The 55,171-nt window shown below is 69.0% G+C and carries 58 protein-coding genes and 1 pseudogene (1 of these 59 cut by a window edge); 28 read left to right on the top strand and 31 right to left on the bottom strand.

The annotated features are described in order from the left end of the window. Nucleotides 1-735: the 5' portion of a hypothetical protein gene (locus AC3EO7_RS30920; protein WP_435593139.1), read on the bottom strand. The gene continues 261 nt to the left of window position 1, outside the view; only the first 735 of its 996 coding nucleotides appear in the window; the start codon lies at nucleotides 733-735; its stop codon lies off the left edge, out of view. Nucleotides 736-1,049: 314 nt separating this feature from the next. Between AC3EO7_RS30920 and AC3EO7_RS30915 the strand changes: the two genes are divergently transcribed. Then, nucleotides 1,050-1,886, top strand: a complete 837-nt coding sequence (locus AC3EO7_RS30915; RefSeq protein WP_435593170.1) for a dioxygenase family protein — start codon at nucleotides 1,050-1,052, stop codon at nucleotides 1,884-1,886. A gap of 67 nt (nucleotides 1,887-1,953) precedes the next feature. On the opposite strand, the gene nrdF is transcribed toward AC3EO7_RS30915, so the two are convergent. Beyond that, nucleotides 1,954-2,916: a class 1b ribonucleoside-diphosphate reductase subunit beta gene (gene nrdF, locus AC3EO7_RS30910; RefSeq protein ID WP_431971852.1), complete on the bottom strand. Its 963-nt coding sequence runs from the start codon at nucleotides 2,914-2,916 to the stop codon at nucleotides 1,954-1,956. Between the two features lie 478 nt (nucleotides 2,917-3,394). Here nrdF and AC3EO7_RS30905 point away from each other — a divergent pair, with 478 nt between their 5' ends. The 3 genes from AC3EO7_RS30905 (at nucleotide 3,395) to AC3EO7_RS30895 (ending at nucleotide 6,894) form a co-directional block, all read left to right on the top strand. After that, a complete protein-coding gene (locus tag AC3EO7_RS30905; protein ID WP_435593138.1) occupies nucleotides 3,395-4,363 on the top strand; it encodes a hypothetical protein in 969 nt (322 codons plus the stop codon). 174 nt (nucleotides 4,364-4,537) lie between these two features. Continuing rightward, on the top strand, nucleotides 4,538-5,578 hold the full coding sequence (locus AC3EO7_RS30900) for a hypothetical protein (protein ID WP_431971854.1): 1,041 nt from the start codon (nucleotides 4,538-4,540) through the stop codon (nucleotides 5,576-5,578). A gap of 335 nt (nucleotides 5,579-5,913) precedes the next feature. Next, nucleotides 5,914-6,894 (top strand): hypothetical protein, encoded by a 981-nt coding sequence (locus tag AC3EO7_RS30895; RefSeq protein ID WP_435593137.1) that lies wholly within the window; start codon nucleotides 5,914-5,916, stop codon nucleotides 6,892-6,894. Nucleotides 6,895-6,994: 100 nt separating this feature from the next. On the opposite strand, the gene mgtE is transcribed toward AC3EO7_RS30895, so the two are convergent. The 3 genes from mgtE to AC3EO7_RS30880 all read right to left on the bottom strand — a co-directional run bounded on the left by mgtE (nucleotide 6,995) and on the right by AC3EO7_RS30880 (nucleotide 9,520). Further along, entirely contained in the window at nucleotides 6,995-8,359 is a 1,365-nt protein-coding gene (mgtE, locus tag AC3EO7_RS30890) for a magnesium transporter (protein ID WP_431971856.1), read from the bottom strand. A 360-nt stretch (nucleotides 8,360-8,719) separates the two neighbouring features. Further along, nucleotides 8,720-9,238 (bottom strand): hypothetical protein, encoded by a 519-nt coding sequence (locus tag AC3EO7_RS30885; RefSeq protein WP_435593136.1) that lies wholly within the window; start codon nucleotides 9,236-9,238, stop codon nucleotides 8,720-8,722. A gap of 66 nt (nucleotides 9,239-9,304) precedes the next feature. Continuing rightward, a complete protein-coding gene (locus AC3EO7_RS30880; RefSeq protein WP_431971858.1) occupies nucleotides 9,305-9,520 on the bottom strand; it encodes a type II toxin-antitoxin system VapB family antitoxin in 216 nt (71 codons plus the stop codon). 181 nt (nucleotides 9,521-9,701) lie between these two features. Here AC3EO7_RS30880 and AC3EO7_RS30875 point away from each other — a divergent pair, with 181 nt between their 5' ends. The 5 genes from AC3EO7_RS30875 to AC3EO7_RS30855 all read left to right on the top strand — a co-directional run bounded on the left by AC3EO7_RS30875 (nucleotide 9,702) and on the right by AC3EO7_RS30855 (nucleotide 13,105). Then, nucleotides 9,702-10,484, top strand: coding sequence for a response regulator (locus AC3EO7_RS30875; protein WP_435593135.1), 783 nt, complete (start codon nucleotides 9,702-9,704; stop codon nucleotides 10,482-10,484). Between the two features lie 83 nt (nucleotides 10,485-10,567). Next, nucleotides 10,568-11,023 carry a hypothetical protein gene (locus AC3EO7_RS30870; protein ID WP_488186301.1) on the top strand — a complete coding sequence of 152 codons (456 nt, stop codon included), beginning with the start codon at nucleotides 10,568-10,570 and terminating at the stop codon, nucleotides 11,021-11,023. Next, the gene (locus tag AC3EO7_RS30865; RefSeq protein ID WP_435593134.1) at nucleotides 11,020-11,376 is read left to right on the top strand and encodes a hypothetical protein; all 357 of its coding nucleotides are present in this window, start codon (nucleotides 11,020-11,022) and stop codon (nucleotides 11,374-11,376) included. The genes AC3EO7_RS30870 and AC3EO7_RS30865 overlap by 4 nt, the downstream gene beginning before the upstream one ends. A gap of 130 nt (nucleotides 11,377-11,506) precedes the next feature. Further along, entirely contained in the window at nucleotides 11,507-11,971 is a 465-nt protein-coding gene (locus tag AC3EO7_RS30860; RefSeq protein ID WP_435593133.1) for an RDD family protein, read from the top strand. Nucleotides 11,972-12,112: 141 nt separating this feature from the next. After that, nucleotides 12,113-13,105, top strand: coding sequence for an LLM class F420-dependent oxidoreductase (locus AC3EO7_RS30855; protein WP_435593132.1), 993 nt, complete (start codon nucleotides 12,113-12,115; stop codon nucleotides 13,103-13,105). Between the two features lie 509 nt (nucleotides 13,106-13,614). Here AC3EO7_RS30855 and nrdE read toward each other — a convergent pair. From nrdE to AC3EO7_RS30835, 4 genes are all read right to left on the bottom strand, one after another. Then, the gene (nrdE, locus tag AC3EO7_RS30850; protein WP_431971944.1) at nucleotides 13,615-15,696 is read right to left on the bottom strand and encodes a class 1b ribonucleoside-diphosphate reductase subunit alpha; all 2,082 of its coding nucleotides are present in this window, start codon (nucleotides 15,694-15,696) and stop codon (nucleotides 13,615-13,617) included. Between the two features lie 65 nt (nucleotides 15,697-15,761). Further along, a complete protein-coding gene (gene nrdI / locus AC3EO7_RS30845) occupies nucleotides 15,762-16,223 on the bottom strand; it encodes a class Ib ribonucleoside-diphosphate reductase assembly flavoprotein NrdI (protein WP_431971863.1) in 462 nt (153 codons plus the stop codon). A 44-nt stretch (nucleotides 16,224-16,267) separates the two neighbouring features. After that, a complete protein-coding gene (nrdH, locus tag AC3EO7_RS30840) occupies nucleotides 16,268-16,501 on the bottom strand; it encodes a glutaredoxin-like protein NrdH (RefSeq protein WP_431971864.1) in 234 nt (77 codons plus the stop codon). Between the two features lie 526 nt (nucleotides 16,502-17,027). After that, a complete protein-coding gene (locus tag AC3EO7_RS30835) occupies nucleotides 17,028-17,597 on the bottom strand; it encodes an NAD(P)H-dependent oxidoreductase (protein ID WP_431971865.1) in 570 nt (189 codons plus the stop codon). A 143-nt stretch (nucleotides 17,598-17,740) separates the two neighbouring features. Between AC3EO7_RS30835 and AC3EO7_RS30830 the strand changes: the two genes are divergently transcribed. Next, the gene (locus tag AC3EO7_RS30830) at nucleotides 17,741-18,361 is read left to right on the top strand and encodes a TetR/AcrR family transcriptional regulator (RefSeq protein ID WP_431971945.1); all 621 of its coding nucleotides are present in this window, start codon (nucleotides 17,741-17,743) and stop codon (nucleotides 18,359-18,361) included. 6 nt (nucleotides 18,362-18,367) lie between these two features. Beyond that, the gene (gene nadE, locus AC3EO7_RS30825; RefSeq protein WP_431971866.1) at nucleotides 18,368-19,192 is read left to right on the top strand and encodes an NAD(+) synthase; all 825 of its coding nucleotides are present in this window, start codon (nucleotides 18,368-18,370) and stop codon (nucleotides 19,190-19,192) included. Nucleotides 19,193-19,288: 96 nt separating this feature from the next. Here the strand turns inward: nadE and AC3EO7_RS30820 are convergent, their stop codons facing one another. From AC3EO7_RS30820 to moaA, 5 genes are all read right to left on the bottom strand, one after another. Then, nucleotides 19,289-20,524 (bottom strand): RNA polymerase sigma factor, encoded by a 1,236-nt coding sequence (locus AC3EO7_RS30820; RefSeq protein WP_435593131.1) that lies wholly within the window; start codon nucleotides 20,522-20,524, stop codon nucleotides 19,289-19,291. Nucleotides 20,525-20,526: 2 nt separating this feature from the next. Next, nucleotides 20,527-21,231 (bottom strand): YciI family protein, encoded by a 705-nt coding sequence (locus tag AC3EO7_RS30815; RefSeq protein WP_431971868.1) that lies wholly within the window; start codon nucleotides 21,229-21,231, stop codon nucleotides 20,527-20,529. A 104-nt stretch (nucleotides 21,232-21,335) separates the two neighbouring features. Then, nucleotides 21,336-21,704 (bottom strand): iron chaperone, encoded by a 369-nt coding sequence (locus AC3EO7_RS30810; RefSeq protein ID WP_435593130.1) that lies wholly within the window; start codon nucleotides 21,702-21,704, stop codon nucleotides 21,336-21,338. A gap of 25 nt (nucleotides 21,705-21,729) precedes the next feature. Beyond that, the gene (locus AC3EO7_RS30805) at nucleotides 21,730-21,972 is read right to left on the bottom strand and encodes a MoaD/ThiS family protein (protein ID WP_431971870.1); all 243 of its coding nucleotides are present in this window, start codon (nucleotides 21,970-21,972) and stop codon (nucleotides 21,730-21,732) included. Beyond that, nucleotides 21,965-23,023 (bottom strand): GTP 3',8-cyclase MoaA, encoded by a 1,059-nt coding sequence (moaA, locus tag AC3EO7_RS30800; RefSeq protein ID WP_435593129.1) that lies wholly within the window; start codon nucleotides 23,021-23,023, stop codon nucleotides 21,965-21,967. Before moaA ends, AC3EO7_RS30805 begins: the two co-directional genes overlap by 8 nt. A 114-nt stretch (nucleotides 23,024-23,137) precedes the next feature. Between moaA and AC3EO7_RS30795 the strand changes: the two genes are divergently transcribed. The 4 genes from AC3EO7_RS30795 (at nucleotide 23,138) to AC3EO7_RS30780 (ending at nucleotide 26,985) form a co-directional block, all read left to right on the top strand. Further along, nucleotides 23,138-24,343, top strand: coding sequence for a molybdopterin molybdotransferase MoeA (locus AC3EO7_RS30795; protein WP_431971872.1), 1,206 nt, complete (start codon nucleotides 23,138-23,140; stop codon nucleotides 24,341-24,343). Nucleotides 24,344-24,454: 111 nt separating this feature from the next. Further along, on the top strand, nucleotides 24,455-25,462 hold the full coding sequence (moaCB, locus tag AC3EO7_RS30790; RefSeq protein WP_431971873.1) for a bifunctional molybdenum cofactor biosynthesis protein MoaC/MoaB: 1,008 nt from the start codon (nucleotides 24,455-24,457) through the stop codon (nucleotides 25,460-25,462). Further along, on the top strand, nucleotides 25,449-25,883 hold the full coding sequence (locus AC3EO7_RS30785) for a molybdenum cofactor biosynthesis protein MoaE (protein WP_435593128.1): 435 nt from the start codon (nucleotides 25,449-25,451) through the stop codon (nucleotides 25,881-25,883). The genes moaCB and AC3EO7_RS30785 overlap by 14 nt, the downstream gene beginning before the upstream one ends. A gap of 94 nt (nucleotides 25,884-25,977) precedes the next feature. Further along, complete coding sequence (locus AC3EO7_RS30780; RefSeq protein ID WP_431971875.1) at nucleotides 25,978-26,985, top strand: AraC family transcriptional regulator; 1,008 nt, start codon at nucleotides 25,978-25,980, stop codon at nucleotides 26,983-26,985. 4 nt (nucleotides 26,986-26,989) lie between these two features. On the opposite strand, the gene AC3EO7_RS30775 is transcribed toward AC3EO7_RS30780, so the two are convergent. The 5 genes from AC3EO7_RS30775 to AC3EO7_RS30755 all read right to left on the bottom strand — a co-directional run bounded on the left by AC3EO7_RS30775 (nucleotide 26,990) and on the right by AC3EO7_RS30755 (nucleotide 30,926). Next, complete coding sequence (locus tag AC3EO7_RS30775; protein ID WP_431971876.1) at nucleotides 26,990-27,181, bottom strand: hypothetical protein; 192 nt, start codon at nucleotides 27,179-27,181, stop codon at nucleotides 26,990-26,992. 178 nt (nucleotides 27,182-27,359) lie between these two features. Continuing rightward, a complete protein-coding gene (locus AC3EO7_RS30770) occupies nucleotides 27,360-28,394 on the bottom strand; it encodes a CobW family GTP-binding protein (protein ID WP_435593127.1) in 1,035 nt (344 codons plus the stop codon). 85 nt (nucleotides 28,395-28,479) lie between these two features. Beyond that, nucleotides 28,480-29,814: an N-acetylmuramoyl-L-alanine amidase gene (locus tag AC3EO7_RS30765; RefSeq protein WP_435593126.1), complete on the bottom strand. Its 1,335-nt coding sequence runs from the start codon at nucleotides 29,812-29,814 to the stop codon at nucleotides 28,480-28,482. A gap of 212 nt (nucleotides 29,815-30,026) precedes the next feature. Then, nucleotides 30,027-30,437, bottom strand: coding sequence for a QcrA and Rieske domain-containing protein (locus tag AC3EO7_RS30760; protein ID WP_431971879.1), 411 nt, complete (start codon nucleotides 30,435-30,437; stop codon nucleotides 30,027-30,029). Nucleotides 30,438-30,509: 72 nt separating this feature from the next. Next, the gene (locus AC3EO7_RS30755; protein WP_431971880.1) at nucleotides 30,510-30,926 is read right to left on the bottom strand and encodes a sigma-70 family RNA polymerase sigma factor; all 417 of its coding nucleotides are present in this window, start codon (nucleotides 30,924-30,926) and stop codon (nucleotides 30,510-30,512) included. Here AC3EO7_RS30755 and AC3EO7_RS30750 point away from each other — a divergent pair. From AC3EO7_RS30750 to AC3EO7_RS30735, 4 genes are all read left to right on the top strand, one after another. Then, on the top strand, nucleotides 30,915-31,169 hold the full coding sequence (locus tag AC3EO7_RS30750) for a hypothetical protein (protein WP_431971881.1): 255 nt from the start codon (nucleotides 30,915-30,917) through the stop codon (nucleotides 31,167-31,169). The genes AC3EO7_RS30755 and AC3EO7_RS30750 overlap by 12 nt on opposite strands. Nucleotides 31,170-31,290: 121 nt before the next feature. Continuing rightward, on the top strand, nucleotides 31,291-31,656 hold the full coding sequence (locus tag AC3EO7_RS30745; RefSeq protein ID WP_435593125.1) for an Rv1352/Rv1906c domain-containing protein: 366 nt from the start codon (nucleotides 31,291-31,293) through the stop codon (nucleotides 31,654-31,656). 63 nt (nucleotides 31,657-31,719) lie between these two features. After that, the gene (locus AC3EO7_RS30740; RefSeq protein ID WP_435593124.1) at nucleotides 31,720-32,469 is read left to right on the top strand and encodes an SDR family oxidoreductase; all 750 of its coding nucleotides are present in this window, start codon (nucleotides 31,720-31,722) and stop codon (nucleotides 32,467-32,469) included. A gap of 107 nt (nucleotides 32,470-32,576) precedes the next feature. After that, nucleotides 32,577-32,978, top strand: coding sequence for a PaaI family thioesterase (locus tag AC3EO7_RS30735; protein WP_431971884.1), 402 nt, complete (start codon nucleotides 32,577-32,579; stop codon nucleotides 32,976-32,978). Here the strand turns inward: AC3EO7_RS30735 and AC3EO7_RS30730 are convergent. Next, complete coding sequence (locus tag AC3EO7_RS30730; protein ID WP_431971885.1) at nucleotides 32,973-33,839, bottom strand: cyclopropane mycolic acid synthase family methyltransferase; 867 nt, start codon at nucleotides 33,837-33,839, stop codon at nucleotides 32,973-32,975. The genes AC3EO7_RS30735 and AC3EO7_RS30730 overlap by 6 nt on opposite strands. A 350-nt stretch (nucleotides 33,840-34,189) precedes the next feature. Between AC3EO7_RS30730 and AC3EO7_RS30725 the strand changes: the two are divergent. Then, nucleotides 34,190-35,293: pseudogene (locus AC3EO7_RS30725) on the top strand (transcription termination factor Rho, short form); the annotation flags it as partial. Nucleotides 35,294-35,342: 49 nt separating this feature from the next. On the opposite strand, the gene AC3EO7_RS30720 reads toward AC3EO7_RS30725, so the two are convergent. Together AC3EO7_RS30720 and AC3EO7_RS30715 are read right to left on the bottom strand one after the other, a co-directional pair. Next, nucleotides 35,343-36,515, bottom strand: coding sequence for an MAB_1171c family putative transporter (locus AC3EO7_RS30720; protein WP_435593123.1), 1,173 nt, complete (start codon nucleotides 36,513-36,515; stop codon nucleotides 35,343-35,345). Between the two features lie 112 nt (nucleotides 36,516-36,627). Continuing rightward, a complete protein-coding gene (locus AC3EO7_RS30715; protein ID WP_431971887.1) occupies nucleotides 36,628-37,065 on the bottom strand; it encodes a DoxX family protein in 438 nt (145 codons plus the stop codon). 102 nt (nucleotides 37,066-37,167) lie between these two features. On the opposite strand from AC3EO7_RS30715, the gene AC3EO7_RS30710 reads away from it, so the two are divergent. Next, a complete protein-coding gene (locus AC3EO7_RS30710; protein WP_431971888.1) occupies nucleotides 37,168-37,737 on the top strand; it encodes a TetR/AcrR family transcriptional regulator in 570 nt (189 codons plus the stop codon). Between the two features lie 123 nt (nucleotides 37,738-37,860). Beyond that, nucleotides 37,861-38,199, top strand: coding sequence for a hypothetical protein (locus AC3EO7_RS30705; protein WP_431971889.1), 339 nt, complete (start codon nucleotides 37,861-37,863; stop codon nucleotides 38,197-38,199). Nucleotides 38,200-38,523: 324 nt separating this feature from the next. Here AC3EO7_RS30705 and AC3EO7_RS30700 read toward each other — a convergent pair whose 3' ends face one another. The 7 genes from AC3EO7_RS30700 to AC3EO7_RS30670 all read right to left on the bottom strand — a co-directional run bounded on the left by AC3EO7_RS30700 (nucleotide 38,524) and on the right by AC3EO7_RS30670 (nucleotide 46,914). After that, nucleotides 38,524-39,852, bottom strand: a complete 1,329-nt coding sequence (locus AC3EO7_RS30700; protein ID WP_435593122.1) for an MFS transporter — start codon at nucleotides 39,850-39,852, stop codon at nucleotides 38,524-38,526. Nucleotides 39,853-40,128: 276 nt separating this feature from the next. After that, nucleotides 40,129-40,914, bottom strand: coding sequence for a 3-oxoacyl-ACP reductase (locus tag AC3EO7_RS30695; protein ID WP_435593169.1), 786 nt, complete (start codon nucleotides 40,912-40,914; stop codon nucleotides 40,129-40,131). A 16-nt stretch (nucleotides 40,915-40,930) separates the two neighbouring features. Then, nucleotides 40,931-42,292, bottom strand: coding sequence for an aldehyde dehydrogenase family protein (locus AC3EO7_RS30690; protein WP_431971891.1), 1,362 nt, complete (start codon nucleotides 42,290-42,292; stop codon nucleotides 40,931-40,933). Nucleotides 42,293-42,306: 14 nt separating this feature from the next. Further along, nucleotides 42,307-43,056 (bottom strand): gamma-glutamyl-gamma-aminobutyrate hydrolase family protein, encoded by a 750-nt coding sequence (locus tag AC3EO7_RS30685; RefSeq protein WP_431971892.1) that lies wholly within the window; start codon nucleotides 43,054-43,056, stop codon nucleotides 42,307-42,309. Then, nucleotides 43,037-44,401, bottom strand: a complete 1,365-nt coding sequence (locus AC3EO7_RS30680; protein WP_435593121.1) for a glutamine synthetase family protein — start codon at nucleotides 44,399-44,401, stop codon at nucleotides 43,037-43,039. Before AC3EO7_RS30680 ends, AC3EO7_RS30685 begins: the two co-directional genes overlap by 20 nt. A gap of 92 nt (nucleotides 44,402-44,493) precedes the next feature. Further along, nucleotides 44,494-45,984: a bifunctional phosphatase PAP2/diacylglycerol kinase family protein gene (locus AC3EO7_RS30675; protein ID WP_435593120.1), complete on the bottom strand. Its 1,491-nt coding sequence runs from the start codon at nucleotides 45,982-45,984 to the stop codon at nucleotides 44,494-44,496. 24 nt (nucleotides 45,985-46,008) lie between these two features. After that, the gene (locus AC3EO7_RS30670; RefSeq protein ID WP_431971947.1) at nucleotides 46,009-46,914 is read right to left on the bottom strand and encodes an NADP-dependent oxidoreductase; all 906 of its coding nucleotides are present in this window, start codon (nucleotides 46,912-46,914) and stop codon (nucleotides 46,009-46,011) included. A 253-nt stretch (nucleotides 46,915-47,167) separates the two neighbouring features. Here AC3EO7_RS30670 and AC3EO7_RS30665 point away from each other — a divergent pair, with 253 nt between their 5' ends. Continuing rightward, nucleotides 47,168-49,888, top strand: coding sequence for a discoidin domain-containing protein (locus AC3EO7_RS30665; RefSeq protein ID WP_435593119.1), 2,721 nt, complete (start codon nucleotides 47,168-47,170; stop codon nucleotides 49,886-49,888). 7 nt (nucleotides 49,889-49,895) lie between these two features. Here the strand turns inward: AC3EO7_RS30665 and AC3EO7_RS30660 are convergent, their stop codons facing one another. After that, the gene (locus AC3EO7_RS30660) at nucleotides 49,896-50,786 is read right to left on the bottom strand and encodes a bile acid:sodium symporter family protein (RefSeq protein ID WP_431971896.1); all 891 of its coding nucleotides are present in this window, start codon (nucleotides 50,784-50,786) and stop codon (nucleotides 49,896-49,898) included. 202 nt (nucleotides 50,787-50,988) lie between these two features. Here AC3EO7_RS30660 and AC3EO7_RS30655 point away from each other — a divergent pair, with 202 nt between their 5' ends. Beyond that, complete coding sequence (locus AC3EO7_RS30655; RefSeq protein WP_431971897.1) at nucleotides 50,989-52,155, top strand: thiolase family protein; 1,167 nt, start codon at nucleotides 50,989-50,991, stop codon at nucleotides 52,153-52,155. A 162-nt stretch (nucleotides 52,156-52,317) separates the two neighbouring features. Further along, the gene (gene mbp1, locus AC3EO7_RS30650; RefSeq protein WP_431971898.1) at nucleotides 52,318-52,563 is read left to right on the top strand and encodes a microaggregate-binding protein 1; all 246 of its coding nucleotides are present in this window, start codon (nucleotides 52,318-52,320) and stop codon (nucleotides 52,561-52,563) included. Between the two features lie 61 nt (nucleotides 52,564-52,624). On the opposite strand, the gene AC3EO7_RS30645 is transcribed toward mbp1, so the two are convergent. Then, entirely contained in the window at nucleotides 52,625-53,080 is a 456-nt protein-coding gene (locus AC3EO7_RS30645; protein WP_431971899.1) for a MarR family winged helix-turn-helix transcriptional regulator, read from the bottom strand. A gap of 96 nt (nucleotides 53,081-53,176) precedes the next feature. Between AC3EO7_RS30645 and AC3EO7_RS30640 the strand changes: the two genes are divergently transcribed. The 3 genes from AC3EO7_RS30640 to AC3EO7_RS30630 form a co-directional block, all read left to right on the top strand. Beyond that, a complete protein-coding gene (locus tag AC3EO7_RS30640) occupies nucleotides 53,177-53,953 on the top strand; it encodes a dioxygenase family protein (protein ID WP_435593118.1) in 777 nt (258 codons plus the stop codon). 67 nt (nucleotides 53,954-54,020) lie between these two features. Continuing rightward, complete coding sequence (locus tag AC3EO7_RS30635) at nucleotides 54,021-54,551, top strand: DoxX family protein (protein WP_435593117.1); 531 nt, start codon at nucleotides 54,021-54,023, stop codon at nucleotides 54,549-54,551. A 71-nt stretch (nucleotides 54,552-54,622) separates the two neighbouring features. Further along, a partial coding sequence (locus tag AC3EO7_RS30630) for a TetR/AcrR family transcriptional regulator (protein WP_435593116.1) occupies nucleotides 54,623-55,171 on the top strand: 549 nt, incomplete at its 3' end.

The raw sequence follows: 55,171 nt of genomic DNA, 5'->3' as shown, positions 1-55,171 counted from the left end.
ATCAGCAGGCGGACGCCCGGTGTCGTATTCGTACCCGACCGCGATCCGCTCGCCTCGGTACCGGAACCCGCACCGCTCTGGTCTCGACCACGAACCTTTCCGCCCGATTCCCAGTTCGGCGAGCACCGCGCAGGGATCCGCGCCGGTCAGCGGCGTACGCACCGTATCGGGCGAATCACCTTGGCGCGGATGGCGTTCCCACTCTCGCAACACGATCTCCGCGGCCCGGTCGGCCACCGAGCACGCGTCGATTCCCTTCGCGGAGTCCACCCGCAGGGCCACGGAACCGCCGGGCGGTAGCTCCACCTGCAGCGCGCAGTACCGGTAAGAACTGCGCTCGATCTCTTCGGGCGTGCTGTTGTCCACGTCGGACACCATCCAGGCGCGCGCCGCACCGATCCTGCGGTCGTGCCCGCCACCGCCTTCGTTGGGCGGCGATGAGACCAACACCCACCCGAGGTCGACGTGCCCTTCGGTGCGGGTCGCAATGCGCGCGTAGCAAGCCTGGATGCCGTTCGTGCCCACCACCCGGACCGGTCCGAACTGTTCGAGATTCGGCCGCGGTATCAGCGCACAGACGTCCACCACCCGCAGCGCCGCGGCGATTTCCCATTGCGGGTCGTCTTCGGGATACATCTGCGCGTCCAGATCCGGAATCAATTCCGGCATACCGTTATCCCCGCATCCGACGGCGCACACCAGCAATACCGCGACCAACGCCAACCATCGGCGCATCCGACACTCCCCCTCCGTGGACCAACGGAAAGAATAGAGCCAATAGTCTTTTCGCGCGGATCCGATGTCCTGAAGGAAGAACGGGACAGGCCGACAAGCTGAGAATCCTTCATCGAGCGACAAGCCCAGCACCGCCCGTGACAGCGCAACCTCTCCGCGCACCCCTCACAGCGAACTCCCAGCGATGTCCCAGATCGGTCCGAGCGCCGCCCCTTACCGTCGCTGTCGACGCGAAACGAACAGAGGAGAACGCGGTGGGTAGGAATGGCGAGGCGCACGAGCACGATCTCGGTCTGGCGCACGACCTGCGGGTCATGTCGCGGCGGCGGGCGCTGGTCTTTCTCGGAATCGCCGGGGCGGCGACGGCCGCGAGCGGGTGCGCGACGGCGACGCGGACGGGCTCGTCGAGCGCCGAGACCTCCGCCGCGACAACCGCCGACGCGGTGAGCGCGGCACCTCAGGAAACGGCCGGACCGTATCCGGGCGACGGCTCCAACGGACCCAACGTCCTCATCGAGTCCGGCGTGGTCCGCTCCGACATCACCACCAGTTTCGGCTCGTATTCCGGTGTCGCGGAAGGTGTTCCGATGACGTTAGAGCTGTCGCTGCGCGACCTCGCGAAGGACGGCGCCGCGGGCTCCGGCATGGCCGTCTACGTCTGGCACTGCGATCGCGCCGGGAACTACTCGCTCTACAGCCCGGGCGTCACCGACCAGAACTACCTGCGTGGCGTCCAGGTCGCCGATGCGACCGGCACGGTCACCTTCACCTCGATCTTCCCGGCCTGCTATTCGGGCCGCTGGCCGCACATCCATTTCGAGGTGTTCGACTCGCTGGAGACGGCCGTCGCGGGTAGCGACGCCCGCCTCACCTCGCAGATCGCGCTTCCCGAGGACACGTGCGACGCCGTCTTCGCGCACGACTCCGGCTACGCCCAGAGCGTGCGCAATCTGTCCGGCGTCACCCTCGCCTCCGACAACGTGTTCGGTGACGGCTGGGACGCCGAATTGGCCACCGTCACCGGAACGCCCGCGTCGGGCCTCACAGTCACGCTCACCGTCGGAGTCGCCACGAAATCCGAGAACCGTTCCGGCGGTGGCGGTTTCGGCACGCCGCCCGGCCGCCCGGGCGGTCCGCCGCCGGGCCGCTGAGCCGCGCGAACTCGGGGAAACGAATCGGGGCCCCGCGTCCGGCGGGGCCCCGATCAGGAGTGGCGGGTCAGAACTCCCAGTCCTCGTCCTCGGTGTTGACGGCCTTGCCGATCACGTACGACGAACCGGAGCCCGAGAAGAAGTCGTGGTTCTCGTCGGCGTTCGGGGAGAGGGCCGAGAGGATGGCCGGGTTCACCTCGGTCTCGTCCTTCGGGAACAGCCCCTCGTAGCCGAGGTTCATCAGCGCCTTGTTGGCGTTGTAGCGCAGGAACTTCTTGACGTCCTCGGTGAGGCCGACCTCGTCGTAGAGGTCCTGGGTGTATTCGACCTCGTTGTCGTAGAGCTCGAAGAGCAGCTCGAAGGTGTAGTTCTTCAGCTCCTCGCGCTCGGCCGGGGAGACCAGCTCGAGGCCCTTCTGGTACTTGTAGCCGATGTAGTAGCCGTGCACGGCTTCGTCGCGGATGATCAGGCGGATCATGTCGGCGGTGTTGGTCAGCTTGGCGCGCGAGGACCAGTGCATCGGCAGGTAGAAGCCGGAGTAGAACAGGAAGCTCTCCAGCAGGGTGGAGGCCACCTTGCGCTTCAGCGGGTCCTCGCCGTTGTAGTACCCCAGCACGATCTCGGCCTTGCGCTGCAGGTTCCGGTTCTCCTCGGACCAGCGGAAGGCCTCATCGATCTCCTTGGTGGAACACAGCGTGGAGAAGATGGAGCTGTAGCTCTTCGCGTGCACCGATTCCATGAACGCGATGTTGGTGAGCACCGCCTCCTCGTGCGGGGTCAGCGCGTCCGGGATCAGGCTCACCGCGCCGACGGTGCCCTGGATGGTGTCCAGCAGGGTCAGGCCGGTGAAGACCCGCATGGTCAGCTGCTTCTCGTCGGCGGTCAGCGTGTTCCACGAGGGGATGTCGTTGGACACCGGAACCTTCTCGGGCAGCCAGAAGTTGCCGGTCAGGCGGTCCCAGACTTCGGCATCCTTCTCGTCGGGCACCCGATTCCAGTTGATGGCCGACACCCGATCGATCAGTTTCATCCTGCCTCCACACCTTTCCCGAGCACGCTGCCGTCACGGAGTTCCTATTCTGAACACTACTCCTAGTGGATCAGAACTCCATGCAGCACAACACCTTGTGGCGCTGCGGTGCACGTCACGGACAACCGATTCGCCATGAGACCACCGCGCGCGGCACTTATTGTGCTGCACCCGCCAGCGGCCGAGTGCAGCGGTCCATCCGTAGAGCCGATCGATCGCCAGCAGTTAGCCATCGCCAGTAGTCACCGGTCGGCCGGTGCGACGAGCGCCCGTGGTCGACCCCACGGCGCCGGTTTGCCGGTATCGAGTCAGCACCGCGACCCGCCGATGCGGCCGGGATACGTCAGATCACCGACTCTGCACACCTCAAATGAAATCCGGCCGCCTCCACCTGGACCGTTTGGCCCGCACTGCACAGTCGGGCAGACTGCTGCAGCAGAAGTCGCGCACTCGGCGCGCGCCGCATAAGGGGTTCACGATGCTGCGCAGGTTCGTGACGGCCTTCGCCGCCGTCCTCGTCGTGCTCGCTGTCGCGGCCTGCCAGGACGAGCTACCGACCGTGCCCGCCGGGCCTGCCATCTCCTGGTCGACTGCTCCCACCTCCGACGAGGGGTACCTCGCGGTCATGGCCGCGGTGCGCACCATCGATCCCTGCGCCATCATCCCTCGCAAGGAGCTCACTGCGATCGGCACCGTGGTGAAGGTCGAGGCCCGCTCCACCGATACCTGCGAGGCCACGCTCGGCTCCGCCGAGTTCGGCAAGAGCACGATCTTGCGCTGGTCGCTGGGCGTCTCACGCGACCCCGTAGAAGGATCGGACACAATGGAGCCGCCGGCCCGAATCGGCCACGCGACGATGGTTGTCGACCGTGAGGCGGACGCCGCTGAGCAAGGTTCGATGACCCGGACGTGCATGGCCATAGGCCAGTTCCCTGCCACGGTCTTGCTCAATGTGAACGTGGTGACCCCCGCAGATCAGTTGCCGTGCGCGCTGGCGAAGAAAGTGATGCCGAACGCTCTCGATGCGCTACGCACCGCGCCGGCCGCGGGCACGTCGCCGGATACGCCGAAAACCGTTCTGTCCGGGGCGGATCCGTGCGAGATCCTGGATTCCCTCGGGACGACGACGCCCACATCCAAGCATTATCTGTTCGGGTGCGTATTCCAGTACAAGGGCTCCGATATCGATCTCCAGTACGCCTACGAGGGCGAACTGATCGCAACGGGCGGCACCCCCTTGGTGGAGGTGAACGGCCATCGCGGCTACGACCGGCGCAGCACCACCGAGACGTACTGGTACTCAGTGGTTGTCGGCCCCGCGTTCGGCACGGCGGATCCGAAGACGACAATGGGCCGCCAGCTGCCGGTGGCAAGACTGATGGGCCGCGATCCCGAGGTCCTACAGGAGGTCCTGCGGCACGTCGCCGAACTGTTCCCGGCGAGCTGAATCGAAGGGGTCCGCCACGATGCGCAAGTTCGCGCTGGTCGCGGCTACTGTCACCGTCGCGGCGATCTCGGCGGGATGTCTGGAGGAAATGCCTGCCAAGCCCTCGTGATCGGCTCGCATCGTGTCAGCGGCGGCGGCAGTGAACGTGCCCCCGTTGCGGAATTGTCAGGACGCATGCCGCACGGCAGACTGCTGCACCAGAAGACGCGCGCGCTGCGCGCCACACAAGGGGGGTTCACCGTGTTGCGCAAATTCGCGACAGTCGCCGCGGCCGCTGTCGCCCTGCTGAGTGTCACATCCTGTCAGGATGACCTACCGCCCGCGCCTGCCGGTTCCACTGGATACTGGTCCACCGCCCCGCAGACCGACGAGCAGCGTTGGGAACTGCTGAGCAAGGTTCGTGCGATCGACCCGTGCGCACTCGCCCCGCGCACCGAACTGGCCGAGATCGGCACCGTGAACTGGGTGGATGTACGCATGCCCAACTGGTGCGAAGCGCGAATGGGCCCGACCGAATCCGGCAAGGGAACCGCGCTGAGCTGGTCGTTGTCCGTCGCCACGCGCGGTATCCCACAGCCGGAGCGGGGTCGCACAACGAAGATCGGCGCTGTCACGGTCGGCACGGTGAGCGATCTCGACACCAACCCAGCACTCGAGGGCAAGCTGGTCGAGCGCAATTGCACCGCGACCGCGAGCTTCCCTTCGACCGCGGCCGTGATGATTTTCGCCACGACCCCGGTCGGCACCGAACCGTGCCCGGTCGCCGAGGCGGTCCTGCCGACCATCCTCGCCCAGCTCGACAAGGAACCCGCGCACGGCGCCTCGCCCGACACCCCGCGCACCGTCCTGCTCGGCAACGATCCCTGCGCGGTCGCGAAGGACCTCGGCGTAACTCCGGCGGTAGCCGACCAGCGCGACTGGAAGTGTTCCTTCCCGTACCACGGCGACACGATCGAGGTCCGGTACACCTATGACAAGGAGCGACTGATCGTGGAGGGCGAACCGATCTTCACCGTCAATGGGCATCCCGGATACGGCGATCCGAGCGCCGACGAGTTTCATTCGTACAACGCGATCGTGGGACCGCCGCTGCCGTCGTCCAGACCCGAGTCCTCCCTGGGACCGAAGCTCCCGATCGTCAACGTATTCGGCCGAGACGAGGCCGTGGTGGACGAGGTCCTGCGCCGGGCGACCGCGCTGTTCCCCGCCGCCTGACCGAATATCCACCCGACCGCGCACAACGCAATCCTCGTTGTGCGAGACGGATCGCCGGATCGATTGTCGCCGCCGTGACCGGCCCGCCGGACCGACGACGACATCTTTTCAGGCCGCCCGTCCCTGCGGTCAGAGTGCCGAGCCGCGGGGACGACGCGCTGGAAGAAGTGCTGCGGCAGGCGCCGGTAGTCCTGCCATTAGCGGCGGCCCCGCCCGTACCGGAGCGCGCCTGCCCCGTTTTGCGGACCAGCGACGCTACGGGCACACTCGGCGGCGATAGTTCGCGGAAGTAGATCGTTCCGCGCCAATCCGATCCATGCGACGAAGGGGAATCGATGCTGCGTCGACTGCTGCTGGCGGCCGCGCTCGTTCTGACCACCGCGGGCTGTCAGGACGCACCGGCGTCGGATTCGACGTCGACCACGGACACCGCGACGGGCGGATTCTGGTCCACCGCGCCGCAGACCGACGCACAGCGGCTCGAGATGCTGCGCAGGGCGCGCAATATCGACCCCTGCGCACTGCTACCGAATCAGAAACTGCGCGAGGTCGGTTCGGTGGTATCCGTGGACAATACGCAGCCGTCCACCTGCAAGGCGATCATCGGTTCGGCCGAGCCTGGCAAGGGAACGACCCTGGTGTGGCATGTGGTGGCGCCGCCGACGAGCATGCCGTGGGAGGACAGGGACGCGACGATCGAACGGGTGGGTGACGTCACCGTCTCGCTGTTGGACGACCGGAAGGTGATGACCGACGAGCAGTTCCGCGAGCAGGGCCATCACACCTGCTACGCCGAAGCGCGCTTCCCCGCCGCCGCCGAATTCTGGCTCGACGTCCAGAGCCCGATCGGCGGCGACCCGTGCGCCGTGGCCCGTTCGCTGGTGCGAACGGCGTTGACGGAGTGGCGGATCGAGCCGCCGCATGGCACCTCTCCCGTGACGGCCCGCAGCATCCTCACCGGACTCGACCCCTGCGCGGTGGCGCCCACTCTCGGCATCTCCGTGCCCGCGGGTGAACAGCAGCTGCACAAGTGCGAGTTCAGCTTTCGCGGCAGCAACGTCGTGATCAACTACGAGTACCAGGACGGAGACCCGGCGGGACCGGGCGAGCCGGCGTTCACGGTCGGCCCCCGGCCCGTGCACCAGGTCGCCGCCGCGGCCGGTGACTCGCGGGTGTACTCCGCACCGGTCGGTCCCCCGCTTCGCCCCGCTGTGACCGGTCAGGCGCTGCCGACCCGGATCCCCGTCGTCTCGGCGGTGGGCAAGCGCGACGCCGTGGAAGAGGTCATGCGCAAGCTGCTGCCGATGCTGCCCTGATCCGTGGCCGGGGCCTCGGCCCCTCGAGCCCCTGATCCGCTCGCTTCCCGGGTGTCGGCGCGCAGCCGATCCCGGAAAGCTTGCGGCGGAACCGAATTCCTCAGATCCCCAGGACCAGCTTCGCGGTCGTGAAGTAGATGATCAGCCCGGTGGCGTCCACCAGCGTCGTCACCATCGGCGCCGACACCACCGCCGGGTCGATGCGCAGCTTCTTGGCGAGCAGCGGCATGGTGCCGCCGATGGTCGCCGCCCACCCGCAGATCAGCACCAGGGTGATCGCGACCACCACCGCGATGCGCGGGCCGACGAACACCGCGCCGATCACCAATCCCGCACTGGCCAAAAGGGATCCGAGCACCAACCCGACCCGGCATTCGCGCCAGATCACCTTGAACAGGTCCGAGACGCGCACCTCGCCCACGGCGAGCGCGCGCACACAGGCGGTGGCCGCTTGCGCACCGGCGTTGCCGCCCGCGCCGATCAGCAGCGGGATGAACAGCGCGAGGTGCGCGGCCTGCTGCAGGGTGCCTTCGAAGAAATCGGTGACGCTCACCGTGAGCGTCGCCGCGAAGAGCAGCAGCATCAGCCACAGCGCGCGGTAGCGGGCCAGCTGGAAGACCCCGGCCGCCATGTAGTGGCCTTCCCACGGCGCGGAACCGGCCTGGCGGGCGACGTCCTCGCTGTCGGCGGCCTCGATGACCTCGACCGCGTCATCGATGGTGAGCAAGCCGACGAGGCGGTCCTCGCTGTCCACCACAGGGAGGTTGATGTCGTTGGTCTCGCGCATCAACCGGGCGGCCTTCTCCGCGGAGTCGGTGGCGCGGGCGAACGCGGGCTCGGTGACGACCAGCTCGGACACCATGGTGTCCGGCCCGGCCAGGACCAGTTCGCGCAGTTCGACGACGCCGGTGAGCCTGCGGCCCGAGTCGACGACGGGCAGTGTGTACACGGTCTCCGCACTCGAGCCCTTGGCGCGCACCATGGCCAGCGCCGCCGCGACGGTCAGGTCGCGCGGCAGCGCGACCACCTCGGGCGTCATGTACTGACCCGCGGAGCCCTCGGGATAGCCGAGCAGGGCGGCGGTCATCCGGCGCTCGCGCGGGCTCAGTCCGGCCAGCACCTTCTTGGCGACCTTGGCGGGCGCTTCGCGCAGCATGCGCGCGCGGTCGTCCGGGGCCATGCCCTCGACCAGCTCGCGGAAGCTCTGGTCGCGCAGGCCCTGCAGGATCTGCTGCTGGTCGACCGGATCGAGCTCCTCGAATACGGCCAGCGCCAGATCCTTGTCCAGCAGCCGGAATGCCATGCCCGCTTGGACGGCGTCCATTCGGGCGAGCTGGTCGGCGATGAAGTGTGGCGGGTGGTTGTCGAGCCAGTCGAGCGCGGCGTCGACACGGTACTCGGCGACGAAGTCCGGCAGGGACTCGGACGGCGCCGGGCGTGCTTCGATCAGATCGGTCTGCGACATGGGAGGTCCTCAGCACAGCGTGGGGTGAAAAATGCACGAAGTTTCACACCGCGAGGCGCCCACCCGGGCGACGCAGACCTACCAGGTATGCGAAGGGGCGGCGCCGCGCGGCCTTCGACTGGGAGGTTCACTGCGCATGGCAACCCACCTCCTGATCGTTCCCGCCGCGACCGACCGGTCGCGCGCCGTCTACCTGGTCAACAGAATTCGGACGCGAATGCGTCCTCGTGAAGGATACATGTTTCAACCCCAGGTTTCACGGCGAGCGGCGTGTCGTCACCGTTCCGCGGGTCGCGGGGTGAGTGAACTCAGCGAGCGAACCATGTACCAGCGCGCATCGGCGCACGCCGGAGCCGAGCGCTAGCGAGGTGGAGGCGTGAGCGACGCCACCACAGCGAGTTCCGTTTCCGGCCAAGACGGGACGTGCTCTACCCACTCCGGGACCGGTTCGGTCTGGAGGCCGAAAAGGTACAAATACGGCACCAGACCGCGTAGTGCCCGGTGCACGTCCAGGCGATCGTCGATCATGTGCGTGATGCCGAGTTCGGCGCAGTGCACCGCCTTGTCGGCCCGCGCCCGGCAGAACCGGAGGTTGTCGCGCGGCACACCGGTCCGCTCGTAGAAGTCGTGGCGATCGAGCCACTGCCTGGTGCGCTGCTCCACGCGCGGGCCGCATTTGGAGATGACCCAGGCGCGACCCTCGAACCGCGCGACCAAGCGCGCCAACACCTCGAAAGCGTTGGGGCTCGGCGGTGTTCGCATGGCGTCCTCGATGCCGCCGGCGAGGAAGACGGTGTCTTCGTCGCCGGAGGGCAGCGTGGCGCCCTGGATGACCCGGCCGAAGTCCACACCGAGTCGATACTGTCTTTCATCGTTCATCGCACTCAGCATGGCCGCGCCGGGGCCGCTCGGCCAGCGAATTTCGTTCCGGCTCCGCGCTTTTCCTCAACGCCACGTGGCGGTCTTGCGCCACGGATCGGGCGCCTGGTCGACCTTCTCGCGGGACCGGATCATCATCCGTTCCAGCATCGCCAGCCGCTTGCGTTGCGCGATCACCTCGTGCAGTGCCGCGTTCACCGTGTCCTCGGTGCTCGTCGTTCCCAGCAGCACACCCACCACCGCCAGGGCGGCATCATCCACATCGATCGATGTCTGCGACATGCGCACCTCCCACAATCGCCCCCTCTTCGAATCGTAGGCCGAATTCCCGCACCGCGGACAGTGGTGTGCGCGTGCGCAAATCCCGACTGCGGTTGTCCGCGCGCTCGGGGGCACCCTATAGTCAGGCCAGTTTCTGACGAAACATGCTGTGTCCGTGCGAGACACGCCGCTAGGGGGAGTTGTGAGCGAGACGATCGATGCTGTCGCGGCGCTGCTGTGGCCGTTGCTGGCGGTGGCCGCGCTGGTGATGTTTCGCGGGCCGCTGGCGCGGGTGATCCGTTCGGCGGAGCGCAGGCCGTTCACCTTGCGCATCGGCGGGCAGGAGCTGGATATGAAGCAGGTCAGCGAGCAGCAGGAGACCATGATCGAGGATCTGCAGATCCAGGTCCGCAGGCTCCGCGAACAGGTCGATCAGCTCACTGCCGAACGCGCGCTCGTCCCTGACACAGGCCAGGTCCGCAGCCTGCCCGCCGCCGAGGACGATCACCGATCCGAAGCCACGGCGTACGCGGGCAGCTCCCAGGACCGCGGCCCCGCATTCGGCTCGGCCCCGTCGCCCGGTTCCCTTCCGGAATCGCCTGCCGCAAGCGCGATCCTGTGGGTCGACGACCACCCCTCGAACAACGCGTTTCTCATCGACCGCTTGGAACGCAACGGAATTCGCGTTGACACCGCTCTCACCACCGCGGCCGCCACCGACCTGCTCGCCACCCGCCGCTACGCCGCGATCCTCACCGACATGAGCCGCAGCGAAGACGGAGCCTCCGTCCCCGACGCGGGCCTGCGCCTCACCGAAACCGTCCGCGCCCGCGGCCTCACCACCCCCATCATGATCTTCACCAGCACCCACGCCACTCACACCGACAACAGCGACCGCGCCCTTGCCGCAGGCGCCCTCACCGTCACCTCCTCCCCCACCGACCTCACCGGCGAACTCGCCACCCTCGGCCTCCTCCCCAGGTAATTCGCCAGATCGGCGAAGAACCCATACGACGCGGTCAGCCGGCGCTTGTGTCAACTTCTGAAAATATTCAGAAGAGTTCCATGGTGACCGAGGTGCAGTGGAGCGAGCTACAACGCGACCCGAAGCAAGTGGCGCAACTCGCCGATCGAGGCGCCGTGCGTGTCCGCCGCCGCGACGGCGCGCCGCTCCTGCTGATCCGCGAGGACCGCGCACAGTCGGAGTCGGAGGGCTCGATCACAGCGGCTCGCGCCCTGCGCAACGTGCTGGTCCACCTCCCCCACGATGTCGCCGCCCGAGCTCTTGTCGACGAGTTTCCGTGGGTGGACGTGCTGCCCGAAGAGGCGCAAGCCCGTTTCGTCGCCGATTTCGCGCGCGCCTTCCAGGCCTCGGCCGAACTCGGCGAGTGGTCCGTGCTGGAGCGAACTGTGCACGAATGGCGCAGCACCGCAGCGGTTTACGCCGACCCCTCGCTCGCCCGCGAGCTGTCCGGACCACTGGACGACGATTTCGGCCCAGTGTCCGAACCAATGGGGGAATGAATGGCGCCGAAAAAGGTGACCGAGTCGCGCCGCCCGCACGACCCGGGATGTGGGAGGCGCGGTTCGCTACGTCGGAGGCGGCCAAGGGATGGGAAGACCTCTGCCGCGCAGCGCAATCCGACACGCGGGAGGCGTGGATCGTCCTCACGGAACGGCCGCTGGCACCGGAGAACCCGGCCCGCCAACACCGGCTTCGCGACACCTTCCGCACGCGCGTGATCGCCGGCCGGGAGCTGGAACAGTGGCAGTACGAAGTGACCGCGGACGACCGGATCTGGTACTGCCCCGACCCGGAACGTCGAGTCGTCTGGGTGGTGCTGGCCCGCTCGGGTCATCCCAAACAGACCGACTGACCCGATAGCAGCGCGCGGTCGACCGCACCTTCGGCTGTGACGCTGGAGAAGAGCCGGGGCGCAATTGGATTCGTGGTGTGCTAAGGATTCGGCAAGGTTTTGGGGTGGGCTCGGAGATACGTTGCCGAGTATGGACGAGAGGGTGGAGGGGCGGCGCGGGGATAGCGCTGTAGCCCGGTTCGAACGGCATCCGGATGGCACGTTGCGGTACGTGCGGCCGGAGGAGCCGAAGGAGGACGAATTTCCGATGGTGGGGAGCGGTCGGCACGAGGACGAGAAGAATGGCGTGCAGGCGGCCGTGGCCTTCGTGATCGATCTGGCATTGCACGCCGCGATCGGGGTAGGCGTCTGGTATGCGGCGAATCGGTACGGGCACGCGGAACAGGCGGTGTTCTTCGGTGTCCTGGCCGGGATCGGGTGCTCGTTCCTCCATCGCACCGTGGTGCAGCGACTCACCCGGACGACGCTCGGAAAGGCTCTGTTCGGGCTTCGTCTACGCAAGACCGACCGCTCCTACCCGACCTTGTGGGAACTCGTCCGGCAGTGGTTCCAAGGCGCCATCGCCTGCATGTTTCCCTTACAGTTCCTGGGCTGACGCGCCGGTCGAATGGCGGCGAGTATTCGGCGCGCGGCGCGTGGAATGGTTGATCTCGGTGTGCCGTCCGGGCAGGGTGGGGCGGGTTCGCGGCAGGATTGCCGGGGACAGGTCGTGCTCGGATACGCGAAGGAGAAGTCTGTGCGCTTCGGATTGTTCGTCCCGCAGGGCTGGCGGCTGGATCTGGTGGGCATCGAGCCCGCCGCGCAATGGGAGGTGATGCGGGACCTGGCCCGACGCGCCGACGCGAACGACGCGTGGGAGTCGATCTGGGTGTACGACCACTTCCACACCGTCCCGGTGCCCACCGAAGAGGCCACGCACGAGGCGTGGACCCTGATGTCGGCGTTCGCCGCGACCACCTCGCGGGTGCGGCTCGGCCAGATGTGTACCGCGATCAGCTACCGCAATCCGGCCTACCTGGCGAAGGTCGCCGCGACCGTAGACGTGATCTCGGGCGGCCGGACCGAGATGGGCATCGGCGGCGGCTGGTACGAGCACGAGTGGCGCGCCTACGGCTACGGCTTCCCCTCCGCCGGCGCGCGCCTGGGCCGTCTCGACGAGGGCGTGCAGATCTTCCGGCAGGCGTGGACCGAGGGCAAAGCCACGCTGGACGGCAAGCACTACCAGGTCGACGGCGCGATCGTCCGCCCGCTGCCGTTGCAGGAGGGCGGGATTCCGCTGTGGATCGCGGGCGGCGGTGAACAGAAGACCCTGCGCATCGCGGCGAAGTACGCCAACTACACCAACTTCACCGGCAACTTCGACGAGTTCGCGCGCAAGTCGGAAATCCTGCGCGGGCACTGCGCCGAGGTGGGCACCGATTTCGACGCCATCGTCCGCTCCTCGAACTTCAACGTCGCGATCGGCGCCACCGAGGCCGAGGTCGAGGACCGCCTGGCCGCCCTGCGTGACCGGCTGACCCCCTTCGTCGGCGCCGAGCAGGCCGCCAAGCAGGTCGACGACCTGTTCCGCGGCACCGCCGCCGTCGGCACCCCCGAGCAGATCGTCGAAAACCTGTCCAAGGTCCGCGATCTCGGCCTCGGCTACACGATCCTCAACTTCCCCGAGGCCGCCTACGACACCTCCGGCATCGAACTCTTCGAACGCGAGGTCATCCCCGCCCTGTCCTGATCAGCCGTTACCGAGCCGATCGGCAGCGAGCCTGCCGATCGGCCGGAGCGGCGGCGAACCCGGCCCAGCATCCGAAACACCCGAACCAACGGCGACTCCACCACCGCGGAGCGAGCCCTACAAGCGACATTCGCGGCCCAGTGCGTTCGAAACGCTCACACCGAACCGCCAACCCCCACACTCATGCAACCGCGGAGCGAGCCCGACGAGCGACATTCGCGGCCCAGCATGCTCGAAAACGCTCACACCCAACCGGCAACCCCCGCACACACGCAAAAGACCCGCGAGCGAACCCGCCGCGCAACATTCGCAACCACTACCGAAACGCTCACACCGAACCCGCAACCCCCGCACTCACCCAACCACACCGGAGCGAGCCCGACGAGCGACGTTCGCGGCCGTCTCGCGGCCGAGCGATCGAAGCGCATGCGCCGAAGGCGCGAGTCTCGATCGCTCGGCCGCGAGACACAAAGGGCCGGGAACACGCGGCGCCGCAGGCGCCGCCAATGTCACAGCATGCAGCTCACGCAGCCTTCGACTTCGGTGCCTTCCAACGCCATCTGGCGCAGCCGGATGTAATACAGCGTCTTGATGCCCTTGCGCCAGGCGTAGATCTGCGCCTTGTTCAGGTCACGGGTGGTGGCCGTGTCCTTGAAGAAGAGGGTCAGCGACAGGCCCTGGTCCACGTGCTGGGTGGCCGCGGCGTAGGTGTCGATGATCTTCTCGTAGCCGATCTCGTAGGCGTCCTCGTAGTACTCGAGGTTGTCGTTGTCCATGTAGGGCGCCGGGTAGTAGACGCGGCCGATCTTGCCTTCCTTGCGGATCTCGATCTTCGACGCCACCGGGTGGATGGAGCTGGTGGAGTGGTTGATGTAGGAGATCGAGCCGGTGGGCGGCACGGCCTGCAGGTTCTGGTTGTAGATGCCGTGTTCCATGACCGACGCCTTCAGCTCCCGCCAGTCCTGCTGGGTCGGGATGTGCACGCCCGCGTCGTCGAACAGCCGCCGCACCCGGTCGGTCTTCGGCTCCCACGCCCGGTCGGTGTACCTGTCGAAGTACTCGCCGCTGGCGTACTTCGATTCGGGGAACCCGCCGAAGTAGCTGCCGCGCTCTTTGGCGATCAGGTTCGACGCCCGGATCGCGTGGTAGACCACGGTGTAGAAGTAGATGTTGGTGAAGTCGATGCCTTCTTCGGATCCGTAGTGGATCCGCTCACGGGCCAGGTATCCGTGCAGGTTCATCTGCCCGAGGCCGATCGCGTGGGACTGGTTGTTGCCCTGTTCGATCGACGGCACCGAGTAGATGTGGGTCTGGTCCGACACGGCGGTCAGCGCGCGGATCGCCACCTCGATGGTCTGCGCGAAGTTCGGCGAGTCCATCGACTTGGCGATGTTCAGCGAACCCAGGTTGCAGGAGATGTCCTTGCCGACCTTCGAGTAGGACAGGTCGTCGTTGAACTCCGACGGGGTGGAGACCTGCAGGATCTCCGAGCACAGGTTGGAGTGGGTGATCTTGCCCGCGATCGGGTTGGCCCTGTTCACCGTGTCCTCGAACATGATGTACGGGTAGCCCGATTCGAACTGCAGCTCGGCGATGGTCTGGAAGAACTCGCGCGCCTTGATCTTCGACTTGCGGATGCGCTTGTCGTCGACCATCTCGTAGTACTTCTCGGTGACGTCGATGTCGGCGAACGGCTTGCCGTAGATCCGCTCCACGTCGTACGGCGAGAAGAGGTACATGTCCTCGTTCTTCTTCGCCAGTTCGAAGGTGATGTCGGGGATCACCACGCCGAGCGAGAGCGTCTTGATGCGGATCTTCTCGTCCGCGTTCTCCCGCTTGGTGTCCAGGAAGCGGTAGATGTCCGGGTGGTGCGCGTGCAGGTACACCGCACCGGCGCCCTGTCGCGCGCCGAGCTGGTTGGCGTAGGAGAACGAGTCCTCCAGCAGCTTCATGATCGGGATGACGCCCGAGCTCTGGTTCTCGATCTTCTTGATCGGCGCGCCGTGCTCGCGAATGTTGCTGAGCAGCAGGGCGACACCGCCGCCGCGCTTGGACAGCTGCAGTGCCGAGTTGATGGAGCGCCCGATGGACTCCATGTTGTCCTCGATGCGCAGCAGGAAGCAGGACACCGGCTCACCGCGCTGCTTCTTGCCCGAGTTGAGGAAGGTCGGGGTGGCGGGCTGGAAACGCCCGTCGATGATCTCGTCGACCAGCTGGCGGGCCAGGACCTCGTCACCGGCGGCCAGGGTCAGCGCGACCATGCACACGCGGTCCTCGAAGCGCTCCAGGTAGCGCTTGCCGTCGAAGGTCTTGAGCGTGTACGAGGTGTAGTACTTGAACGCGCCCAGGAAGGTCGGGAACCGGAACTTGTGCGCGTAGGCCTGCTTGAACAGGCTCTTGATGAACGCCCTGCTGTACTGCTCGAGAACCTCGGCCTCGTAGTAGTTCTCGTCGACCAGGTAGTCCAGCTTCTCGTCCAGGTTGTGGAAGAAGACGGTGTTCTGGTTGACGTGCTGCAGGAAGTACTGGTGGGCGGCCTCGCGGTCCTTGTCGAACTGGATCGTGCCGTCCGGTCCGTATAGGTTCAGCATCGCGTTGAGGGCGTGGTAGTCGAGTACTTCACCCGTGGCGTCGGCGCCGCGCACCGGGGGCTGCTCTAAGCGAGCTGTCTTTCCGGCAGGCGCTGTCGTTGCTGTTGCCAAAACAATCCCAATCCCTCTCGGACGCGGTCGACGTCCTCAGCGGTTCCCATGAGTTCGAAGCGATACAGGTACGGCACCCCGCACTTGCGCGAGATCACCTCTCCCGCAAAGCAGTAGGTATCGCCGAAGTTCGTGTTTCCCGCCGCGATGACGCCGCGCAGCAGCGCGCGGTTGTGCGGGTCGTTGAGGAACTTGGCGACCTGCCGCGGCACGAAGTCCTTGTCGGACCGGTTACCCCCCAGAACGTGCCGACCGCCACCGTAGGTCGGGACGATCAGCACGTAGGGTTCGTCGACGCGCAGCGAATCGGCGGTGTGCAGTGGTATGCGAGTCGCCGGGAGTCCCAGCTTCTCGACGAAACGATGCGTGTTCTCCGAGGCGCTGGAGAAGTAGACCAGCGCGGTCCCTGCGGACATCGCTTCTCCTCTCCCATCGGATGAACAGGAAGATCTTGCGCCTATCAGGCCGCCGCGACCGCGAGGGCCTTGATGCGGTCGGGACGGAAGCCGGACCAGTGGTCCTCGCCCGCGACGACGACCGGAGCCTGCAGGTAACCGAGGGCCATGACGTAGTCACGCGCCTCGTCGCTCTCGGAGATGTCGATGACCTCGTAGTCCACCCCGACCTTGTCGAGGGCCTTGTAGGTGGCATTGCACTGGACGCAAGCGGGCTTGGTGTACACGGTGATGGTCATAGAGTCCCTCTCTCCTGTGCCTGATGCGCGGTGTTCGCGGCCTGGTTACGCGGGCTTCCGCCTGCGGGCCTGAGCTCACACCGCGAGCCTGATCCACGGCCGGTGATCCGTATGCAGTGCGTGATCCGACGTATGCTGCGCAAACTCCTGGATCCGGTCTCGAAACCCCTGCTAGCGCCGCCGAGGGCGGTAGCTTTTCGCGGTGGGTCTCGTACCGCCTTCCAGCACCGAAGACACTACACCTAGTGGCCGACAGATTGAAACAACACGACATGTTGCGAGTCGCACAGGTGTAATTCCACCGGGAGAAGTACCAGGACGCTCGATTCGCAACCCGACACGTCCGTGGTGCAGATCACAATTCCGTACCGTAGCGCCCTTCCAGCAAACTCTTCTGTCACATCCGCCACGGCTGTCTCGTCCACCCCTTGTGCGACATCGCGACACACTGGAAACACGAAACCGCCCCCACCTCGGAAGAGAACGGGGGCGGCCACGGAGGACGGCGCGCGGCGCCGGACAACGGTCAGGCGGACACCAGCTGCCCGCGCGCGGCCTCGGCCAGTTGGTGCACCGTGGCGCCGAGCTGAGTGAGCGCCTCCGCGTCCTCGCGCGGATGCACGGCGCCGAAACGCTCGCCGATCACGCCGAAGTGGGCGTGCGCGGCCTCGACGATCTTGCCGCCCGCGACGCCGATCGCCTTGACCGCGTCACCGTGCGCCCACTGCGCCGCGTTCGCGCTGATGGACGCGCTGACGACCGCGACGGCCTTGCCCTGGAGGGCGCCGACGCCGTACGGCCGCGAGGCCCAGTCGATGGCGTTCTTCAGCACGGCCGACAGCGTGCCGTTGTATTCCGGGGTCACCAGGAGCACGCCGTCGGCGGCGGCGACCGCGTCGCGCAAGCGCTGCGCGGCGGCGGGAACGGCGCCGGGAACGTCGATGTCCTCGTTGTAGAACGGAATGTCGGCGAGACCCTCGTAGATCGTCACCTCGACGCCGTCCGGCGCGGTCTGCACGGCGGCCTCGGCGAGCTGCCGGTTGATCGACGCGGCGCGCAGGCTTCCGACGAGAGCGAGGATGCGGGTCTGAACCATGGCGACTCCTGGTGTACTGAATGTGGTGTCCGAACTTTCACCAGACACTAACCGGACTACGGTCCGATTACTTCCCACGAGACCGTGAGAGGGCTGTGAACTACCCCACACCGTCCCCCGGCGAACCGACGCGCGAGCGACCGCTGCTGCGTATCGGCGCGCCCTTGCCGGGGACCGCCGAGCCCACCGAACGCGCAGACGCGGCCCGCAATCGGCGGTTGCTGCTGGACGCCGCGCAGGACTTGGTCCGCGACCACGGCGTCGACGGCCTCACGATGGACGCGCTGGCCAAGCGGGCCGGCGTCGGCAAAGGCACCGTGTTCCGCCGCTTCGGCAGTCGCTCCGGACTGATGCGCGCGCTGCTCGACCACTCCGAGCAGAAGTATCAAGCGGCCTTCATGTTCGGGCCGCCGCCACTCGGGCCGGGCGCGCCCCCGGTGGACCGGCTCATCGCGTTCGGGCGCGCCCGGATATCGGACATCGAGGTCGAGGGCGAACTGCATCGCGCCGCCGAGGTGAGCGAGGCAGGGGACCGCTACACCGGAGCGCCGTACAACCTGCTCAAGGCGCATGTCTCGATGCTGCTGCGGCAGGCGGGCGCGACAGGAGAAGTACCGCTGCTCGCCGACGGTCTGCTCGCCGTACTCGGCGCGCCGCTGCTGATGTACCAGTTCAATGTCCTCGGATACAGCGCGCGGCACGTCGGGGACAACTGGGAAGCCTTCGTTCGCCGGGTTGTCCCGGCGGGCGCGCCAGTAGAGTGACGTCTCATGGCTAGTCTGCGCGAACAGATCATCACCGAATTGGGCGTCCAGCCGACGATCGAACCGAAGGTCGAGGTGCGTCGCCGGATCGATTTCCTCAAGGACTATCTGCGCGCAACGCCCGCAAAAGGTTTCGTGCTCGGCATCAGCGGCGGCCAGGACAGCGCGCTGACCGGGCGGTTGTGCCAGCTGGCCGCCGAGGAACTGCGGGCCGACGGCTTCGACGCCACCTTCGTCGCGGTGCGACTGCCCTACGGCGTGCAATCCGACGAGGTCGACGCCAGGATCGCGATGACCTTCATCGCGCCGGACCGCGCCGTGGTGGTCAACGTCCGTCCCGGCGCCAATGCGGTGGCGGCCGAGACCGCGTCCGCGCTGAAGGTGAGCAAACTGCGCGATTTCGTGCGCGGCAACATCAAGGCCCGCGAGCGCATGGTGATCCAGTACGCCATCGCTGGTGAGGAGAACCTGCTCGTGGTCGGCACCGACCACGCCGCCGAGGCCGTCACCGGTTTCTTCACCAAGTACGGCGACGGCGGCGTCGACCTGACCCCGCTGACCGGTCTCACCAAGCGACAGGGCGCGGCGCTGCTCCAGGAACTCGGCGCGCCGGCCAGCATCTGGTCCAAGGTCCCGACCGCGGATCTCGAGGACGACCGGCCCGCGCTCCCCGACGAGGAGGCGCTCGGCCTGCGCTACAGCGAGATCGACGACTACCTCGAGGGCAACGACGTCACGCCCGAGGTGGCCGAGCGGGTGGAGAGGATCTTCCGCAACACCAGGCACAAGCGCACGGTGCCGGTGACTCCGCTCGACACCTGGTGGCGCTGAGCGCATTCCGGCACGGCGAATCCCGGCACGGAACGTCTCCGGCACGGCACGAAGGCGGCGGCGCCCGGTCCCGAAGACCGGGGCGTGCGCCGGGATCTACTCGGCCGCCTCGACTTCGGTCAGACGGCGCGCCAGGAAGCGCCGCACCTGCTCGTTCTCGGCGATGTCCAGGGCGGCCCGGTAGCTGTCCGCGGCGTCGCGTCGCCGTCCCGCTCTGCGCAACAGATCGGCCCGCGTGGCCGGGATCAGATGGGTCCCGGCCAAGCGGGGATCATCCGCCACCTCGTCGAGTGCGGCGAGTCCCGCGTCGAACCCGCGGGAAAAGCCAACGGCCACAGCTCGATTCACCCGGACTGCGGGCGAGGCGGAATACCGCAGCAGCTCGTCGTAGCTGTCGGCGATGGCGCTCCAGTCGGTGTCCGCCCAGCTCGGAGCCGTGGCGTGCGCCGCAGCGATGCGCGCCTGCGCGAGATACGGTCCGCCGCCGTCGGCCGCCGCCGAGACGAGGCAGGCCAACCCGGCCCCGATCGCCGTGTGATCCCATGCGGACCGGTCCTGGTCCTCCAACGGAACCAAATCGCCTTCCGCAGTACGCCTTTGCCCGCGCCGACTGTCCTGCAACAGCATCAGCGCCAGCAGCGCCCGCGCCTCCGGCTCGCCCGGCAGCAGCCCGCACAGCAACCGGCCGAGCCGAATCGCTTCGTCGCACAACTCGTCTCGCACGGCCGACGGACCCGATGTCGCGAAATAACCCTCGGTGAACACCAGATACACGCACGCGAGCACCGGGGGCATACGCTCCGGCAGGAGGTGCGCCTGCGGCACGCGCAGCGGGATACCGGCCTGCCTGATCTTCGCCTTCGCACGGGAGAGGCGTTGCGCCACAGTGTGTTCCGGTTGCAAGAAGGCCCTGGCGATCTCCGCGGTGCGCAAACCGCACACCAGCCGCAGCGTCAACGCGACCTGCGACTGCTGCGACAGCGCGGGATGGCAGCAGGTGAAGATCATGCGTAGCTGGTCGTCCAGCACCGGCGACACGTCGGCCTCCTCGATCGGCGCGCGCGCCGCGACGGCGTCCTGCTCCTTGCCCGCGCGCGCCGATTCGCGCCGCAACCGGTCCAGCGCTCGATGCCGGGCGGCGGTGGTGATCCAGGCGCCCGGATTCGCGGGTGCGCCGTGCTCGGGCCAAGTGCGCAGCGCGTCGGCGAACGCCTCCTGCACCGCGTCCTCGGCGAGCGCGATGTCACCGACCATCCTGGCCACGGTGGCGAGGGCCCGGCCGAACTCGGCGCGATAGACGGCGTCGATCCCGGTGGCCGGGCCCGCGGTCACCGTCAGTCCAGTTCGACGATCTGACGCACCTCGGTGCGCCCGCGCTCGCCCAGGGGAATCGCGGCCGCGATCTCGGCCGCCTCCGCCCGGCCCGCCGCCGCGAACAGATACACGCCGTCGATCACCTCCGCGAATTCCGCGAACGGCCCGTCGGTCAGCAGCAGTTCACCGTCGCGGACCCGCAGCGTGGTCGCCGAGGACGGCGGCTGCAACGCACCACCGCCGCGGATCGCCGCCGCGTACTTCGCGCCGAATCGCTCGTGCTCGGCCATCCCCGCGTCCCACTCGGGCGAGCCGGGCGCGATCACCGCGTCCGGCGCTTCCCACAGCAGCGCCAGCCACCAGTCCGCGCGCGGCGTCTCGTGCGCCGACCACATGACCATCGGCCGCACCTCGATCTGCCCGTCCTGCGCGGCGGGCAGCTGCCGCGCCAGCTCGATCACCGCATCCAGGTCGGCGGCCTCGAACACATAGAACCCGCCGACGACCTCCGCCTGCTCGGCGAACGGTCCGTCGGTGATCAGCGTCCGTCCGTCCTCGCGGCGGATCTGCATCGCGGACGCGGACGGGTACAGCGCCGCGCCGCCCGCCACCGCGTCGCCCGCGCGCTCGTCGAACGCCGCGTACTTCGCCACCTCGGCGTCGAACTCCGCCGTACCGGGCTGCACGCCGCCTTCGCGTCCCACCAATGTCGCCAGGTAGTGCATCGCGTGATCCTTCCTCGTCTCGAGGGGTCCGATACCCCTTCTACTCGGACGACGAACCGCGCGCCGGGTTCTCTACATCGCGGCGGAGAAAATCTCCGGCGCACTCAGCACACCGGCCCGCCCTCCATGGCCGCCGTCGCCCGCAGCAGGTCCCGGACCAGGTCGAAGTCGATCAGCTCGGGCTTGCGAAAGCGCAGGCAGCCCTTGCCCATGTCGTGGCCGGCCAGCCGATCGGCGAACGCCGCGCGCACGTCGGTGCGCAACAGATAGAAAGAGATGTACTGCTTCTGGTTCGCGAAGGCGATCTCGCCGACGCCCTCGCGTTCGTAGCAGGGCATGCCGTAGGCCATGACCTCGGTGAACCCGCTCAGTTCCGCCTGGCACAGCTCCCGCAGCCGGTGCACCGCCGGACGGCGGGCCTCGGGCAGCTCGGCCAGGTAGCCGTCCACATCGCTCGCCTTGCTCTGCACCACGGCTCGACTGTAACGACGCCGCCCGTTATCCGCCCGCGAACGGCGGGAGCACGTCGACTCGGGTGCTGAGCGCCGAGGACGGGTCGCGGGTGAGTTCGTCGCCGATCAGGTAGGCGCAGACCCCGAGCATCTTGTCCAGATCGGGGCCGTACGCGGCGGCCAGGCTGGTGCGCAGATCGGCGACCGTGGCGCCGGCGGGCAGGTCGATCCGCTCGGAATCCTTGCCGACGGCATCGGCGATGGCGGCGAAATAACGGACCTCAACCACCGATGGCTCCCATCGTGCGTTCCGGCGGGACGAAATCCTCGGCGTCGATGCCGTGTCCCGCCCATTTGTTCCACATCGCGCCGCGCCAGATGGTGGCCAGTTCGGCGTCGTCCGCGCCGGACCGCATGGCCTCGCGCAGATCGAACTCCTGGTCGCTGAACAGGCAGGAGCGCAGCATGCCGTCGGCGGTCAACCGGGTGCGGTCGCAGGTGTCGCAGAACTTGCGCGTCACGGTGGCGATGATGCCGACCGTGGCCGGGCCGCCGTCGACCAACCACTTCTCGGCGGGCGCGGAGGGATCGGCGCGACCGGCCTCGGTGAGCGTGAACCGGGCGCCGAGCACGTCGAGCAGTTCGGCGGCGGTCACCATGTTGGCGCGCGCCCACTCGTGGTCGGCGTCCAGCGGCATCTCCTCGATGAACCGCAGCTCGCACTCCTCGCCCAGGCACCACTGGAGCAGATCCGCCGCGCCGGAGAGGGTTTCGCGCATGAGCACGGCGTTCACCTTGAGCGGAGCCAGCCCGGCGGCGCGGGCGGCGCGGATGCCCGCCAGCACCGAGTCCAAGCGGTCGCGGCGGGTCAGCTTGGCGAAGCCGTCGCGGTCCACGGTGTCCAGCGAGACGTTCACCCGGCTCAATCCGGCCGCGGCGAGCCCGCTGGCGCGATGTTCGAGACCGACGCCGTTGGTGGTCATGGCCAGCGGGATGCCGGGCAGCCGCTCGTGGCAGCCCGCGATGATCTGTTCCAGATCCCGGCGCAGCAGCGGTTCGCCGCCGGTGAACCGCACCTCGCGCACGCCGAGCTGTTCGACGGCGAGCACCACCAACCGCACGATCTCGTCGACGGTCAGCAGTTCGTCCTTCGGAATCGGCGGCAGCCCCTCCTCCGGCATGCAGTAAGTGCAGCGCAGCGAGCACTTCTCGGTGATCGAGACCCGCAGATCGCGGGCCACCCGCCCGAAGCGGTCGACCAGCCAAGGCGTGTCGGGGCGTCCGTCGAGCGAGGGGCGCCCTGATCGCACGGCGGGCATGCCCATCTCGACCAATGTCACGCTTCCAGTATGACCCGTCGGGCGCACGGAACCACGGGCAGCGCCCGGTTCGGCCGATCTCACAAACGAGCATGTCAGGGCGTGAGATGAAAAACCCCCACTAAGCTCTCCGCTATGAATTCTCGGCCAGCCAGCGCCTCGGCACGGTCCGTCGACGAGTATCGCGACAGCATCGAACAGCTGCTGCGCCCACTCGCGGCGCGTCCGGTCGACTCCGTCCCGGTGCCCGCCGCGCTGGGCCGCAAGCTGGCTACCGACATCCGCTCCCCGATCGACCTGCCGGTGTTCCGTAATTCGGCGATGGACGGCTACGCGGTGCGCGCCGACGATGTGGCGGTCGCTCCGGTGACGCTGCCGCTGGCCGGTGTCGTCGCCGCGGGTCAGCCGGGACAGGCCCCGCTGCCCACCGGAGCGGCGCTGAAGGTGATGACCGGCGCGCCGATCCCGCCAGGCGCGGACTGCGTCGTCCCGGTGGAGGACACGCGGACCGACGGCAGCATCGTCACCATCGAACGCGGCCGTGGCGCAGGCGAATTCGTCCGCGAGCCGGGCACCGACGTGCGAGCGGGCGCGCTTCTCGTGCCCGCGGGCGTCGCGCTGACGCCGCGGCACATCGCCGCGCTCGCGGCGGTCGGGGTGCCGACGGTGCCGGTCTTCCGGCCGGTGCGCGCCGCGGTCGTCACCACCGGCGACGAACTGGTCCCCGCGGGCAAGCCGCTGCGGCCCGGGCAGATCTACAACTCCAACGGCATCGCGCTCGCCGCGGCGCTCGCGGCCAACGGAGTGGCGGTCGTCTCGGTCGAGCACAGCACCGACGATCCCGCGGTGTTCCGCCGCTTGCTCTCCGCCGCAACGCGTTCCGCCGATCTGGTGTTCACCTCGGGCGGGGTGTCCAAGGGCGATTTCGAGGTGGTCAAGGACGTGCTCGCCGCGCAGGGCGGGCTGTTCGGTTCGGTCGCCGTGCAGCCGGGCGGGCCGCAGGGGCTGACGGTGCTGGACGGCGTCCCGGTGCTCAGCTTCCCCGGCAATCCGGTGAGCACCATGGTGTCGTTCGAGGTGTTCGCCAGGCCGATGCTGCGGCACCTGTCCGGTTTGCCGCCGGTGCGCACGAGCGAGCTGCCGCTGCGCGCGGCGGTGCGCTCCCCCGCCGGTCGGCGGCAGTTCCTGCGCGGACGGCTCACCGAGGGCGGCGTCGAACCCGCCTCCGGCGCGGGCTCCCACCTGATCGCGGGCATGGCATGGGCCGATGTGCTGATCGACATCCCCGCCGAGACGACCGAGCTGGCGGCGGGATCGCCGGTGCGGGTGCGCGAATTGTGAGCAGGTGCGCGCGGCGCCTCGGCACTGTGCCAGGCTGGATCTCATGAGCGAGCGAATCATGTGGCAGCGTGCCTCGCGCATGCCGGAGCCGAGCGCCGGCGAGGCGCAGGCATGAGCGAGTTGTCCCATGTCGACCGGGAAGGTCGCGCCCGCATGGTCGATGTGAGCGCGAAGTCCGACACCGCGCGCATCGCCGTGGCGGCAGGCGTGTTGCAGACCACCGCGGAGGTCGTCGCGCTGGTCAGGGCCGACGACCTGCCCAAGGCCGATGTGCTGTCCACCGCGCGGATCGCCGGGATCGCGGGCGCCAAGAAGACCTCCGAACTCATTCCGCTGTGCCATCAGCTGGCGCTGTCGTCGGTGAAGGTGGAGTTCGGGTTCACCGACACCGCCATCACCATCGAGGCGACCGCGAAGACCAAGGGGCCGACCGGTGTGGAGATGGAGGCGCTGACCGCGGTCGCCGTCGCCGGGCTCACCCTGCACGACATGGTGAAGGCGGTCGACCCGGCGGCGACGCTCGACGGCGTCCGGCTGCTGACCAAGGAGGGCGGCAAGCGCGGTCACTGGGAGCGGCCGCGCACGCCGGAGCCGAAGCCGGAGACCGGCATTCGCCCCGTCGAACAACCCGGAGGCGACGATCGGTCCGCGGTCGTGCTCGTCGCGTCGACCCGCACGGCGGCGGGCATCTGGGAGGACACCACCGGTCCCGTGCTCGCGGACTGGTTGACCGGCCTCGGCTTCTCGGTGCGCGGACCGCTCGTCTACGCCGATGCCGAGATCGGCGTCGGCCTGGCCGACGCGCTGCGTTTCGCGCCGTCGCTGGTGATCAGCACCGGCGGCACCGGCGCGTCTCCCACCGACGCCACCCCCGAGGCGACGCTGGCCGTGCTCGACCGCGAATTGCCCGGCGTGGCCGAGGCGATCCGCCAGCGCGGCACCGCGAAGTTCCCGCTGGCCGCGCTCAGCCGCGGCGTCGCGGGCCTGGCGGGCCGGTCGGTCGTCGTGAATCTGCCCGGTTCGCCGGGCGGTGTGAAGGACGGTATCGCCGTGCTCGAACCGCTCCTCGATCATCTGCTCGCACAAGTAGCCGGAGGCGGCGATCATGACCACGTCTGAGACCACGGTGCGGGTGGCCCGCATCAGCGACCAGCCGCTCGACCCCGCCGAGGTGGAGGCCGCGGTCACCGGCCCGGAACACGGCGCGGTCGTGGTGTTCACCGGCAAGGTGCGCAATCACGATGGCGGTCAGGCCGTTTCGGCGCTGGAATACTCGGCGCATCCGGAAGCCGAGCGTTTCCTGCGCAATTGCTGCGCCGCGGCGGCAGCGTCAACCGGTCTTCCGGTGGCCGCGATGCACCGGGTCGGCGCGCTGACCGTCGGCGATCTCGCCATCGTGGTCGCGGTGGCAGCCCCGCACCGGGCCGAAGCCTTCACTGCCTGCGCGGAATTGGTGGACCGGATCAAGCACGAGGTGCCGATCTGGAAGCGGCAGTTGTTCGCCGACGGCATGTCGGAGTGGGTCAACGCCTGCGGGTAATCATCTCGTGATGTGAATACGACGACGGATCGAACAGGTCGCCGTTAGCGTTCTCGCGCAGAGTTGTTCATCCGGATGTGCGGTTGGAGGACGCGTGGGGACCGACCAGGTTTTGCTGCATCGTTTCGTCATCTCGCAGCTCACCGCTGCGGGAGCCGATCGGGAGAAGCTGATCCGGGAGACCGGACTACCGGAATGGACGATGGCGGGCGACGACATGCACCTGCCGAGCCACACCTTCTCCCGGCTGTGGGAACTCGGCGCGCACGCGCTCGGCGATCCCGCGGTGGCGTTGCAGGTGGCCAGGCGCTACGAACTCACGAGTCTCGGACTCTACGACTACCTGTTCTCGACGGCGCCCACCCTGGGCGCAGGGCTGGCGACCTGCGGACCGTACGTCTCCGCGGTCACCACCAACCACCGGTTCGACCTGCGCGTCGAGAACGAGCACGAGACCACGCTCTACCTCGACATCATCGACGGCGAGGGCGTGGGACGTGACCTGACCCAGCTGTGGGGTCTGGGCGCGGTGCTGAGCAGGGCCCGCCGGGTGGTGCGCGAACCGCTCGCGCCGGTCCGGGTCGCGCTGCGCCAGCAGGCGCCCCCCGATCATCGCCCCTACGTCGAGGTATTCGGTACGGCCGCCATCGAATTCGATGCTCCGGTCGACTCGATGACCTTCCGCTCCTCCGACATGGACCTCCCGCTGACCACCGCCGACCCGGTGCTGGCGAAGATCCTGCGCCCCTTGGCCGACGCCCTCCCACCGCCACCGCCGCTGCCCTCGGCCTGGCCGCGGCGGGTGGCCGAGGCGCTGGCCGACGCGCTCGACGCGGGCGATGCCTCGCTGAACCGCGTCGCGCGGCGGCTGGCCACCAGCCCGCGCACCTTGCAGCGCAGGCTCATGGAAGCCGGGACGACGTGGCGCAAGGAACTCGACCGGGCGCGCGACGCCCGATTGCGGCAGGCGAGCGCGGCGGGTTCGCTGAGCAAGGCGCGGCAGGCGCAACTGCTCGGCTACTCCGACGCGGGATCGATGCGCCGCGCGGCGCGCCGCTGGGGCGTCGCCGAGCACGCGCACCGGTGTGAGCTGTTCGACTGATACCTCACACGCGCAGGAAGCTGGCCGCGATACGCCAGAAGGTGGCGTCCTCGATGATCCGGAAATCCCAGCTCTCGGCGATGTCTCTGGTGGCAGCGACGATCGCCGGTACGTCGAAATCGTCGCGGGTGGCTGTCCCCTTGCCCTCCAGCGCGGCGATTACGTAAGCGGTGGCGCTCTCCCACGTCTCGGACACCGAACTCTCCCCTCGGTCGCACAAAGATACGGTCGATCACGGTTCTGGACCGACGCCGTGCGCGGCGCATGGCGCCGTCCCCGACACGGCGGGCGTGCAGCCAGTCTTCCGACAACGCGGCCGCCGCGAAAGCGCCGAACGCGCCACCTTCGGGCAAAACGCGCCAATGTGCGGCGCCTCAGTGCGGGGTGTAGCGCCACACCCCGAGCATCGCCTGCTCGTCGAGGAAATCGTCATCGGCGTGCACGGTCTCGCGCAGGCGCGACAGGGCGGTGTCGGCGGGCATGCCCGCCCCGATCAGCACCAGCCGGCTGGTGCGCGGTTCGCCGCGACGCCACGCGCCCGGTTCGAAGACGATGTGCCTGCCGACCATGTGCAACACGAACTTCCTGCGCTCGGCCGCGACGCCGAAGGCCGCGAAGCCCTTGGCGCGGAACAGGCCGGGCGGCGGGTCCTCGAGGAAGCCGATCAGCCTGCGGGGATCCAATTCCCGTTCGCTGGTGAAGGAGACGCTGGTGTAGTCGTCGTGCAGGTGACGGTGCTCGTCGTCGTGGTCGTGGTCGTGGTCGGCGAGCAGTTCGTCGAAGCTCAACTGCTCGGCGACGCGCGGGGTCGCGCGCAACGGCTCGTCGAACAACAGGCCGGGATCGATGCGTCCGCGGGTCGTCGCGTACACCGGCACCGCGCCGACCAGGTCGGCCAGCTCGCCGCGCAACGTGTCCAGCTCGGTCGCGGCGACCCGGTCGGCCTTGTTGACCACCACCAAGTCGGCCAGGCGCAGATGAGTCAGCAGTTCCGGGTGCCGTTCGCTGGTGACGGGGAACTGTTCGGCGTCGACCACCTCGACCAGACCGCCGTAACGGATGCGCGGATTGTCGCTGCCGACCACCATCCGGATGAGGTTGCGCGGCTCGGCGAGCCCGCTGGCCTCGACCACGATGACGTCGATGTTCGCCCGCGGCTGCGCCAGCCGGGTGAACAGCTCGTCGAGCTCGGTGACGTCGACCGCGCAGCAGACGCAGCCGTTGCCGAGCGAGACCATCGCGTCGACCTGCCCGGCGACGAGCATGGAATCGATGTTGATGGCACCGAAGTCGTTGACGACCACCCCGATTCGGGTGCCGCGATTGTTGCGTAGCAGGTGGTTGAGCAGGGTGGTCTTCCCCGAACCGAGGAAGCCGGCGACGATCAGCACAGGAATCCGGTCAGCCACCCGGACCACCCTAGTGTGGCGCGCGACGGCGCGAAAACGGCCGGACGCCGCCCGGTGAATCGGGCGGCGTCCGGTGGCGTGACGGCTAGCGCGCGGGGCCGAACAGTTTGCTCGCCAGGGTGTAGGCCAGGTTGATCAGCTCCGTGGTGATCGCGGTGTTGTCCATGCCGAGCGCCCGGGCCAGCGGCATGAGCATTTCCAGCACGGTGGTCGCCAGGACGCCGAGAGTGCTGGATTCCGAGTTGGACTCGACGTTCGGCGTCGACTGGGTACCGGGCAGTGCAGAGGTTCCCGGTGTCGCCGGGTTGTTCGGCGTCAGCTGGTTGCCCGGGCTCGTCTGGGTGCCGGGGCTCGCCTGGCTGCCCGGCATCGGCTGACTGCCGGGAGCGGACCTGACGCCGGGAGACATCCCCTGGAGGGTTTCCCCCTGCGGCGCGGTGGGGTCGGGAACGCTTTGCGCCGAGCCGTTGGGGGTGCCGGGTGTCGTTCCGCCGGGCGCGCTCTGCGCCGCGCCGTTCGGTGTCGAGCCGCCGTTCGCGGTCGAGCCGTCGGCATTCGGCGCGGACTGCGCCGGAACACCCTGACCGGGCACGGACGCGGGCTGGTCGGCGGCCGATCCGCTCGCCGCGGGCGGAGCGGCGAGCAGGTAGCTCACCAGGCCGGTGGTGATCGCGACGGCGTGCTTCAGCTGTCCGTCGGGACTCTCCAGCAGCGCGGCGTCCTCCGCGTTCGCGCCGTTGCCCATTTCGACGAACACGTTCGGCACGGTGGTCAGCGCCGGTCCCGCGATATCGGATCGCGTCTGGAGTCCGTCCTGCACCCCGGCGTAGGTCGCCGCGGGGAATCCTGCACCCAGGTACGCGTCGCGGACCGACCTCGTCGCGGCCAAGCCGGGTCCGGACTGGACCTGGTCGACCTTGGCGTCGGGCACCGGCAGCTGCGGGACGATCAGGTGGAAGCCGCGGAACGCGGACGGCGCGCTGTCGGCGTGAATGCTCACCGCCACCGCGGCGCCGGAGTCGTTGGCCGCGCGGGCCCGTTCGTCGATGCAGCCGCCCCAGCCGCTGTCGTCCTGGCGGCTGAGCACCACCCGCGCGCCGAAGCTCTCCAGCGAGGTCTTGACCAGCTGGGCGACGTTCCAGTTGATGGTGTGTTCCGGTACGCCGTTGACGGAGGTCATGCCGGTGGTCTGGCAGTCCTTGGTGCCGCCGCGGCCGTTGACCACCTGCCTGCCGAGGTTCTCGGCGTGGTCCGCCCCTTGGTGGCCGGGGTCGAGGAAAACCGTTCTGCCTGCGAGCTTGCCCGTCACATCCGGTACGGGAACGGCCGTCGCGGTTCCGGGGACGAACCCGGCGAGCGTCGCGGTCACCGCGGCCGTGACGGTGGTGGAGATACCGGCCTTGATGATGCTTGGCTTCATGTTCGGTCGGCGCCCCGGGACGGAGCACCCCTCCCTTCCCATTAGTAACACCAAACCCAGTGGTCCACTCTTGCAACGCGCCACTCAGCGAAGCAAGGACAGTTATCGAACTGTTACCAAGGCCGACAAAGCAATCTCACCTGGTCAGAAGTATCAGCAATACCTTGTCGACCGCCGCGCAGACGGATACAGCTTCCGCGCAGCAGCGTTCGTCAGGCGGTGACGATGCGGTCGCCGTCGACGCGAACGGGGCGCGGCGCGAGGGGTCGTTCGGCGGGGCCGGTGGCCACGGTGCCGTCGAAGCGGAAGGCGCTGCCGTGGCAGCGACAAACGATGGTGTCGCGCTCGATTTTCGACACCGAGCATCCGAGGTGCGTGCAGGCGGCCGAGAATCCTTGGTACACACCGGCTTGCGGTTGGGTCACCACGGTGCCGCTCGAGATGACCGCGCCGCCGACCGGCACGTCGGCCACCTTCGCGACCTCGGTGCCTGGCGCGACTTCGCTCGCGGACGGCTTGGCGGGCGCGCACGCGGCGACGGTGACGGCAGCGGCGGCCGCACCGGCGCCCGCCAGCGCGGTCCGCCGATCGATGCGCAGCTCACCACGGTCTTCGGGTTTCATCGGTCGATCTCCCACCTGGTTCGGGCACTGCCGAACACGGTAGAGGGACCGGTCACCCGATCGCCGCCCGGGTCAGGCGCCCTGCGGGAGCTGCCGCAGCGATCGCAGCGCGTAGTGCACGCGCGTCTTCACGGTGCCGACCGGAACACCGAAGTCGGCGGCCACCTCCCGGTACGCGCGGTCGCGCAGGATCACCTCGACGACCGCCTCGCGCTGGGCCGAGGGCAGCCGGGACAGCAGTTCGGCGACCAGCAGTCCGTCGACGAGTCCGTCCACGAAATCGGGGTCGGCGACGGGCGTCGCGGCGATCTCGCTGAGTTCGTCCCACGCCGTGTCGAACGGCCGCGCCGCGCGGGCACGGGCGATATCGATGATGACGTTGCGCTCGATCGCCAGCAGCCAGGTGCGCACACTGCCGCGGCGCGCGTCGAACTGGGCACAGGAACGCCAGGCCCGCAGCAACGTCTCCTGCACCGCATGCTCGGCCACGCCCGCGTCCCCGAGACCACGGAGCGCACGCCAGTGCAGCAGGCCGCGATCGGCGGCAAGCACCTCAGCCAAACCGTCTTCGGTGCACAGGCCCGCGCAATGGGCGCCACACGTTCGCCGCCGCTCCGTGAGCGCGCGCAACGGCCGAATACCTCTCACACCATCGATATCGCGGCCGCCCGGTCCGATGACATCAGCGATCGGCGATTACGGCGGATTCATGCGAACAGCGCACGCATCTGACGGAAATCGATCGAATACCCCCTCTCCGGCGGACGACTCTGGTAGATCTGGCCACGAAGATGCGGGGATCTTCGCAGGTCAGCCGTCCAGCCAGGGCGTCGATACCGAGGAGAAGAAGCGCATGCGCATGCTAGTGATCGCGGGGGCGATGGCGTCCGCCGCGACCCTGTTCGGAGCGGGAACCGCGGCCGCCGAGCCCGCCACCGTGATGGCGGGCGACGGCCTCTACATGGTCGGCGTCGACATCCTCCCCGGAGTCTGGGAAGCGCCGGGAACTCCCGACCTCGCCTATGGCTGCGATTGGCGCAGGCTGTGGAAGGTCGAGGGCGACAACACGAACATGCAATACATCATCGGCAACAACTTCACCCGGCTGAGCCCGGTCCGCGCGGAGATCAAGCCGACCGATGTCGCCTTCAAAACCGTGAACTGCGGCGCGTGGCGGAGGGTGTCGCAGCTGCCACCGACCGGTTCGTCCGGCTTCTGATCGAAGGACCGAGGTCCCGCAGGCGGCGGACTCCTCGCGGGCGCCCGCGTTAAGGTCGGCCGCATGACGAGGACCAAGATTCTGATCACCGGCGCGAGCGCCGGCCTCGGCGCGGGTATGGCAAGGGACTTCGCGGCCAAAGGGCGCGATCTGGCGCTCTGCGCACGACGGCTGGAGCTGCTGGAAGACCTGCGCACCGAACTGACGGCCGCGCACCCGGGCATCACCGTCGCCCTTCGCGCGCTCGACGTGGACGATCACGCCGCGGTGCCGCGCGTATTCGGCGAACTGCGCGACGAACTGGGCGAACTCGACCGGGTGATCGTGAACGCGGGACTCGGCAAAGGCGCGGTGATCGGCAGCGGTCGCGCCGACGCCAACCTCGCCACCGCCACCACCAACTTCGTGAGCGCGCTCGCCCAGGTGGAGGCCGCGATGGAGATCTTCCGCACGCAGAATTCCGGACATCTGGTGCTCGTGTCGTCGATGAGCGCGGTGCGCGGACTGCCGAGGAAGAAGGCCGCGTACTCCGCCAGCAAAGCTGGGCTGGCCGCGCTGGGCGAGGGCCTGGCGGCGGAATTGGCGAAATCCCCCATCGCGGTCACCACGCTGTTGCCCGGATTCATCGCGACGGACATGGCCGACAAGGCGGGCGACGCCCGCATGCTCGCGCCGTTGGACAAGGGCGTTGCCGCGATGGTGCGGGCGATCGAGCGGGAACAGACGCGGGCCTGCGTGCCCGGCTGGCCGTGGCGGCTGGTGGATGTCGTACTGCCCCATCTGCCGAACGCGGTGGTCGCCCGCATGGGTTGACCGCCGCGCGAGACCGGAGCGCGGATTCCCGCCAAGCACACACGGATCGACGCCGATTACCCCTGAGGTAATCGACCGGCGCGCCACCGCCCGGCAGCATGGTCGCCATGATCGACGAGACCGGCACCAAGCTCTTCCACCAGTCCATGCCGTTCACCGAGCGCCTCGGCATCGAGGTGCTCGAGCACGGCCCCGAGCTGGTGCGCAGCCGGATCGCCTGGGACGAGTCGCTGTGCACGCTCGGCGGCATGCTGCACGGCGGCGTGCTGATGTCGCTGGCCGACGCGACCGGCGCGGTGTGCGCGTTCCTCAATCTGCCCGAGGGCAAGCAGGGCACCACCACGGTGGAGTCGAAGTCCAACTTCGTGCGCGCCGTGCGCTCCGGCCACGCCGTCGCCACCGCACGCCCCCTGCACGCGGGCCGCTCGTTCATCGTCGTCGAGACGGAAATCCGCGACGACGCGGACAAACTCGTCGCCAAGGTGACCCAGACCCAGGCCGTCCTATAAGCCCAGTTTCACCATCGTGAACTGCATGACGTCGACGTGCCCGCATCGGAAATGCGCCCCGCAGCCGGTCAGGTACTTCAGGTAGCGGGCGTACACCTCCTCGGAGGTGAGCTGCACCGCGCGTTCGCGGTTGGCCACCAGCGCCGCCGCCCAGAGATCGAGGGTCCGCGCGTAGTGCTCCTGCAGCGGCTGGATTCGTTCGGTGCCGAGTCCGGCCTGCCCCGCGAACCGGGTGACCTCCGCTGGTCGCGGCAGCTGCCCGCCGGGGAAGATCTCCTTCCTGATGAACAGGCTGAACCGCGCGTCGTCCCGCGTGAAGGGAATATTCATCCGGCGCAGGTCGTTGAGCGTGAAGCCGACGATCGTATGCAGCAGCATCCTTCCCTCGTCGGGCAGCATCCGGTAGCAGCGCTCGAAGAACGCCGCGTACCGCTCCCGCCGGAAATGTTCGAAGGCGCCGATGCTGACGATCCGGTCCACCGGTTCGTCGAACTCCTCCCAACCCTGTAGGCGGACCTGGACCTCGGGCAGCCCGAGCCGCTCGATCTCGGCCACCACGTGGTCGTACTGATTGCGGCTCAGCGTCAGCCCGACGACCGCCACCCCGTACTGCTGCGCCGCGCGGAACATCGTTGCGCCCCAACCGCATCCGATGTCGAGCAGGCGCAGTCCCGGCCGCAGGCCGAGCTTGCCGAGCGCGAGGTCGATCTTGGCCAGCTGTGCCTGCTCCAAGCTCATACCGGGGCGCTCGAAGTAGGCGCAGCTGTAAGTCATCGAGGGGTCGAGGAACAACCGGTAGAAATCGTCGGATACGTCGTAGTGCGATTGGACGTCCCGGTAGAACGGCTCGAGTGCGGGCATGATGGACCTCCCGTCTGTGGCTGAGCACAAGGCCGGTCACAAACGGGTACGGAGCGCATGCCGGGCAGGTTCATCCTTGCGCTGATCGATGCGCGGCGGGTACCCTCGGCGCTGTCGCCCTCGTGGTTGTAGATACTCCTCCCACGGACGACTCCGAACTCCCCTTTTCCGCGATCTCGGATTCGCGACGAACGGGACCCATCACCCGAACCGGCCCGCCGCGCCGAACGGTATCGCGGTTTACCGGATCTCTTCCGCACTCATGGCTTTCGCCACCGCATCACTTATCCCAGTAAGGAAACATCATGAAAGACAACAACTCTCACCAGACCAGCGCCGAATACGCCGAACGACCGGTCGCCGGCATTCTCGACATCGTCGGCGCAACAGCCACCTTGCGCGTCGACGGATACCTCCCCGGGGACGACGACCTGCACGTGCCGCCCCGGCTCGTCCGCGAAAACGGCTTACGCCGAGGCGATTTCGTCACCGGCGCGGCACAGTCCGGGCAGCGCGGCGCGAAGCGCGACCCGCTCGTCCGCGTCGAGACCGTCAACGGCCAGAGCCCCGGCAGCGCGCGCAAGCGACCCGTCTTCGAGGATCTGATCCCCCTCTACCCCAATCAGCGCCTGCGCCTGGAAACCGAGCCGCACGAGCTGACCACCCGCGTCACCGACCTTGTCATGCCCATCGGCAAGGGTCAGCGCGCCCTCGTCGTCGCGCCGCCCAAGGCGGGCAAAACCTCGGTGCTGCAAGCCATCGCGCACGGCATCGCCAAGAACCACCCCGAATGCGAGCTCCTTCTCGTGCTCGTCGGCGAGCGGCCGGAAGAGGTCACCGACCTGGCCCGCACCGTTCCCGCCGACGTCGCCGCCGCCACCTTCGACCGCCCGCCCCGTGATCAGATCGCGCTGGCCGAACTCGCCGTCGAACGCGCCAAACGCCTCGCCGAAACCGGTCGCGACGTGGTGGTCCTGCTCGACTCGCTGACCCGCCTCGCCCGCGCCTACAACAATGCCGCCCCCACCTCGGGCCGCGTCCTCTCCGGCGGCGTCGACGCCGCCGCCCTCGCCCTCCCCAAGCGATTCCTCGGGGCCGCACGCAATTTCGAGAACGGCGGTTCGCTCACCATCGTCGCCACCACCCTGGTGGAAACCGGTTCGCTGGCCGACACGGTGATCTTCGAGGAGTACAAGGGCACCGGCAACGCCGAACTCAAACTCGACCGCGCCACCGCGGCCCGCCGCGTCTTCCCCGCCGTCGATATCGCCCAGTCCAGCACCCGCAAGGAAGAACTCCTGCTCACCCCCACCGAACTCGCCGCGACCCACCAGCTGCGCCGCACCCTCGCCGCGGTCGACGGCAATCACGCCACCGAGTTGCTGCTGGAGGGCCTGCGCCAGACGCAGACCAACGCCGAGTTCCTCACCCAACTCCCCCGCTCCCGCACCTAACCCCTTTTAAGTCCCCTTTAAGCCGCTGTCAAGACCCCCAAGGCATTGTTTATTTCAGCCCGGCCGGGCCTGTCCTAGGAGGGGGGGACAGGGTCGGCCGGGCGCTTTCGTCGGCGGGCATTCCCGAGGACCGCATTCTCACCCAAGCGCGAGACAGCTCACGCAGCTGGCGCAGATCGGCGTCGAAGTCCCGGGCGGGTAGCTCGAGTAGCTCTGCGCCCCTTGGGTTTCCGGGCTGCGCACCCGACTTGCGCGCGGCGGTCGCCAGCGCCAGCCGATGCGCGAATCGATCGAGTTCACCGCGGCCACCACGCAGGTCGTCCCCTTCATCGTGGACTGGAGGTAGGTATGGCCCGAGGTGGAGGATGGCATCGCGGATCTCCACGGTCATCCGGAACAACCGGCCGTGGCTGCCGGTGCCGACACCCGGCGGCATCACGATTTCGGGAACCGCCTCGGTCAGGTCGCGCCACAGCACGCGCAGCCTGCGGCGGGAGCGGCCCGCTGCGTCCAGCCCGGCCGCCTCACCCAATGCGGTAGCCAGGGGCAGTGCTAGCAGCACACCGTTGGCGGCGATGCACACGGTGAAGGTCCATTCGACACGGGGCAAGTGTGGCCCCAGATCGGGTCGCCCGAACACGAGCTGTGACACGCACAGCAGCTGACTCGTCCAGGAGAAGACGTCGACGGCGACCAGCGCGAGCGCGACCAGCTTCTCGACTGCTTCACGGCTCCCGGTTTGCAGCTCCCGAATCCCGCGGATAGCGAACAGGACCGTGTTGGCGGTGATCGGCACGCTGAAGGAGAGGAAGAAAAGGAAGCCCTGCCAACCGATTCCGAAATCCAGGGGCAGACCCTCCGCGTCGGCCGACCACCCGGCGAAGAGAATCGCCGCGGTGCACGCCAGTGCGATCGCGCAGTAGCGCCGCTCGCGCCGCCGGACCCGGCTCATGTCCTCGTTCGGCCCCTCGAGACGCGCGATGCCGAGGAGATAGGTGGTCGACAGCACCACACATCCGATCGCGAGCTGCTCCACCACCCCAGCGAACGGCCCCGTCTTCGACCAGCGGTACAGCAGCAGCGTGAGCAAGCTGCACAGCAGCAACCGATTCACGAGGTAATCGATTACGGTGTCGCGGACAAGGAGGAATCTACCGGCGAGCACCAGGATCAGCGATCCGATGATCGCCCAGGCGACCCCATCGGTAATCGTGAAGGACATGGCTCCATCCTTCCTCGCGCCGCCCGGTCCGGCGCAGCCGGGCGGTGCCGCTCGAATCCCGCCGGACATCGGCAATCTCGGTCAGAGTCGCGGCGCGGCAGTGGAATTCGTACTAGCCGGCGATCACCAGGACGGTTGCGCCGAGGAACACCACCTGCACGAGGGTCCGCAGCGGCAGCGGCATCGTCTTGACGCCGACACCCCGTCGCGCTGCCCGCACATTGGCGGGGAACATCACCAGCAGCAACGCGGCGAGACCCGCCGCCGCCAGGTCCGCCGTAGCCGGGATCAACAGGCCGACAGCGCCCGCGATCTCCAGTACGCCGGTGAGCGTGACCAGCGCCGGGGCGGCGGGCAGCCGGGGCGGCACCATCTCGATCAGCGCCGAGCGGCGCGGTTGCTGGAAGTGCGCGCCCGCGGTCAGCGCGAACATGGCGGCGAGACCGAGACGAACGGCGTCGGACCACGAAGCGAGCCATGCGATCTCGCCGAGCAGGCCGATGAGGCGGGCCAGCGCGGTGACGACGGCGAGGACGACGAGGGGGGCCATGAGTATCTCCCTGGGGATTACGACGAACCAATCTTGACAGTGGCAAGATTAAGGACGACCGCCGAACTTGTCAACGACAAGATTGTCGGCCACTATCGGGGTATGGCGAAGAGCGGTTATCACCACGGCGACCTACGCACCGCGATCCTGACCGCGGCGGCCGAGCAGATCGCCGCGGACGGCGTCGACGCGATCTCGCTGCGCGGACTCGCGCGACGTGCGGGCGTCTCACACGCCGCGCCCGCGCACCACTTCGGCGATCGCGCCGGGTTGCTCACCGCGTTGGCGACCGAGGGCTACGACCTGCTCGGCGCCGAACTCGACAGTGCCGGGCCGGATTTCCGCGACGTCGCGGTCGCGTACGTCCGTTTCGCGCTGAACCATCCCGGACACTTCGACGTGATGTTCCGCCGCGACCTGCTGCGCGCCGACGATCCCGAGCTCCGCGCCGCGCGCACCCGCTCCGGCGCGGCGCTGCGTTCCGGCGTCGCCGACCTCCGACCCGAGCGCACCGACGGGCGCGAACGCGCCACTCAGCTGGCGGCTTGGTCGCTGGTGCACGGTTTCGCCGCACTGTGGCGGGAGGGCGCGCTCACGGACTCCACGCTGGCCGACTCGACGAACCCGGAGGAACTGGCCCGCGCCATGCTCGCCACGGTCCAGTTCGACTGAGACACTCGCGGGCGGCGTATCTTCTTGCACAGCAACGACGAAAGGAGCAGGCGGTCGATCGCCGCTCGATCCCGCCACCGCACCATGGAAGTCCACGCCTACCCCACCCGAACGACCACGCCGGTGGATCTCCCCGCTGCCGAACACATCGCCGCCGAATACCTGTCCTCTCCGGAAGAGCGCGCGACCGGAATCACCAACGTGGTCACCGAATTCGAGGGCGGCTTCGTCGTCGTCGCGATCCACGGTCCCGTGCCCGAGGGAGACTCCCCGCTGCCGCCACCGGTGATCGGCGGCTCGGTCAGCGTGATCGACAAGGCCACCGGCGCGGTCTCGTACTGGCCGACCTATCCCCCCGCGCTGGTCGCCGAGCACTACGACCAGATGCTGAGCACCGGCAAGCTGATCATCGCCGACGACTGGCCAGACCCGGACGAGGACACCGAGCCTGCCGCGGAATAGGCTCGCCCGCTACAGTTTCGGCGCCCGCGCGTCCCCGCCACCGCCGAGAACCGACGGTGCCCGACCACTTCGACCGACCTGTTCCGGAACACCTGGATGATGCGCCAGATGGTCCTGGAAGTCGGAATGCCGGAACTGATAGACCACACCGGCGGTGCGCAGCAGGCCGAGCCGGTGGGCATGCTGGCTACCTCGATTCTGCGGCGAGTGAACCGGCGGGTCGTCCCAGCCTGCCGCAGCTACAGGTGCCCGGCTGCGACAGCGCTGAATACGCGCCACCGCGTGGCGGGGCCTTTCCTCGGAGCTGTGATTCTGCGGACAGGATCAGGTCGCGGGCTGCACCACCGCGGGCAGCGGTTCGCGGTCGGCGTCCGGGACCGCGGTTCCGCGCAGCGACGTGCCCGCGGTCTCGCGCAGGAAGACCCAGGCGACCAGGCCGATCAGCGACGCGGCGACCATGTACGCCGCGGGGAAGAGCACCCAGCCGGTCGATTCGATCGCGGCCTCGTTCACCAGCGGCGCGGTGCCGCCGAAGGCCGCGGTCGAAACGTTGTAGGCGAAGGCGAAACCGGCGTAGCGCACGTGCGTCGGGAAGATCGCGGGGAAGGTCGAGCTGATGGTGGACAGCTGCGGCACGTACAGCAGGCCGAGCACGATGAACCCGACGATCGCCCACGCCGTGCCCTGCCCCATCAGCCAGTACATGGGCAGCGCGAACACCGCGAGGCCGATCAGCGAGAACAACCACATCGGCCGCCTGCCGACTCGATCGGAGAGCCTGCCGAAGAACGGCAGCACCAGCATCATCACCAGCTGACCGGTCAGCATCATCGCGGTGGTGGCCGACTCCGACATCCCGATGGTTTTCTGCAGGTAGGTCGGCTGGTAGGTGAGCAGCGTGTAGTTGACCACGTTGAGGGCGATCACCAGCCCGCCGAGGGTGAGGATCTCGCGCCGGTAGCCGGTCAGCAGCTCGCGCAGCCCGGTCGGCGGGTGCGGGTTCTCGGCGACCTCCTGGAAGACCGGCGATTCGTCGAGCTTGGCGCGCAAGTACCAGCCGGTCAGGCCGAGCGGGACGGCGAGCAGGAACGGGACGCGCCAACCCCAGTCGTGCATGGCGTCGGATCCGAGCGCGAGCTGGCAGGCGAGCACCACGGCCGAACCGCCGACGAACCCGGCCATCGTGCCGAATTCCAGGAAGCTGCCGAAGAACCCGCGCCGCCGATCGGTCGAACACTCCGCCAAATACGTTGCCGCGCCGCCATATTCGCCGCCGGTAGAGAAGCCCTGCAACACCCGCAACGCGATCAGCAGCACCGGGGCGAGCCCGCCGGCCGAGGTGTGCGTCGGCAACAGGCCGATCGCGCCGGTCGCCACCGACATGAGCAGAATCGTGGTGGCCAGCACCGCTTTTCGGCCGATCCGGTCGCCGAGCGGACCCCACACCATGCCGCCGAGCGGGCGTAGCACGAACGCGATGGCGAAGCCGAGCATGGTGCCGAGCGTCCCGAGTTCGCCGGGAAAGAACGCGTCGGTGAGATAGGTGGCCGTCGCCGCGTACACGCCGTAGTCGAACCACTCGGTGGCGTTGCCCATGGCCGACGCGGCCACCGAGCGCCTCAGTCGCGTCGGATCCTGTCCGCGATCGGTCATGACCGTCTCCTCACCGACCCGTCCCCTCGGGCCTCGATTCATCCGTCCGGCCCACCTCGAAAAACGGGGGCCGGGCACGGAACAAACCGATACCCAGGTTTCACGCGGACCAAACGGCGGCGCACCCGCGCCACCGTTCGGCGAATACCCGGCCACCTGCACCACAACCGGTGAATGTGATTGTCGTCACACAGGCGACGAGGAGGCTCGATCGAAGCGGACACGGCCGAGCGCCCCGGACCGGCTCGATGACCCCGTCCGGGCGGCCGTGAAGCCCTAGATCGGCGTGACGTAGGCCCCCGAAATGCCGCCGTCGACCAGGAACTGCGAGGCGGTGATGAAGGAGGCGTCATCGCTCGCGAGGAAGGCGACCGCGGCCGCGATCTCCTCCGGCTGCGCGAAGCGGCCGAGCGGAATGTGCACCAGGCGGCGCGCGGCCCGCTCCGGGTCCTTGGCGAAAAGCTCCTGCAGCAGTGGCGTGTTCACCGGGCCAGGACACAGCGCGTTCACGCGGATGCCCTGCCTGGCGAACTGAACGCCGAGCTCCCGGCTCATGGACAGCACGCCGCCCTTGGACGCGGTGTAGGAGATCTGCGAGGTGGCCGCGCCGAGCACCGCCACGAAAGAGGCGGTGTTGATGATCGAGCCCTTGCCGCGCACCAGCATGTGCTCGATGGCGTACTTGCTGCACAGGTACACCGAGGTCAGGTTCACCTCCTGCACGCGGCGCCAGGCGTCGATACCGGTGGTCAGGATGGAATCGTCTTCCGGCGGGGAGATTCCCGCGTTGTTGAAGGCGATGTCCAGCCCGCCGTAGGCCGCGACCGCGGCCTCGAACAGGTCCCTGACCTGAGCCTCGTCGGTGACGTCCACCTTCACGAACAGGCCGTCCACCTCCGCCGCGGCCGCCTCGCCCGCGGCGGCGTCGATGTCGGCCACGACCACCTTGGCGCCCTCCGCCGCCAAGCGGCGCACCGTGGCCAGCCCGATCCCGCTGCCGCCGCCGGTGACGACGGCTACTCGATCCTGTAAGCGCTGCAACGCATCTCCTTCTCGGTGGATCACTGGGTTCGATGGATCACTGGGTGGCGATGAAGACGTTCTTGGTCTCGGTGAAGGCGAGCGCGGCGTCCGGGCCGAGCTCGCGGCCGAGGCCGGACTGTTTGAATCCGCCGAACGGAGTCCAGTACCGCACCGAGGAATGCGAGTTCACCGACAGGTTGCCTGCCTCGACGCCCCGGGAGACACGCAGCGCCCTGCCGAGGTCGTTGGTCCAGAGGGAACCGGACAGGCCGTATTCGGTGTCGTTGGCGAGGCGCACCGCGTCGGCCTCGTCGTCGAACGGGAGCACCGCGACCACCGGACCGAACACCTCCTCGGTGAGCACCCGATCGGCAGGCCCGGTGGGCAGCACGACCGTCGGCGGGTACCAGAACCCGGGGCCTTCCGGGCGGTGGCCGGTGAAGGCCACCTTCGTCGACGGCTCCACGAATCCGGCGACCCGCTCGCGGTGCGCTGCCGAGATGAGCGGGCCCATCTCGGTGTCCTCCGCCCCGGGGTCGCCCACCCGCACCCCGCGCACCGCCGGCTCGAACAGTTCGAGAAATCGATCGAACACGCTGCGCTGCACCAGGATTCGCGAGCGTGCGCAGCAGTCCTGGCCGGCGTTGTCGAACACGCCGTACGGCGCGGTGGCCGCCGCCCGCTCCAGATCGGCGTCGGCGAACACGATGTTCGCGCTCTTGCCGCCCAGTTCCAGGGTCACCCGCTTCACCTGCTCGGCGCAGCCCGCCATGATCTGCTTGCCGACCTCCGTCGACCCGGTGAACACCACCTTGCGCACCGCGGGATGGGTGACGAACCGCTGCCCCACCACCGAACCCTTGCCCGGCAGCACCTGGAACACGCCCTCGGGCAATCCCGCCTCCCTGGCGAGCTCGCCGAGCCGCAGCGCGGTCAGCGGCGTCAGCTCGGCGGGTTTGAGCACCACCGTGTTCCCCGCGGCGAGCGCAGGCGCGAAACCCCAGGCCGCGATGGGCATCGGGAAGTTCCACGGCACGATGACGCCGACCACGCCGAGCGGTTCGTGAAACGTGACGTCGAGGCCGCCCGCCACCGGAATCTGCTTGCCGGACAGGCGCTCCGGCATACCCGCGGCGAAATGCAGGACGTCGCGGACGTTTCCGGCCTCCCAGCGAGCGTTGCCGATGGTGTGCCCGGCGTTGTCGACCTCCAGCCGCGCCAGCCGCTCCAGATCCGCGTCGACCGCCTCGGCGAAGCGGCGCAGCAGCCGGGCACGGTCGCCGGGCGCAACCTCCCGCCAGTGCGCCGCCGCGCGCTGCGCGCGCTCGATGGCGGCGTCGGTTCCCGCCGCGTCCGTCGGTTCGACCGTCGCCACGACCCGCTCGGTCGCGGGATTCACCACCTGGGTTACCGCCATGTCGTCCGCTCCTCTCACCCGACTCGTGTCCGCCGGTAGGCCGCGGCCGCGACCACCAGTGCCCGCATCAGACGATCATCGGCCGGATCGGCCTCGGGATGCCACTGCACGCCGATCAGGAACGGCCCGCCGGGGAATTCCGCCGCCTCGATCGACCCATCGCGCGAGCGCGCGCTGATCACGAGTCCGGGCGCGAGCGCGTCGATCGCCTGGTGGTGATGGCAGTGCGCCCGCAGCTCCGGCCCGGCCAGGTCCGCCACCAGCGTGCCCGGCTCGGTCAGCACCTTGGTGACGCCGAACGAGCCGCTGCCGCCCGAGTGCTCCTCGTGACCGACCACATCGGGCAGGTGCTGGATCAGCGTGCCACCCAGCGCCACATTCACCAGTTGCAGTCCGCGGCACACCGCGAGAATCGGCACACCGGCCGCGCGGGCCAGGCCGAAAAGGCCGAACTCCGACTCGTCCCGGTCGAGCCGCGTGTAGCCGAGTGCGGCGTCACCGAGCCGCGCGCCGTAGCGGGCCGGGTCCACGTCCGCGCCGCCGGTGAGGACAAGCCCGTCCAGCCGCTCCATCAGTTCCGGCCGCGCGGCGCCCGTGGGCGGCAGCAGCACCGGGATGCCGCCCGCGCGGTCGACCATGTCGACGTAGTCGTGTTGCAGCACCGCGCTTCGCGTGTCCCAGGTTCCGAATCGGGCTTGCTCCACGTAGGTCGGCAGGCCGATGACGGGGCGCGGGGCGCCGGGGTCAGAGTCGTTCGAATCCACGGGTTCGCTCCCAATCGGTGACGACGGCGTCGAAGGCGTCCAGCTCCACCTGCGCCGCGTTCCGATAGTGTTCCACCACCTCCGCGCCGAAGGCGGTGCGGGCCACGGCGCTCTCGCCGAACAGCTGAGCGGCTTCCCGCAGTGTCTTGGGCACCCGAGGGCGCTGCGAGCGGTAGGCGTTGCCGTGGAACTCCGGCTCCAGCGGCAACCGCCGCTCGATGCCGTGCAGCCCGGCGGCGAGCGAAGCCGCCACGGCGAGGTAGGGATTCACGTCGCCGCCCGGGACTCGGTTCTCCACCCGCAGCGAAGGGCCCTCGCCGACCACCCGCAGCGCGCAGGTGCGGTTGTCCCGGCCCCAGGCCAGCGCGGTCGGCGCGAAGCTGCCCGAGACGAAACGCTTGTAGGAGTTGATGTTCGGCGCCAGCAGGTAGGTGAACTCGCGCAGGCAGTCCAGTTGCCCCGCCACGAAGTGCCGCATCAGCGCGGAGGTGCCGTCCTTGCCGTCGCCCGCGAAGACCGGCTCGCCTTCCTCGTCACGCAGGCTCAGGTGGATGTGGCACGAGTTGCCTTCGCGCTCGTTGTATTTCGCCATGAAGGTGATACTGCGATCCTCCTGGGCGGCGATCTCCTTGGCGCCGGTCTTGTAGATGCTGTGGTTGTCGCAGGTGACCATGGCCTCGTCGTAGCGGAAGGCGATCTCGTGCTGGCCGGGATTGCATTCGCCCTTGGCCGACTCGACGTACATTCCCGCCCCGGCCATCTCGTTGCGGATCCGCCGCAGGAGCGGTTCGACCCTCGACGTGCCGAGCATCGAGTAGTCGACGTTGTACTGGTTGGCAGGCCGCAGGTCGCGATATCCCCGGTCCCACGCGGATTCGTAGCTGTCGTCGAAGACCAGGAACTCGAGCTCGGTGCCGACGTAGGCGCGCAACCCGTGCTCGGCCAGCCGGTCCAGCTGCTTGCGCAAGACCTGGCGCGGCGAGGCCGCCACCGGCGCACCCGCCGGATGCACCTGCTCGACGTCGCAGAGCACGAGCGCGGTGCCGGGCAACCACGGCGTCAGCCGCAGCGTGCTGAGGTCGGGGCGCAGCACGAAGTCGCCGTAACCGGTGTCCCAGGACGACATGGCGTACCCGTCGACGGTCGTCATCTCGACGTCGACCGCGAGCAGGTAGTTGCACGCCTCGGTCGCGTGGTCGAGCACCTCGTCGACGAAATATCGTGCCGCGCAGCGCTTTCCCTGCAATCGTCCCTGCATGTCGGTCATCGCGACCAGCACCGTGTCGAGTTCCCCCGTCTCGACCCGCTCCCGCAACTCCGCCAGCCCCAGCATCCCCGTTCGCATCCCACGGCCCCTCTCGGCGTCGACCCGTGATCACGCTAGAACAAAAACCGACCGCGCGTGCGGGGACACGCAAACCGGCGACGCGGCGGCGCCTACGCTTCCGGCGGACGGAACAGGGCCAGGGCGGACGGGCGGCTGGCGAAGACGAAATCGGTTCCGCGAAGATCGACTTCGCCGTCGGTGGCCAGCGATACCGAGTTCTCGGCGACGTGCACCGCGAGCGCGGGGACCTCTCTGCGCACGTAGGTGGCGGAGCTGCCGAGAGTGCCGGTCAGCGCGGCCCAGATCAGGCGGGTACGGGAGAAGCGAACGTCGGCGCGCAGGTAGCGGACGTCGAGGGTGCCTCGGTGCAGTTCGGGCCGCGACATCGGGACCTGATCGGCGGGGTCGTAGCGGCCGTTGCCGACGAACAACATCCAGATGGCCGTCGGAACCCGGTCGATGACGGTGTGCAGCGGCTGCGCGCCGAGCAGGACCCGGATCATCGCGACGGCCGCCGCGGGCCATTTGCCCACCCGCGGCTCCCACCGCTCGCGCAGCCGCACGAAGTCGGGGTAGCCGCCGAGGCTCGCGGTGTTGACGAAGATCCGCGAACCGCCGTCGTCGAACCGCACCTCCGCCGCGTCGACCCGGACGACCGTGCCGTGCTCGAGCGCGGCGAGGGTCGGCTCGGCCGCGTCGACGCCCGCGTCCCTGGCGAAGTGGTTGAGGGTGCCGTCGGCGAAGACCGCCAGCGGCACACCGCGCCGGACCGCCACCTCGGCCACCGAGGAGACCGTTCCGTCGCCGCCGGAGACGCCGAGCGCGCTGACGTCGGCGTGGTCGAGCCGCACGTCCAGTTGCGCCGCCAGATCGCGTTCCGGATCGATCTGCACGATCTGCGCCGCGGGCAGCCCGTCGCGCAGCTGCGCCGACGCCAGTTCGCCGTTGCCGCTGCCCGCCAGTGGATTGGTCACCAGCAGCAGTCCGCGCCCGTGTGGCGCCGGCTCGACCTGCTCGGCGCGGCCGAGCAACGCGGGTTCGTCGGCGCGCGCCGCCCACCACCGATGCGTGACCAGCGCGACCGCCGAGCCGAGCAGCGCGCCCGCTACCACGTCCGATGGCCAGTGCACACCGATGTGGACCCGCGAATAGCCGACCGCGAGGGCGACGGGCGCGATCGCGGCGGCCGCTGCCGGACTCTCCAGCGCGACACCGGTCGCGAAGGCGGCCGCCGAGGCGGCGTGGCCGGACGGAAACGACGACGAGACCGGCGGCCGGACCAGACGGCGAACGAACGGCACCGACTCGTCGGGCGGCCTGCGGCGCGGGAACACCGGCTTGGCGATGCCGTTGGCGATCCCGCTGGCCAAACTCACCGCGAGCAGACCGCGCGCGCCCGCCCGCCGCAGCGGCCGGTTACCGAGCAGGATCAGGCCCGCGCCGATGCCGATCCAGAGCCGACTGTGATTGGCGCTCGTGCTCAGGCTGCGCAGCAGCCGGTCGGCGCGCGTCGGCCGCACCCGCGCGCTCCGGCCGATCAGCCAGACGTCGAGATCGCTGGCCAGTCCGGGCGGCGGCTTGCGGATCCGAGGCGGTCGCATCGCTCCAGCCTAGTGACGGCCCCGTCACTCGACGGTCAAGACGACCTTGCCCGGTCCGCGGCCGTGCTCCATCTCCCGCTGCGCCGCGGCCGCCTCGGCCAGCGAAAAGACGCGCGCCGGGCCGGGGAGACGGACTTCGCCGCGCGCGACACGCTCGGCGATCGCACCGAGCAGGGTGGCCGAACGCGGTCCCGGACCGGCCGAGAACACGATGCCGAGTTCGGCCGCCGCACCATCGGCGATGGTGACGATGCGATCGGTGCCGCCGCGCAGTTCGATCGCGGCGGGCAGCACGCCGTACCCCGCGGCATCGAACACGGCGTCGACACCGTCGGGAGCCAGTGCGCGCACCCGTTCGACCAGTCCGTCGCCGTACGGGGTCGGGATCGCGCCGAGCGCGCGCACCAGATCCTGGTTGGCGGGCGCGGCCGTGCCGATGACGGTGGCGCCCTCGGCGCGGGCCAGCTGCACCGCCATCGAGCCGACCGCACCCGACGCACCGTTGACCAGCAGGGTCTCGCCCGCCCGCGGCCGCAGCAAGTCGAGCACCTTCGCCGCCGTGCTCACCGCGACCGGGAGCGCGGCGGCATCCGCCCAGGCCAGGTCCGCAGGCTTGGGCGCGACCTCGGCGCTCAGCGCGTACTCGGCATAGCCGCCGCTCGTCCAGCCGATCACCTCGTCGCCGACCGCGACGCCGGTCGCGTCCGGTCCGAGCGCGTCCACCACGCCCGCCACCTCGGCGCCGGGGAACTGCGGAAAGCTCGGCTCACCGAAAACCAATGCGCCCGAACGGATCTTCCAGTCGGCGGGATTGACCCCCGCGACGCGCACCGCGATTCGCACCTGTGCGCCGGTCGGCTCCGGCAGGGCGATGTCCACCAGCCGCAGTACGTCGGGTTCGCCGAACTCGTAGAACGCGATGGCACGCATCCGGCCTGCCTCTCCCGGCCCGATCCGGCCGTGGTCGATGGAGACGAACAACAGCCGACAGGATATGCCCGCACCGAACCAGGCCTGGTAGGCCGCGATTCGCGGCACGGGCGTGTCGATCGGCGGTAACGGGGAAACCCTCCTGGTACGAGCTTCATCGCGAAACCTGGGCCGAGATCGGTTCGGCCGTCCACGAGTTGTCCGAGTGAATCGACCGTGCGCGCGGGCGCCGCCGCGTACGACGGGAGGTGCGATGTCTTTCTCGGCCCGGCCTTTCCAGCCGATCCTGCTCGCGATCGCCGTGGGCACGGTGCTGGCGCTGGTGGCGGCGGTGGCGCTGGTGGCCGGGCACGACGAGGCCGCAGCGGGACGCGATGAGGCGTGCCCAGGCATCGGCGTCGAGACCGCCGGATGGACACCGACGAACACCGACGTGGACGCCCTGATCGACGGTCATCCCTTCGTCGGCAACGGCTATCTCGGGCTGCGGGTGCCGCCGCGCGGGACGGGTTACGCCGGGACCGACGAGCCCACCGGCTGGCCGCTGTACACCCCGGCCTACGACGGCGCGTTCGTCGCCGGTCTGTACGGGCACACCCCCGGCGTGGCCGACGACCGCGAGGTGGCGGCGGCCATCCCGAACTGGTCGGGTCTGCTGGTCGGGGTCGGCGACGAGACCTACTCTCCCGCGACGCCCGCCGCGCGGATCACGAACTTCGCGCAGACCCTGCACCTGCGCTGCGGGCTGGTGCGCACCGAGGCGACCTGGACGACGGCCGACGGCCGGGCCACCGACCTGGTGTACGACGTGGTCGCCGCCCGGCCCGATCAGCATGTCGGCGCGGTGCGGCTGCGCCTGACGCCGCGCTGGTCCGGCGAGCTGGTGCTCACCGATCTGCTCGACGGAGCAGGTGCCCGACGGGTCGTACCGACGGGCGCGGGGCCGCGCGGCGACGCCGCTGTCGGCGTCGGATTCCGCACGGCGGGAACCGAATTCGCCGGTTCGATGGTGTCCGTTATGGACGCCGGGCCCGATGCGGCGATCGCGCCGTCACCGCCGCGCGACGACCTGAGCGCGAGCCAGCAGGCGCGAATCACGGTGCGGGACGGCCAGTCCTACACGGCCGCCAAATTCGTCGGCGTCGACACCGCGCGCACCGGAGCCGATCCCGCCGCTTCCGCCCTGGCCGCCGCGCGGCGGGCAGCGGACGGGGGATGGGCCGCGCTGCTGGCGGAGACCACCGCGACGTGGGCGGGACTGTGGCGCGGCGACGTCGAGATCCCCGGCGAACCCGATGTGCAATCCTGGGCGCGCGGCGCGCTGTATTCGCTGTACTCGGCGAGCAATCCGGCACAGGACAACAGTCTTTCGCCGGTCGGGCTCAGCAGCGACAACTACGCGGGCGCGGTGTTCTGGGACGCCGACATCTGGATGTTCCCCGCTCTCCTGTATTTCGCGCCGGAGCTGGCGAGAACCGTTGTGGAGTACCGGTACAAGACGCTGCCCGCGGCGAAGGACAACGCCCGGCGACTCGGTTTCCCCGGCGCGTTCTACCCCTGGACCAGCGCGACGGACGGCGATCTCGACGAATGCCACAGCTGGGATCCGCCGCACTGCCTCGATCAGATCCATCTCCAGGGTGACGTGTCGCTGGCGGCCTGGCAGTACTACCTCGCCACCGGCGACACGGCATATCTGCGCGAACGGAGCTGGCCGATCATGAGCGCCGTCGCCGCATTCTGGGCCGCACGGGTGACACCGAATCCGGACGGCAGCTTCTCGCTGCGCGATGTCTCGGGCCCTGACGAGTACAGCAACGGCGTCGACGACAGCGTCTACACCAACGCGGTCGCGGCGCGCGCCCTGCGCAACGCGGTGCGCGCGGCGGAGATTCTCGGCGCGCCGCACCCCGCGGAGTGGACCGCCGTCGCCGACGGTCTCCGCATGCCCTTCGACGCGGCGCACGGTGTGTTCGCCCAATTCGACGGCTACGCGGGCACTCCCATCAAGCAGGCCGACACCGTGCTGCTCATCTACCCGCTGGAATGGCCGATGCCGACCGACGTCGCGGCACGGGTGCTCGAATACTATTCCGCGCGAACCGATCCCGACGGTCCGGCGATGACCGATTCCGTGCACGCCATCGACGCGGCGGAGATCGGCGCGCCGGGCTGCGCGAGTCACACGTTCCTGGACCGCGCCGCCCGTCCATTCGTGCGGCCGCCGTTCGCGCAGTTCGCCGAGGCGCGCGGCGCGAAGGCGGGCGCCCGCGATCCGCTGGCGGGCGCACCAGCGTTCACTTTCACCACCGCGGCGGGCGGCTTCCTGCAATCGCTCACCAACGGACTGCTCGGACTGCGGCTGCGCGGCGACGCCGTCGAGGTGAACCCGACGCTGCCACCGCAGTTCGAACGCGGCGTGACGCTGCGCGGCATGCACTGGCAGGGACGCACTTTCGATGCGGTGATCGGCGCGGAGCGCACGACGGTGACGGTGACCGGCGGCGATCCGATGCCGCTGCGGACGCCGAGTGGGACGCGCACCGCCACGCCCGGCGATCCCCTGACGGTCGAGACCCGCCGCCCTGACCGCGCCCCCACCGACAACCTCGCCCGTTGCCGTCCGATCACCGGCTCGTCCACCGAGCGGGGCCGCTATCCGAACGCCGCGGTCGACGGCGACACCGCCACCGGGTGGGCGCCCGACGGCGCGCACGGCAGCCTCACGGTGGATCTGGGCGACTCGGCCCGGGTCGAGCGGGTGTTGCCCCGCTTCGGCGAATTCGCGCCCGCGGCAGCGTCTGTCGCGGTGTCCGAGGACGGGCACGCGTGGTCCGCCGTCGCCGCCGACCCCTCGACCGGGGCGCTCCCAGAATCGGTCGCCGCGCGATTCGTCCGGCTGGAGGTGACCGGCGCGGATCCGGCCGCGCCGCCGAATGTCCGGGAGCTGGAGATTTCCGGCTCTCGCGACTGATCGATGCTCAGGCGCCCGAGGTCACCAAGGGCGTCTCGTCCCGACGAATCCTGCGGCTGATCGCCGTGCCCGCCAGGTAGGCGATGGGCAGCATGACGATGCCGTAGACCCCCGCGGGCACCGCCATCCGGATGTCGCCGAGCACGCTGATGGCGATGGTCATCGCCAACGCGCTGTTGTGGATGCCGACCTCCATCGAGCACGCGATGGCCTGGGTGCGCGTGACGCCGAACGCCTTCGGCACGAAATAGCCGACGCCCAAACTGGTCACGCACAGCAGCGCGACCACCAGCCCGACCGCCGCGAGATAGCCGGGCACGTTGCCTCGCTCGGCCACCAGCGCCGCCAGCGTGACCACCGCGAGGAACCCCACCGACACCACCCGCACCGGTCGGTCCATGCGGTCGGCGAAACCGGGCCGCAGCCGCCTGACGACGATGCCCGCGACGACCGGAATCAGCACCAGCGCGAAGACCTGGGCCACCTTGCCGAACTGCAGCCCGATACCATCGGCGCCGGGCGGCTCGAAGAAGCCGAGGGCGAAGTTGCCGACCAGCGGCATGGTGATCACGGAGAGCACCGAATTCACCGCCGTGAGAGTCACATTCAGCGCGACGTCGCCGCGGAACAGATGGCTGAGCAGGTTCGCCGTCGCCCCGCCCGGCGAGGCCATCAGCAGCATCACCCCCACCGCGAGCTCCGCGCTCAGACCCACCGCGAGCACCAGCCCGAACGCCAGCGCGGGCAGCACCACGAGCTGACAGCTCAGCGCGACCACCACCGCGCGCGGATACCGCACCACCCTGGTGAAATCGTTCGCCGTCAGCCCGAGCCCGAGCCCGAACATGATGAGCGTCAGCACCATCGGCATCGCGACGGTGACCGGCCAGCTGTCCATGAACTCCTCGTCATGTCGATGCGGCCCACCACCCCGCCGGCCACCGAACGTGTGTAGCACGATGCTACGGCCGGTCTCGGCGCCGCGCCGAACTCCCGGGACGCCGCGCAACGAGCCCTCGGCCGTTCCCCGTTCCGCAGCTGCGTGAATCCGTGTTAACTTAGTCGAGAATGGCAGTTAACTTAGTGGATCGGAGACAGCTATGAGGTCCGCCGTCATCGTGGACGTCGTCCGCACCCCCTCGGGTAAGGGCAAGGCCGGTGGCGGCCTGTCGGAGGTGCATCCGGCGACGCTACTCGCGGGCGTGCTCGCCGAGCTCGTCTCGCGCAACGATCTGGATCCGGCGCTGGTCGACGACGTGGTGGGCGGTTGCGTCACCCAGTCCGGCGAGCAGGCGTTCAACATCTCGCGCACCGCCGTCCTCGCCGCGGGCTTCCCCGAGTCGGTGCCCGCCACCACCGTGGACCGCCAGTGCGGCTCCTCGCAGCAGGCCGCCCACTTCGCCGCGCAGGGCGTCATCGCGGGCGCCTACGACATCGCCATCGCCTGCGGCGTGGAGTCGATGAGCAGGGCGCCGATGTTCTCCAATGCGCAGGACAAGGACGCCAATCGTGGGCCCATCGCCCACCGCTACCCGGAAGGCTTGGTCCAGCAAGGCATTTCGGCGGAAGTGATCGCGGCGCGGTGGAAGTTCGACCGGACCGCGCTCGACCAGTTCGCGGCGCGCTCGCACCGGTTGGCGGCCGAGACCGCCGCCGCGGGCGGGTTCGACCGCGAACTGGTCGCGGCGGGCACGCTGACCGCCGACGAGACCATCCGCGCCACCACCACCGCCGAGGGCCTGGCGGGGCTGCGCCCGGCCTTCGTCGACGAGCAGTACAAGGCGCGCTTCCCCGAGATCGAGTGGTCGATCACCCCGGGCAACTCCTCGCCGCTCACCGACGGCGCCTCGGCCGCGCTGATCATGAGCGAGGAGGCCGCGACCAAGCTGGGCCTGCGCCCGCGCGCCCGCTTCCACTCGTTCGCCGTGCTCGGCGACGATCCGCTGCTGATGCTCACCGCCGTCGTTCCCGCCACCCGCAAGGTCCTGGACCGGGCCGGGCTCGGCATCGACGACATCGACGCCTACGAGGTGAACGAGGCGTTCGCGCCGGTGCCGCTGGTCTGGCAGCACGAACTCGGCGCCGACGCCGACAAGCTGAACCCGCGCGGCGGCGCGATCGCCCTCGGCCACCCGCTCGGCGCGTCCGGTACCCGAATCCTGGCCACCCTGGTCAACCACCTCGAGCAGACCGAGGGACGCTACGGCCTGATGACCATGTGCGAGGCGGGCGGCCTGGCGAACGCGACCGTCATCGAACGCCTCTGATGACGCTGCGACCCGGCTCTCGCGCAACGCGGTGATTCCCGACATCGTCCTCTCCCGCGTGGGCGACCTGATGTAGCGGGCTCGAGCCACGGCGATTGAGATCCGAGGGACCGGGTATGCGGCCAGTGTCAGCCGATAACCGAGATTTCGGAGGTAGACATCGTGTCGAAGCACGAAAGCGGTCCCCGCGAAGGTGTCAAGGGCGTCGTCGAAGACGCCAAGGGCAAGGTCAAGGAGGCCGCGGGCATCGTCACCGGCAACGAAAATCTGGAGAAGGAAGGCCGCGCTCAGCAGAGCAAGGCCGAATCGCAGCGTGAGGCCGCCCAAAAGGAGGCCGCCGCGGAGAAGGCGCGGGCCGAAGCCAGCGTCGACGAGGCGCGCCAGAAGGCGCACCAGCGCGGTAACTGATCGCTGACATACGACGAGTGGGCGGGTCCAATGGGCCCGCCCACTTTTGTTTGCGCTGTGCTCAGCGCGCGGTCAGCCGCTCGGCGACCGCGCCGAGGCCATCGGCGATCGCCCGCTGTTGGGCCGGAGTGAGGACATCGAGCAGCGCTCGGCGTACGGTTGCGACGTGCCCTGGAGCAACCTGCTCCAACCGGCGCCGTCCTGCCTCGGTGAGGACGGCGACCACGCCGCGTTCGTCGCATCGGGCGGCCGCGCGGCGGACGAATCCGGCCTTTTCCAGCTGCGCGACCTGATAGGTCAGCCCGCTCTTGGACGTGTAGAGCGCGTCGGCGAGATCGGTCATGCGCAGTTCACCGTCCGGCGCGGCGGACAGCCGGACCAGCGTCTCGTACTGCGTGTGCGACAGACCCTCTCGCTTCAGATGCTGTTCGATCTCGCGGTTGACGAGGGCCCCCGCCGCGAGGAATCCGTGCCACGCGCGCATCTCGCCGTCGTCGAGCCAGTTGGGTTCGTCCACACCGCCACCCTAGCGTTGTTGTTCAAATTTGAACTAAGAGGTACGGTCGTGTCGTTCAAATTTGAACAAGTATCCGAGCGACGCATTGGAGGAGCCATGGCCGACGGCGATGCCGAGCGGATGCCCGTGCTGTATCTCTCGCACGGCGCGCCCCCGCTCGCCGACCACCCGCACTGGCCGGCCGAACTCGGCGCATGGTCGGCCGAACTGCCGAAACCCACGGCGATCCTGATGATTTCGGCCCACTGGGAATCCGCGCCCATCGCGCTCGGCGCCACCACGACGGCGCCGCTGATCTACGACTTCAGCGGCTTTCCCCGGCACTATTACGAGGTCGTCTACCCGGCGCCGGGAGCACCCGAGCTGGCGGACCAGGTGCGCAAACTGCTCGGCGCCGAGGTGCACGAGGCGCCGGGGCGGGGCCTGGACCACGGCGCATACGTGCCTCTCAAAGAGATGTATCCGGCCGCCGACGTGCCCGTCCTGCAACTCTCGCTGCCGACGCTCGACCCGCGCAGGCTCATGGCGATCGGCCGCAGGCTCGCGCCGTTGCGCGTGGCGGGCGTGCTGATCGTGGGCAGCGGTTTCTTCACCCACAACCTGCGCGCGATGACCCCCGACGACGAGCAGGTCTACTCGTTCACCGCGGAGTTCGACGACTGGGGCGCGCGAGCGCTGGCCGATCGGGACATCGACGCCCTGCTCGATTTCGAACACAAGGCGCCCGCCGCGCGGCGGGCGCACCCGCGCTCCGATCATTTCGCACCGCTGTTCGTCAGCCTCGGCGCAGGCGAAGAAGACCTCGACGACCTGCGAACCGTCATCGACGGCTACTGGTTCGGCATGGCACGCCGTTCCATCCAACTCGGCTGAGTACCGAAAACCCGGTTCGACAACCGAATCCACGACAGCAGACCGGCTGCACAGAGAGGACCTCGACATGACGACCACAACAGCAGCACCGACCACGACAACGGCCGCCAGCACGCTTCCCACCGATCTCGGCCTGCTCGTACTGCGCCTTGCCCTCGGCCTGACCATGGCCGTGCACGGCTCGCAGAAGCTCTTCGGCTGGTTCGACGGCGCCGGAATCGACCGCACCGCCAAGTTCTTCGAGTCGCAAGGCTATCCGGCGAGCAAGGCGGCCGCGATCCTCGCGGGTATCTGCGAAGGCTTCGGCGGCCTCGCGCTGGCCATCGGCCTGCTCACGCCGCTCGCCGCGGCCGCCGTTCTCGGCACCATGCTCAACGCGATCTCCGTCCGGTGGGGCGGCGGGTTCTTCGCCCCCAAAGGCGTCGAGTACGAGGTGCTGATCATCGCCTCCATCGTCACCATCGCGCTGGCCGGTCCCGGCCGCTTCGCCGTCGACAGCGTGGTGGGTTTCCTGCGTCCCTACCGCCTGGTGTACGGCTTGGCGTCGATCGCCCTCGCCCTGATCACCGCGGGTGTGGTGCTGTTGGTGCGCAACTGATCACCGCAGCCGATGTACTACTCGTCGTAGAATCGCCGCCACCGAATCCAGGAACGACGAGGCGAGGGCACATGGTTGATCCGCGGGCGACCAACGAGGATCTGACCGCGAAGGCGCGGATCAGGAACGCCGCCATGGACCTCTACGCCCAGTACGGCGCCGAACGGGTGTCGTTGCGCGCGGTCGCGGCCGAGGCGCGGGTCACGCTCGGACTCGTCCAGCACCATTTCAAGACGAAGGCGGGCCTGGAGGCGGCGGTCGACCAGTTGGTCGTCGACTACTTCGGACACGCCGTCGCGTCCGTGCCAGTGGTGGGCGCCACCGTGCAGATCGCCACCGCTCGGGACGAGGCGGTACGGCGGATGCTGGCCGACAACCCCGCGGTGGTGAACTACGTCCGGCGCGCGGTGCTCGAGCCCTCCGGGACGCGGATCGAGCTGCTCGAGTCGCTGGTCGAGCTGACCCGACGGGAAGTGGTCGGGCTGCGCGAGGCGGGCGTGGCCTCCACCGATCGGCGCGAGTCGACGCAGGTCGTCTCGGTCCTCATCCGCCAGCTCGGCGAGCTGCTGCTCGCGCCGCTGATCGAGGCGGTGTGGGAGCGGGTCGCAGGGATCGGCGAC

This window comes from Nocardia sp. bgisy118 (genome assembly GCF_057708605.1).
Note: the sequence above shows the minus strand (reverse complement) of the source record. Positions and strands in the feature narration are given on the sequence as shown.

Excerpts from the sequence above, each read along its gene's own strand:
- AC3EO7_RS30915 (WP_435593170.1), top strand. The coding sequence starts at position 1,050 with ATGTCGCGGCGGCGGGCGCTGGTCTTTCTCGGAATCGCCGGGGCGGCG.
- nrdF (WP_431971852.1), bottom strand. The coding sequence starts at position 2,916 with ATGAAACTGATCGATCGGGTGTCGGCCATCAACTGGAATCGGGTGCCC.
- AC3EO7_RS30905 (WP_435593138.1), top strand. The coding sequence starts at position 3,395 with ATGCTGCGCAGGTTCGTGACGGCCTTCGCCGCCGTCCTCGTCGTGCTC.
- AC3EO7_RS30900 (WP_431971854.1), top strand. The coding sequence starts at position 4,538 with ATGCCGCACGGCAGACTGCTGCACCAGAAGACGCGCGCGCTGCGCGCC.
- AC3EO7_RS30895 (WP_435593137.1), top strand. The coding sequence starts at position 5,914 with ATGCTGCGTCGACTGCTGCTGGCGGCCGCGCTCGTTCTGACCACCGCG.
- mgtE (WP_431971856.1), bottom strand. The coding sequence starts at position 8,359 with ATGTCGCAGACCGATCTGATCGAAGCACGCCCGGCGCCGTCCGAGTCC.
- AC3EO7_RS30885 (WP_435593136.1), bottom strand. The coding sequence starts at position 9,238 with ATGAACGATGAAAGACAGTATCGACTCGGTGTGGACTTCGGCCGGGTC.
- AC3EO7_RS30880 (WP_431971858.1), bottom strand. The coding sequence starts at position 9,520 with ATGTCGCAGACATCGATCGATGTGGATGATGCCGCCCTGGCGGTGGTG.
- AC3EO7_RS30865 (WP_435593134.1), top strand. The coding sequence starts at position 11,020 with ATGAATGGCGCCGAAAAAGGTGACCGAGTCGCGCCGCCCGCACGACCC.
- AC3EO7_RS30860 (WP_435593133.1), top strand. The coding sequence starts at position 11,507 with ATGGACGAGAGGGTGGAGGGGCGGCGCGGGGATAGCGCTGTAGCCCGG.
- nrdE (WP_431971944.1), bottom strand. The coding sequence starts at position 15,696 with ATGCTGAACCTATACGGACCGGACGGCACGATCCAGTTCGACAAGGAC.
- nrdI (WP_431971863.1), bottom strand. The coding sequence starts at position 16,223 with ATGTCCGCAGGGACCGCGCTGGTCTACTTCTCCAGCGCCTCGGAGAAC.
- nrdH (WP_431971864.1), bottom strand. The coding sequence starts at position 16,501 with ATGACCATCACCGTGTACACCAAGCCCGCTTGCGTCCAGTGCAATGCC.
- AC3EO7_RS30835 (WP_431971865.1), bottom strand. The coding sequence starts at position 17,597 with ATGGTTCAGACCCGCATCCTCGCTCTCGTCGGAAGCCTGCGCGCCGCG.
- nadE (WP_431971866.1), top strand. The coding sequence starts at position 18,368 with ATGGCTAGTCTGCGCGAACAGATCATCACCGAATTGGGCGTCCAGCCG.
- AC3EO7_RS30815 (WP_431971868.1), bottom strand. The coding sequence starts at position 21,231 with ATGCACTACCTGGCGACATTGGTGGGACGCGAAGGCGGCGTGCAGCCC.
- AC3EO7_RS30795 (WP_431971872.1), top strand. The coding sequence starts at position 23,138 with ATGAATTCTCGGCCAGCCAGCGCCTCGGCACGGTCCGTCGACGAGTAT.
- moaCB (WP_431971873.1), top strand. The coding sequence starts at position 24,455 with ATGAGCGAGTTGTCCCATGTCGACCGGGAAGGTCGCGCCCGCATGGTC.
- AC3EO7_RS30785 (WP_435593128.1), top strand. The coding sequence starts at position 25,449 with ATGACCACGTCTGAGACCACGGTGCGGGTGGCCCGCATCAGCGACCAG.
- AC3EO7_RS30765 (WP_435593126.1), bottom strand. The coding sequence starts at position 29,814 with ATGAAGCCAAGCATCATCAAGGCCGGTATCTCCACCACCGTCACGGCC.
- AC3EO7_RS30760 (WP_431971879.1), bottom strand. The coding sequence starts at position 30,437 with ATGAAACCCGAAGACCGTGGTGAGCTGCGCATCGATCGGCGGACCGCG.
- AC3EO7_RS30750 (WP_431971881.1), top strand. The coding sequence starts at position 30,915 with ATGCTCGGCCACGCCCGCGTCCCCGAGACCACGGAGCGCACGCCAGTG.
- AC3EO7_RS30745 (WP_435593125.1), top strand. The coding sequence starts at position 31,291 with ATGCGCATGCTAGTGATCGCGGGGGCGATGGCGTCCGCCGCGACCCTG.
- AC3EO7_RS30740 (WP_435593124.1), top strand. The coding sequence starts at position 31,720 with ATGACGAGGACCAAGATTCTGATCACCGGCGCGAGCGCCGGCCTCGGC.
- AC3EO7_RS30735 (WP_431971884.1), top strand. The coding sequence starts at position 32,577 with ATGATCGACGAGACCGGCACCAAGCTCTTCCACCAGTCCATGCCGTTC.
- AC3EO7_RS30730 (WP_431971885.1), bottom strand. The coding sequence starts at position 33,839 with ATGCCCGCACTCGAGCCGTTCTACCGGGACGTCCAATCGCACTACGAC.
- AC3EO7_RS30720 (WP_435593123.1), bottom strand. The coding sequence starts at position 36,515 with ATGTCCTTCACGATTACCGATGGGGTCGCCTGGGCGATCATCGGATCG.
- AC3EO7_RS30715 (WP_431971887.1), bottom strand. The coding sequence starts at position 37,065 with ATGGCCCCCCTCGTCGTCCTCGCCGTCGTCACCGCGCTGGCCCGCCTC.
- AC3EO7_RS30710 (WP_431971888.1), top strand. The coding sequence starts at position 37,168 with ATGGCGAAGAGCGGTTATCACCACGGCGACCTACGCACCGCGATCCTG.
- AC3EO7_RS30700 (WP_435593122.1), bottom strand. The coding sequence starts at position 39,852 with ATGACCGATCGCGGACAGGATCCGACGCGACTGAGGCGCTCGGTGGCC.
- AC3EO7_RS30690 (WP_431971891.1), bottom strand. The coding sequence starts at position 42,292 with ATGGCGGTAACCCAGGTGGTGAATCCCGCGACCGAGCGGGTCGTGGCG.
- AC3EO7_RS30680 (WP_435593121.1), bottom strand. The coding sequence starts at position 44,401 with ATGCGAACGGGGATGCTGGGGCTGGCGGAGTTGCGGGAGCGGGTCGAG.
- AC3EO7_RS30675 (WP_435593120.1), bottom strand. The coding sequence starts at position 45,984 with ATGCGACCGCCTCGGATCCGCAAGCCGCCGCCCGGACTGGCCAGCGAT.
- AC3EO7_RS30670 (WP_431971947.1), bottom strand. The coding sequence starts at position 46,914 with ATGCGTGCCATCGCGTTCTACGAGTTCGGCGAACCCGACGTACTGCGG.
- AC3EO7_RS30665 (WP_435593119.1), top strand. The coding sequence starts at position 47,168 with ATGTCTTTCTCGGCCCGGCCTTTCCAGCCGATCCTGCTCGCGATCGCC.
- AC3EO7_RS30660 (WP_431971896.1), bottom strand. The coding sequence starts at position 50,786 with ATGGACAGCTGGCCGGTCACCGTCGCGATGCCGATGGTGCTGACGCTC.
- AC3EO7_RS30655 (WP_431971897.1), top strand. The coding sequence starts at position 50,989 with ATGAGGTCCGCCGTCATCGTGGACGTCGTCCGCACCCCCTCGGGTAAG.
- AC3EO7_RS30640 (WP_435593118.1), top strand. The coding sequence starts at position 53,177 with ATGGCCGACGGCGATGCCGAGCGGATGCCCGTGCTGTATCTCTCGCAC.
- AC3EO7_RS30635 (WP_435593117.1), top strand. The coding sequence starts at position 54,021 with ATGACGACCACAACAGCAGCACCGACCACGACAACGGCCGCCAGCACG.